The following is a 47,971-nucleotide window of genomic DNA, read 5'->3' as shown; positions in this document are numbered from 1 at the left end:
AAAACCCTAAACTTGGCTCAGCAATCGTTGGTTACATCTTTGATTTCTCGCGGAGTAACTTGTGATGCTGATAATCTGTTGACTAGCAGTCTGACTCCACAAGCACCCACACGAATTGCTTGATTCAGTTGTTAAAGAGCGGTTGGTTAAGATCTTTCGTCTCAACCGAGGCGCGCATTCTACAGCAGCCTCATTTGCTGTCAAGTGATTTTTTTCAGAAGTTTTCAAGGAATCCTTAACAACTTCAACCACTTGCGCTTTCGATCTCTCGTCAGCGGGAGGCGAATTCTACAGCGTTACTCGCTGCTGTCAACACCTCTTTTTCAACTTCCTTTGCGCTTCGATGAACTGAAGCAACCCGCTGCCGAAAACTGCGTAACTCTTTGTTTATCAAGGAGTTTTCCGTTTCGACTGCGCCGGAAGTGGGGCGAATTATAGACATCTGAAATCTGCCGTCAAGCACTGATTCAGGTTTTCTATCGATATGTGCAAAAACACTGCTTATAGATAGACGCGCCTGCGGAGAATGCGCAGTATATTGCACAACACAAATAGAAACGCCCTTGATCCCCATATTTCGGACGATGCCACCTAATGAATGATCAGCCTCGCAGCCTGGCCTCTACCCTGCTCTCGGTTGGGCTGCTGCTCATCGCCATGGCGTCGATCCAGTCCGGAGCCTCCCTGGCCAAAAGCATGTTCTCGGTTGTCGGCCCTCAAGGGACGACAACATTACGGCTGATTTTTGCCAGTGTGATCATGATGCTGATACTGCGCCCATGGCGGGCAAAACTCACCGCAAGGTCCCTGCGCACCGTCATCGTCTACGGGATGGCACTGGGCGGCATGAACTTCCTCTTCTACATGTCATTGCAAACCGTACCGCTGGGCATCGCGGTGGCGCTTGAGTTCACCGGCCCATTGGCCGTGGCGATCTACGCCTCGCGTCGCGCGATCGACTTTTTGTGGATCGCCCTGGCCGCCGTCGGCTTGCTGCTACTGATACCGACTGGAGAAGCGAGCGCAGGAATCGATCTGGTAGGCGCCGGTTATGCTTTGGGGGCAGGGGTCTGCTGGGCACTGTACATTCTGTTCGGGCAAAAAGCGGGGGCCGATAATGGCGTGCAAACCGCCGCGTTGGGGGTAATGATCGCTGCGCTCTTCGTAGCCCCTATCGGTATTGTCCATGCTGGCTCCGCTTTGCTGACCCCTTCATTGATCCCCATAGCCCTCGGCGTCGCCGTCTTGTCCACAGCCCTCCCCTACACCCTGGAGATGGTGGCCCTGACCCGCATGCCTGCCAGGACCTTCGGTACGCTGATGAGCATCGAGCCGGCCTTCGGCGCGTTGTCAGGCTTGCTGTTCCTTCATGAATACCTCTCACTGTCGCAGTGGATGGCAATCATGTGCATCATTCTGGCCTCCGTCGGTGCAACCATGACCATGGGCAATGCCACCAGGCCGGCAGTCGCGGCAGATTGATAGCAGATATGACACAGGTCTGGTATTTACCGCTCAATTAGGCCATGTTTAGCCCCGCCCCCAGAGTCATGCCATGGACAATTTCTGATAAGGATATCGGTACGCTTCAAGCGAAAGCGAACGCCGCCAGACCCGGGCACAAGATCCGGGGACGCTTTAAGGACAGTAATGAAACGATTTTTGATACTGATCGCCGTACTTGCAATTGCGGGCTGCGCAGCGACCTCCGAAACACAGATCAAGCACGGCAAGAAAGGGCTACACATCAACTGTTCCGGACTGTCTTCGTCCTGGGACAAGTGCTACGCCAGCGCTGCCAACTCCTGTGCACCCAAGGGATACAAGGTCATCGCCAAGTCGGGAGACTCCGTGGAGGAGCCCGGTGATTATCCGTTTGGCCTCAATCCCGCGGGTTATACCAGCCGCAGCATGATTGTCATCTGCAAATAGGCAGGGCCGTCGCGTCAGGCTCCCGAACTTGCGATCTGACGGCCGATTTCCTCGTAGCTGGACTTCAGCACCGTGCGCTGGACATCCGGGCTAGCCAGCATGCGCGCCACGACCAACGCGCCAATGCATTGCGACAGAATTGCCCACGCCAGGCTGTCGCTTTGCAGGACACCTGCCCAACTTTCCTGAAGGCGGCAAATCCAGTGCTCTGCCTGTTGGCGAATACTCACATCGGAACGGGCAATTTCCGCCCCCAATGCCGGTAACGCGCAACCGGTTTCCGGATTCTCGACGTGAGACATGCTCAGGTACATTTTCAGGCAGCGCTCAAGCTTGTCACGGTCCTGCCCTTCCCCCAGCCGCGCCAGACTTTGACCCAACTCACGCTCGACAATGGTTGCGAACAACTCGTCTTTCGACGAAAAGTGACTGTAGAAGGCCCCACCACTCAAGCCAATGGCTTTCATCAGGCCGTCCACGCCCACCGTGGAAAAACCGGATTTCTTGGCCGACAACGCACTGCTTTCCAGCAACCTTTGCCTGGTTTCCAGCTTGTGACTGGCCGAATAACGCATTGCCCTTCCCCCTGAGTTGCTCACCTTGACGTCTGTCGAATCATAGCATAACGTTCGTTTAGTTAACGATCGTTTACTAAAGGGATCAACCCATGAATAACAAGAAGGTCGTATTGGTCGTCGGTGCAGGTGATGCCACGGGCGGCGCCATTGCCAAGCGGTTTGCCCAGGAGGGGTTTGTCGCCTGCGTCACCCGCCGCAGCGCGGACAAGCTCCAGCCACTGGTCGAGGCCATCAAGGCTGATGGCGGCGAGGCCCACGGGTTTGCCTGTGATGCACGTAATGAAGAAGACGTGATCGCGCTGGTCGAGCAAATCGAAAGCCAGATCGGCCCCATCGAAGCCTTTGTCTTCAACATCGGCGCCAACGTGCCGTGCAGCATTCTCGAAGAAACCGCACGCAAGTATTTCAAGATCTGGGAAATGGCCTGTTTTTCCGGTTTTCTCAATGCCCGTGAAGTGGCCAAGCGCATGGCCAGGCGCCAGCGCGGCACCATCCTGTTCACCGGCGCCACCGCAGGCATGCGTGGTGCTGCCGGGTTCGCCGCATTTGCGGGTGCCAAGCATGGCATTCGAGCATTGGCGCAAAGCATGGCCCGGGAACTTGGGCCGATGAACATTCACGTTGCCCATGTCATCGTCGATGGCGCCATCGATACCGATTTCATCCGTGACAGCTTCCCCGAGAAATACGCTACCAAGGATCAGGACGGCATCCTCAATCCTGAGCACATTGCCGAGAACTACTGGTACCTGCACAGCCAGCCCCGCGATGCCTGGACCTTCGAGCTGGACCTTCGCCCCTGGAGCGAACGCTGGTAATCGCCCACACACAACAATAAGACGAGCGCCCTGAACATGAGCAAAACCGTGGAGTTCTACTTCGACCTCGGCAGCCCCGCCACCTATCTGGCCTATACCCAGCTACCGAAGATTTGCGCACAGACCGATACCCGGCTGGTCTACATTCCGCTCTTGCTGGGCGGCGTATTCAAAGCCACCGGCAATGCCTCTCCGGCGACTATCCCGGCCAAGGGCCGCTACATGTTTCAGGACCTGGACCGCTACGCCAAACGCTACGGAGTGCCCCTGAAGTTCAATCCGCACTTCCCGATCAACACCTTGATGCTCATGCGCGCCGTAACAGGCATGCAGTTACGCCATCCGGAACGCTTTGCCGCCCTCCTCGACTGCCTGTTCAAGGCCATCTGGGTAGAGGGTCGCAGCCTGGACGAACCGGCAACCGTCGCGGCAGTGCTCAGCGAAAACGGCTTTAACCCACAGGAAGTACTAACCCTGACCGCCGATGAAGAAATCAAGACGGCGCTCAAGGACAATACCGAAAAAGCCGTACAGCGAGGCGTATTCGGAGCTCCGAGCATGTTTGTCGACAACCAGCTGTACTTCGGCCAGGATCGGCTGGACTTCGTGCTCGAAGCCCTGAGTTAGACCTCGATGACCAACCGCCCCTTTGCCGCTCCCGACAAGAGCAGTGCATGGGCGGCTTCTGCCGATTCCAGCGTCACCCAGTGCGGATCAAAGGCAATGCGCAGAGCAACAATTCCGAGGCGATCCGCGAACTGGTGCTGGGGGGATTGGGGATTGCGCTGTCGCCGGTGTGGTTGTTCAGCGAGGATCTGAAAGCCGGAAGAGTGACGGCGATTCTTCAGGACTACACTGCAGAGTCGCTACCGATTCATGCCGTGTCCCCGGCGAATCGTCGCCAATCCGCCAGGGTCAAAGCCTTTGTTGACTACATGAACCGGGCGCTGGAGACAGCGCCCGAATTGAAAGCAATCAAATAGCCGCGGTACGAGTGTTCAGCCACTCAAGGGCCGCACCCTCGACCAATGGGCTCAGGCGTTCGCGCACTTCGGCGTGGTAGGCGTTGAACCACTGCTTTTCGTCTTCAGTCAGCAGCGAGGTTTCCAGGCAACGGGTATCGATCGGGCACAGGGTCAGCGTTTCGAACTTCAGGAATTCACCGAATTCGCTTTTGCCTGCCTCACGGTTCATCGCCAGGTTTTCGATCCGCACGCCCCAACGGCCCGGACGATAGGTGCCCGGCTCAATGGACGTGATCATGCCCGGTTGCATCGCCGTTTGCGGGGCAGGCGCAGCCTGATAGGCGATGACTTGCGGACCTTCGTGGACGTTGAGGAAGTAACCGACGCCATGACCGGTGCCGTGACCATAGTCGACACTTTCCGCCCAGATGGGGGCACGAGCGATGGCATCGAGCAGCGGCGACAGAATGCCTTTCGGGAACTGCGCGCGGGACAAGGCAATCACGCCCTTGAGCACGCGGGTGCAATCGCGTTTTTGCTCATCGGTCGGGGTGCCCACTGCAACCATCCGCGTGATGTCGGTGGTGCCGCCCAGGTATTGGCCGCCGGAGTCGATCAACAGCAGGCCATCCCCTTCGATGACCGCGTGTTCCTCTTCGGTGGCGTGGTAGTGCGGCATCGCGCCATTGGCGTTGTAGGCGGCAATGGTATTGAAGCTCAGCGACACATAATCCGGACGGCGCTCACGAGCAGCGGTGAGTTTTTCGTCGATGGTCAGTTCGGTGATGCGCTCACGGCCCAGCGCCGAGTCCAGCCAGGCGAAGAATTCGCACAGTGCTGCGCCGTCCTGCTCCATGGCCTGACGGATGTGTTCGGCATCGGCCAGGCTTTTTTGCGATTTGGCCAGGGTGGTCGGGTTCAGGCCCTCAATCAGTTTCACCCCGCTGTCGAGGTTGTCCAGCAACCCCGCCGTGACCCGCGCCGGGTCGACTTGCAGGCTCGCGCCGCTCGGTACGGCGCGCAGTGCGGCAGCGACTTCGCTGTAGTCGCGCAAGGTCACGCCGTCCTGCTCAAGGATGGCGCGCAGTTCGGCACTGACCTTGCTCAGGGCGACAAACAGCGTGGCCTGTTGCTGGTTGATCAAGGCGAAGGAAACGAATACCGGGTTGAACGACACATCGCCGCCACGCAGGTTGAACAGCCAGGCGATGTCATCGAGGGTGGCGATGAAATGCCAGTCGGCGCCACGGGCCTGAAGGGTTTCACGCAGTTTGGCGAGTTTTTCGCCACGGCTGACGGTCGCCTGGGGAGGCAAGTGCTGATAGATCGGTTCGTTCGGCAGGCTTGGGCGGTCGCTCCAGACGCCGTCAAGCAGGTCGATGTCGGTGCGCAGACGGGCGCCACGCTCTTCAAGTTTAGCGCCCAGGGTCCGTGCCGACGCCACGGCCATGACCGCGCCATCGACCGCGACAACGCCACCTTCGGGGGTTTGCTCGGCCAGCCATTCCAGTGGCCCGGGTTGACCCGGTTGCAGCTTGACCAGGTCAATGCCGCTGCCCTTGAGTTCCTTGGTCGCCTGCTCCCAGTAACGGCTGTCAGCCCAGACGCCGGCAAAATCCGGGGTCACGATCAGGGTGCCGACCGAACCATGGAAACCCGACAACCACTGGCGCCCCTGCCAGTAACCCGGCAGGTACTCGGACAAGTGCGGGTCGGCCGACGGCACCAGCAAGGCGTGAATGCCCTCCCGGCTCATCAGTTCGCGAGTTTGCGCCAGGCGCTGGGGCACCGATCCATTGATCGAAAGCTGCGTATTCATCGTGTCTCCTGCTAACCACTTCATCATTATTGTTGAGTGCCGATCAGCGTCGGCGCTTCGTCGCCCTATTGCCAGAATGCCGGAGCACTGGCGCAGGCTGTCTTGATCAGTTGTACCGCCTGGTCGATGTCCTGCTCGGTGGTAAAACGCCCGAGGCTCAAGCGGATGGTGCGGCTGGCCGAGCGGGCATCATGCCCCAGAGCCAGCAGCACATGGGATGGGGTATTACTCGCGGAATTGCACGCCGAGGTCGCGGAAAACGCGATTGAGGACAGCAATGCCGCCGGGTTGAACTCGCCTTGCGCGAAGGTCAGGCTCAGGGTATGGGGAATGCGCCGGGTCGGGCTGCCGTTGAGACGCACACCGGGAATTCCCTGCAACTGCTCGAGCAAACGTTCACGCAAACGCACGATGGTGGCTTTCTCTTCATCGAACGCAGCTGCCGCCAGCGCAAAGGCCGAGCCCATGGCCACGATCTGATGGGTCGCCAGGGTGCCCGAACGCAATCCGCCCTCATGCCCGCCACCATGGATCTGCGCCTGCAATCGTTGTTGGGCACGCGGACCGACGTACAACGCACCGATGCCTTTGGGGCCGTACAGTTTATGCGCGGAAAACGACATCAGGTCCACCGGCCACTGCGCGAGATCGATCGCCACTTTGCCCGCGCCCTGTGCGGCGTCGACATGGAACAAAGCCCCGCGTTCACGCACGACCTGACCGATGGCGGGAACATCGTTGAGCGTCCCCAGTTCGTTGTTGACCAGCATCAGCGACACCAGGAAAGTGTCCTCGCGCATGGCTTCGCTGACCGCTTGCGCGGTGATCAGCCCATCGGCATCCGGCACCAGGTACGTCACGGCGACACCGGCATCCTGCAGTTGCCTGGCGGTATCGAGAATGGCCTTGTGTTCGATCTGGCTGGTGAGGATATGGCCACCGCCAGTGCCGCGCCCCTGGGCTACGCCTTTGAGGGCAAGGTTGTTGGATTCGGTGGCGCCTGAGGTCCAGACGATCTGTTCAGGTGTCGCGCCGACCAGTTCGGCGACCTGGCGTCGCGCCTGCTCCACCGATTGTCGGGCCTGTTGGCCAAAGACATGAGAGCTTGAGGCCGGGTTGCCGAAATTGCCGGTAAAGCCCAGACACTCGACCATCACCTTGATGACCCGCTCATCCACCGGCGTGGTGGCGGCGTAATCGAAATACAACGGACGTTTATTCATAAAAGACTCGCAGAGCGTGTTCCGGGATCAGGAAGCTCGTGACTGCAAACGGCAAAGCGCAGCCTTGTGAGCTGCGCGCTGTTTTCAGAACGCTACCAATACCTGATCGGATGCCGTTAAAGAAGGACTACTTCATTTAATAGTGCGTAGGAACGCTCCTGAAAAGTCAGCTTAACAGGCATCGGGCAACCGGTTGAAGCAATGCGTCAGCCAAAGCTTTCGAGCAGCAGCGGATACAGCGAACCCACGAGCAGCGCAGCCATGCCCCAATTGAACAGGCGCAGCCAGCGGCGATCCTTCAGAACATTGCGCAACAGCGTGCCGCAAGCGGCCCAGACACCGACACTCGGCAGGTTGATGATGGCAAAAACCGCCGCAATCACGATCACATTGGTGAAGTAACCCTGCATCGGCGTGTAGGTGCTGATGGCGCCAATAGCCATGATCCAGGCCTTGGGGTTGACCCACTGGAACGCGGCGGCGCCCAGATAGCTGATCGGTTTCGCCTCGCTCTGCTGACCCTCCGACACCGGTCCGGAATGAGCGATTTTCCACGCCAGATACAGCAGATACGCCGCCCCCACGTAACGCAGCACGGTGTAGAGCAAAGGGTAAGCCTGGAACACCGCGCCAAGGCCGAAACCGACCGCCACCACCAGCACAAAGAAGCCACAAGTGATGCCGAGCATGTGCGGAATCGTGCGGTTGAAGCCGAAGTTCACCCCGGAAGCCAGCAACATGGTGTTGTTCGGACCGGGTGTGATCGAGGTGACGAGGGCGAACAGGGCAAAGCCCAGCAGCAGGTCGAGTGAGAGCGTCATGGGTGGGAGTCCGTCAGGGTCGGTCAGGTGTTGACCCTATCGCACACCTTGGGCGAAACCCATGGACAGTTACACGAAACTTGGAGCAGTACAGTTTTGCCTCAGCTTGGACGACCGTGAAGCTGTACAGATCGCCCGGCGTTCATTTCCCCCTGGTTGTCGTAGCTGAACGACTTTTGCGGCTGGCCGAGCAGTTCGGCTTTTTTCGCGTGGTATTCATCGAAGGACAATCCGCGGCGGTTCAGCGCCTCCAGCGCCAGTTCCTTGCTTTCTTCAGCCGTGTAAGGGCGAAGCTCCGGGGAAACATGGCTGGCACATCCGGCGAGTACGGAGACAGTGAGCATCAGCACAGTGGCGATCATCGGTTTCATTTCTGGCGTCCTGGCGACTGGTTCGAGGCAATGAACACAGGCTACCCGCGCCTCCCGGGTAGCAGAAATCAACGCTTTCAATAGTGGCTATCAGGAAATGGCGATCATTGTCCTTATCAGCGCTTGCCCAGAGCGCAGGCCGGGAGCGCACTGGCTGGAGCCTACCTGATGGCACTTGTGTGGCATTGCTGCTCGTCGGGCGCTCGGTGAGGCGAAAGCGGCTGGCCTATATTTATCCGGCTGTACAACGAAGCAGGTTCTTTCCATCCACATAACAAGAACAGGGAGATCCATCATGAGTGTCAAACCCATTCCGGAGGGGTATCACAGCATCACCCCCTATCTGGGCATCCACAAAGCTGCCGAAGCCATCGATTTCTACAAGAAAGCTTTCGGCGCCATTGAGGTCATGCGCCTGGCCATGCCCGATGGTGGCATCGGTCACGCCGAACTGCGCATCGGCGATTGCCCGATCATGCTGGGCACACCGTGCGATCAAGGACCGCTGAGCAACCCGGACAATTCGCCGTCCGTGGGTCTGCATTTGTACGTGAAGGATGTCGACAAGTCCTACAAACAGGCCATCGATGCCGGCGCCACCGTTGTGTCCGAGGTCAAGGATCAGTTTTACGGCGATCGCTCGGGGACCTTGAAGGATCCCTACGGGCATCTGTGGTTCCTGGCGACGCGCAAGGAAGACCTGACTCAGGAACAGATTGAACAACGGGCGAAGGAGATGTTTCAGCAGGGTTGAAATCTTCGCGAGCAGGCTCGCTCGGACTCTGTGGGAGCGGGCTTGTTCGCGAAGGCGGTGTGTCAGGCAACATTGACTCTGAATGTGCCGTCCCCTTCGCGAGCAAGCCCGCTCCCACCGTTTGATCTTCAGTGAAGGTAAATCCTGCGGCCGGCCGTGCGCGGATTGCTGCCTTTCTGCCTATCGAGAAACATTTTCTTTCACTTCCCCTTTCGGGATTTCCTTTGCTCATCCGTCTTACCTAGATGCAGTCCTGTCGCGTAGGCAAAAGCCACGACTGGACCTTCAGGGCGCTCATCCCTGCGAAGCCCGCAGCCGAGCGGCCTCTCATCCAGGCAAGACCTTCAATATGTCAAAGAAATCCCGCTCAAAAATCTGGTTTCTGGTCCATAGCTGGCTGGCGCTGCCGATCTGGTTTTTCGTGCTGATCGTCTGCGTGACCGGCACCCTGGCGGTGATCAGCCAGGAAATCGTCTGGCTGGCCAACCCGCCCATGCGCGCCAGCCAGCCCTCGGACGATGCACCACTGCTCAGCTATCAACAGGTCATCGAGGCCATCAACAAGGCCGAACCGCAGACCGTGGTGCAGAGCATCAGTCGGCCCGACGAGTCGCACTTCGCGCTGGATGTCGAAGTCAGCTATCCCGACGGACGCTCGGTGGTGATTTATGTCAATCCATACAGCGGCGTGATCCAGGGCGTCGCGCCGGAGTTCAACTTCCGCGCCTTCACCCGGGCGCTGCACGGCTGGTGGCTGGTGCCATTCACCAATGGCTACAGCTGGGGCTGGTACCTGGTGTCGTTTCTCGGCTTGCCGCTGCTGGCTTCGCTGGTCACCGGGCTGGTGGTCTACAAACGCTTCTGGAAAGGCTTTTTCCGCCCGACCCTGCGGATTCGCCACGGCGCGCGGATTTTCTGGGGCGACTTCCATCGCCTGAGCGGCATCTGGTCGATCTGGTTCATCGCGGTGATTTCCATCACCGGCACCTGGTTCCTGATCCAGGCATTCCTGTTCGATAACCAGATTTCCATCTCCACAGAAAAGATCATTCCGGCGATGTCCCGCGAAGCGGTACCGCTGTCGCCCGATGGATCGCCCCCGCCGCGCATCGACCTTGATCGAGCGATTGAAATCGCCACACAGAAAATCTCCGGACTGGAAGCCAGCTTCGTCAGCCTGCCGGGCAATGCCTACAGCCATCTGGATGTCGGGGGACGCGGCTGGTATCCACTGATGTTCCAGACCGCGACCCTCAACCCCTACACTGGCGAAATCGCCGCCTCGCGCCTGATTTCCGACCGCTCGCCTCTGGAGTTCGTCACCGAGTCCATGCGCCCGCTGCACACCGGCGACTTCGGTGGCCTGTGGATCAAGCTGATCTGGGCGTTCTTCGGCCTGTTGCTGAGCATGATGGTGCTCAGCGGCTTGCTGATCTGGACCAAGCGCACGGCACTGGCCACGGCCAATGCCTTCAAGCGCAGCAACAGGACACCGCGCAGCGCCGCGGCGCAACCGGCCACCCGCAAGGAAACATCGGAGGCCAACCTGTGAGCAAAGACATTGCGGTCTCACAACCCTCGCGCCTGAGCATGTTCTGGCACAAATGGCGCTTTCACCTGAACGTCCTGTTGCTGCTGATTCCACTCGGTTTCATGCCCAAGTACTTCGCGGATGAAGCATTGATGCGCGGCGACAGTGGCCTGGGTGAACGCGAAGTCGGCGAAGTCCAGGTCGGCCCCTGGAGCCTGCGCCTGGCGGAATTGCGCAACGCCGCACCCACGCTCGACGGCCCCGCCGGCTACATGAAAGGTTTCAACGCGGCACTGTGCGAGGCCTGTATCGGACAGGTCAAGGCCACTTACCTGCGCATCGGCAAACCCCGCAGCCTGCGCGCCGCCGGCGTGATTTTCTTCGGCGCGCCGTACCGCATGGGCGCTTCACTGCCCGTCCCGGAAAAGACCACGGCCGACGCCGAGCTGTGGATCACCATGGAAGGCTGGGACGGCGCCATGCATCAGGCATCCATTCCTTTGAGCCAGGCCTCCCCCGCCACCATCGCCTGGTTGAACAAACAAGGAGGCAAACCATGATCAACCCGCTTCGTCCACTCAACACCCTGTTGCTGCTGCTCTGCGCCGGCTTCAGCGCCAGCGCCCTGGCCCATAACCCGATGTGCGAATGCAAGGCCATCGACGCCGAGCAGATCAAATGCACCGGTGGCTTTTCCGACGGCAGTGGCGCACCGGGCGTGACTCTCGATGTGATCGGCTACGACGAAACCATCCTGGTGCCTGGCAAACTCGGAGCCGATTCGACCCTGACGTTCAAGAAACCCGGCGCCGAGTTCTACGTGCTGTTCGACGCAGGCCCCGGTCACGTGGTGGAAATCGACCAGGCGGACATCCAGGCGCCATGAATACTTCAACGACCCAGGTCGTGCGCCCGGCGGGTGCCGGCCACGAAACCCTCTACGTCCTGCTGCTGTGCCTGATGATCCTTGCGGTCGCAGGTTCGGTGGTGCTCTGGCGCGGGGAATCCCATGAGGTGAGCAGCGTCAACAGCCACCAACTGGATGCCCGCCGCGACCTCAGCGCTGCCGAGCAAGGCATCTACGCCGATTTGCGGGTGACGCTGGAGGAGATTCATTTGCTGCGCCAGGAACAGCAAACCCTGCCGACTCCCGAGGCCCTCGCCGACGAGGGTTTTGCCCCGTTTGCCCGGGATGCCAGCTCCGTCAGCCGTGGCAGCCATGCCTGGCAATTGCTCAACGCCAAGGCCTACTTCGGCCAGAGCCAGACGCCAACGGTCGCCGGTTCATTCCTGATGCGCCTGACCGCCACCGATGATGCTCCGGACATCTGGCTCAACCGCGCCGGCACGCTCACCGCTCCGGCCGACCTCAGCGACAGCGCGCTCGAAAGCGCCGGCTGGCAACAGATCGTCGCGCAATTCGATGCCGGCGTGACCCGCCAGCACCGGCATTGAACCCTCGCCCTCACCCGAGAGAAGACCGCTTTCCCATGCCCATTTCATCTCAACGTTCTATCTTGCCCATGCTGCTGGTCGGCCTGCTGGCCTGCCTGCTGCCATCCCTCGCCAGTGCCGAGGCAGCCAAGCGCCTGCGCATCGGCATCACCCTGCACCCTTATTACAGCTACGTGGCGAACATCGTCGGCGACAAGGCCGAAGTGGTGCCGCTGATTCCGGCCGGTTTCAACCCGCATGCCTACGAACCCCGCGCCGAAGACATCAAGCGCATCAGCGGGCTGGACGTGATCGTGCTCAACGGCGTAGGCCATGATGATTTCGCCGACCGCATGATCGCCGCCAGCGAAACCCCCAACGTGCCGGTGATCGAAGCCAATGAAAACGTGCCGCTGCTCGCCGCCACCGGCGTTGCCGCCCGCGGTGCCGGCAAGGTGGTGAACCCGCACACCTTCCTGTCCATCAGCGCTTCGATCGCCCAGGTCAACAACATCGCCCGGGAGCTGGGCAAGCTCGACCCGGCCAATGCCAAGACCTACACTGAGAACGCCCGCGCCTACGGCAAGCGCCTGCGCAAGATGCGCGCCGATGCCCTGGCCAAACTGACCCAGGCGCCGAACGCCGAGTTGCGCGTGGCCACGGTGCACGCTGCCTACGATTACCTGCTGCGCGAGTTCGGCCTGGAAGTGACCGCCGTGGTCGAGCCGGCCCACGGCATCGAGCCGAGCCCGAGCCAGTTGAAAAAGACCATCGACCAACTGCGTGAGCTGGACGTGAAGGTGATCTTCTCGGAGATGGACTTTCCCTCCACTTACGTCGACACCATCCAGCGCGAATCCGGCGTGAAGCTGTGTCCGTTGTCGCATATTTCCTACGGCGACTACACCGCCGACAAGTACGAAAAGGAAATGACCGGCAACCTCAACACCGTGGTGCGGGCGATTCAGGAGTCGGGGGCATGACATCGAAAGAAACGCTCACCACCCCAAGCGCCGAATACCCTGTGCGAGCGGGCTTGCTCGCGAAGGCGTCCAGTCAGACAACATCACCGGTGAATGACCCACCGCATTCGCGAGCAAGCCCGCTCCCACAGGTTTCGGGCCCGACCCTGGATTTTACCGACATCAGCCTGACCCTCGGCCGCACGACGATCCTCGACAAGGTGACCTTCCAGGTCCGTCCCGGCAGCGTGCATGCGCTGGTCGGCCCAAACGGCGGTGGCAAGAGTTCGCTGATCAAGACCCTGCTCGGGCAAATGCCGCATCAGGGCCGCTTGAGCCTGCAGTGGTCGGCCGAGCCGGGGACCATTGGCTACGTGCCACAGGCGCTGGAGTTCGACCGGGGTTTGCCGATGACCGTCGACGATTTCATGGCTGCCATGTGCCAGCGTCGCCCGGCCTTTCTCGGTTTGAGCAAACATTACACGGCGGCGATTGGTGAGGCCCTTGAACGGGTCGGCATGCAGGACAAGCGCAAGCGCCGCATGGGTGCGTTGTCCGGCGGTGAACGCCAGCGGGTATTGCTGGCCCAGGGGCTGATTCCGCCTCCGCAATTGCTGGTACTCGACGAGCCGATGTCGGCCCTCGATGAGGCAGGGATCCAGGTGTTCGAGCGCTTGCTCGGCGACTGGCGAGCGGCGGGCATCACCGTGCTGTGGATCGAGCACGACCTGGAAGCGGTCGGGCGCCTGGCCGATCACGTCACCGGCCTCAATCGCCGCGTGCTGTTCGACGCCACGCCGCAACAGGCACTGACGCCGGAGCGCCTGCTGACGCTGTTCTCGACTCACCCACGGAGCCTTGCCTGATGAGTTACGAAGCTTTTCGCCTGATGGTCCAGGGTTGGGCATCGTCGGGTTATCTGCCCGAAGCGCTGGCCTATGGATTCGTGGTCAATGCGTTGCTCGCCGGCCTGCTGATCGGCCCGGTGCTGGGCGGCCTGGGTACGCTGGTGGTGGTCAAGCGCTTCGCGTTTTTCTCCGAAGCCGTCGGCCATGCCGCGTTGACCGGCGTGGCCATCGGCATTTTGCTCGGTGAACCCTACACTGGTCCCTACGGCAGCCTGTTCGGCTACTGCCTGCTGTTCGGTATTTTGCTCAACTACCTGCGCAACCGTACCGGCCTGGCGCCAGATACCTTGATCGGCGTGTTCCTCTCGGTGTCGCTCGCCCTGGGCGCCAGCCTGTTGTTGATTCTGGCGGGCAAGATCAACGTGCACATCCTGGAAAACGTGCTGTTCGGTTCGGTGCTGACGGTCAACGGCAATGACCTGCTGGTGCTGGCCATCGTCGGTTCGCTGGTGATGGCCCTGGCTTTGCCTTTGTACAACCGCATCATGCTCGCCAGCTTCAATCCGCAACTGGCGGCGGTGCGCGGGGTGGCGGTGAAGGCCCTGGATTATCTGTTCGTGATTCTGGTGACGCTGATCACCGTCGCCGCGGTAAAGGTCATCGGGGCAATTCTGGTCGGCGCGCTGCTGGTGATTCCGGCAGCGGCGGCGCGTTTGCTCAGCCAATCGCTGAAGGGCTTTTTCTGGTGTTCGGTGCTGATCGCCACCGTCAGCACACTGTGCGGGATTCTCGCGCCGATCGTCTTCGACCTGCCGATTCCGTCCGGTGCCGCGATCATCCTCGTGGCCGGAATCGCCTTCGCCCTGGCCGCCATTGCGCGCGGCATCGTCCCCAGCCTGAAAGGGAACCTTGGATAAATGATTTTTACTCTGCGCCAACTGACCCTCGCGGTGGCCCTGTGCGGGCTGACCGCTACGACCTTCGCCGCAGACAACGGCAAACCGCTGCGCGTGCTGGCCTCTTTGCCGATTACCTATGGTCTCGGTGAAGTGTTGCTCAAAGGCACCGATGTCAGCCTCGAACGCGCCGCGCCGGCCAATCTGCCCGGCAGCCGCCAGACCGCCTACTTCACCGGCCGAGGTGCCCCGGCGCTGGCCCAGCTGGCGAAGGATGCCGATGCGGTGATCGGCCTGCGTTCACTCTGGCCGGATGACCCGCTGTACCCGATCTCCCGACGCAGCAATATCCGTATCGTCGAAGTCGATGCCGCCCGCCCTGTAGACGGCGCCCTGCCCGGCATCGCCGTGCAGCCGGGCAACAAGGTCGATGGCCTCAACAGCCAGCCGTGGTTTTCCAGCAACAACATGGGCCGCATGGCCGACGTGATGGCGGCGGACCTGGTACGCCTGGCCCCCGAGGCCAAGTCGAAGATCGACGCCAACCTGGCAGCCCTCAAGCAACGCTTGCTCAAGCTCAGTGCTGACAGCGAAGCGCGGCTGGCGACGGCCGATAACCTCAGTGTGATGAGCCTCAGCGATCATTTCGGCTACCTGATCGGAGGGCTCAATCTGGAGCTGGTGGGGCTGGATGCGCGACCGGATGCGCAATGGACACAGGAAGCGCTCAAGGCGTTGAGCGCGATGCTCAAGGACAATGATGTGGCGGTGGTGTTGCATCACCGGCAGCCTTCGGATGCTGTAAAAGCGGTGATTACCGAATCGGGTAGCCGGTTGCTGGTGTTGAGCACCGATGCGGGGGATCCGGTGGCGGAGCTGGAGGGGAATGTGGATCTGGTCATCAAGGGGCTTAGTGGCGTGTAACCTCAGTTGGAGCGCGTTATCGTTCTTCGCGAGCAAGCCCGCTCCCACATTGGAAATGCGGTCCCCTGTGGGAGCGGGCTTGCTCGCGAAGGCGGCCTGACAGACAACACAAAATCCCGATATGAAAAAGCCCGCTGACCTTACCGGCTCAGCGGGCTCTTTTATGGACGACGGATCAGTTCGCCACAGCCGCCTGCTCATCCATCTTCTGGCGCAGGCTCAACGGACGCATGTCAGTCCAGGTCTCTTCGATATAGGCCAGGCATTCCTTTTTCAGCCCGCTTTTACCCACGGTGCGCCAGCCCTGTGGTACGGCTTTGTAATCGGGCCAGATCGAGTATTGCTCTTCATGGTTGACCACGACCTGAAAGAGGATGTCCTCGCGGTCGAATACTGAAGTCATGCTGTCTCTCCATCGATGTTGGGCGGGCTGCGCCGTGTGCGCAGCCGTTATGTAGAAGGAACGTTGCGCGGCGCGAAAAATTTACTGATCGCGGCTGGCAGCCGCCAGGGCCCGGCCGAAAATCCCGGCCACCTGATCGATTTCCGCAGCGCTGATCACCAGTGGCGGCAGGAAGCGCACCACCGCGCCATGGCGGCCACCGAGTTCCAGGATCAAGCCACGCTTGAGGCATTCGCGCTGTACCAGGGGGGCCACGCGGGCGAACGCCGGCGGGTGACCTTGGGCATCCGGTGCGCCCGTCGGATCGACCAGTTCGACACCGAGCATCAAGCCACGCCCACGAATATCACCCAGTTGCGGGAAGTCCCGTTGCAGGATGCGCAGGTGCTCGGCCAGGCGCTCGCCCATGGCGGCGGCATGCTCGCAAACCTTGTGTTCGACCAGATAACGCATCACTGCGCAACCGGCGGCCATGGCCATCTGGTTGCCACGGAAGGTCCCGGCATGGGCGCCCGGCAGCCAGGTGTCGAGCCACTCGCGGTAGACCACCACCGCCAGCGGCAGGCTGCCGCCGATGGCCTTGGACATCACCACGACATCGGGAATGATCGCGGCGTGCTCGAAAGCAAACATCTTGCCGGTACGGGCAAAACCGCTCTGGATTTCATCGACGATCAGTGCGACACCCGCCTTTTCGGTGATCCGCCGCACACCGCGCAACCAGTCCAGGTCGGCCGGGATCACCCCACCCTCGCCCTGCACCACTTCCACGATCACCGCCGCCGGCAATTGCACACCGGCCTCGGGGTCGTTGAGCAGGTTTTCCAGATAGCTCAGGTTGGCTTTCACCCCTTGCGCACCGCCCAGCCCGAACGGGCAACGATAATCGTAAGGGTACGGCATGAACTGCACGCCGCTGCCGAGCAAGGCGCCCAGCGGGTTTTTCGGCCCGAGGCTGCCCATCAGGCTCAGCGCGCCCTGGCTCATGCCGTGATACCCGCCCTGGAACGAGATCACGGTGCTGCGGCCAGTGGCGGTACGCACCAGCTTCAGGGCGGCTTCCACGGCATCGGTGCCCGTGGGACCGCAGAACTGGATCTTCGCTTCAGCGGCCAGGGCAGGCGGCAGCAGGCCGAACAGGTCCTGGACGAACTGATCCTTGACCGGGGTGGTCAGGTCCAGGGTGTGCAGCGGCAGTTCATCGGTCAGCACTTGCTGGATGGCCTGGATCACCACCGGGTGGTTGTGCCCCAGGGCCAGGGTCCCGGCACCGGCCAGGCAGTCGATGAACGTGCGGCCTTCGACGTCTTCGACGTAAATACCCTTGGCGCGCTTGAGCGCCAGGGGAATGCGTCGCGGATAACTGCGGGCGTTTGATTCCTGCTGGCTCTGGCGGGCCAGCAGCGGTGATTCGTTGAATTGATAAAGCGTCTCGGCGGACGTCGCCGGCAGATCTTCGATAAGGCTGGTAGCGACTGACATCTCTCGACCCCTCAATACGGTTTTCCTGTTCTGGAAACGCATCAGCGCTTGAGGGATTTAGGCGGTAACACGGAAACCTTTGTAGGAGCGAGCTCTGCTCGCGATGAACTCAAGAACACCGCGTGCATTCAGAAAGCACGCGTTATCGTTATCGACCATCGCGAGCAAGCTCGCTCCTACAGGGGTTTTGTGGTGTTTTTCAGACCGGTTGCAGCGGCATCGTCAGTTCGACCCGCAAACCGTCCGGTCGGCTATCGAAATGCAGCGTACAACCGCAACGCTGAACGATCGCCTGGACGATCGCCAGCCCCAGGCCGCAACCCGTACTATGGCCGTTGCGCCAGAAGCGTTGGGTCAAGTGTTGCAAATCCTCTTCGGCAATCCCCGGCCCATGGTCGCGCACCACGAACTGCACACGATTGCCGGTGGTTTCCAGGCTCAACTCCACCGCTTTGTCGGCGGGAGTGTGGCGCAGTGCGTTGTCGAGCAAGTTGCGCAGCGCGGCGATCGACAGCACGGCAGGCATTTGTACTGGCGCAGCGGAGACCTTGCCCGGCGCCTGAAACCTGATGCGCTGGCGATCACCGCTCGCCGCATCCTGGATCGCCAGTTTTGCCACTTGCTCGGCATTGCACTGCACACCGTCGTCAAACGACAGGCTGCCCTCGACCCGTGCCAGCAACAGCAATTGCTCGAGGGTGCGGTGCATGCGATCCGCCCCCTCTTCGGCGCGCGCCAGGGCTTGGTCCCGGGCGCTACCGTCGGTCATGCGCGCCACTTGCAGGTGGGTCTTGATGGCGGTCAGCGGGCTGCGCAACTCGTGGGCCGCGTCACCGGTCAGACGACGTTCGCGCTCGATGGCCTTGCCGATACGCTGGAGCAACTGGTTCTGGGTTTCCAGCAAGGGTTGCAGCTCGCTGGGCAATGGCTGGATCTGCAAGGGTTCCAGGGAGTCGGCGCTGCGGCGCATCAAGGCGTCGCGCATGCGGTTGAGCGGTGCCAGCCCCTGGCCGATGCCCAGCCAGAGCAGACACAGGCAACCGAGCAGCGCCACGCCCACCGGTACGGAAGCGGCCAGCAGGATCGACATGTTCAACGCCTCACGCTCAATCTGCCGGTCGGCGGTGGTGATGCGCAGATCGCCCCGGGCCAGTGTGAAACTGCGCCACGGCGCGCCGTCGATCATCTGATCGTGAAAACCCAGCTTCTCGGCCTCCAGAGTCTGCTGCGGATCGGTGTGGCTGCGGGCAAGGATTTCACCGCGCAGCGAGCTGACCTGGCACGCCATGCCACCCGGTATGTTCAGTTGTTCGGCGCTGAAGTGGGTGCCCTCGCCCTTGCTCGGCAGGGGTGGCAGTTGCTCCATCAGGCCGGCGACCATGCGTGCCGACGCCACCAGGCGCTGGTCGAGGGAAAACATCATTTGATTGCGCAAATCGCTGAGCATCCAGGCCGCAGCCAGGGCCCAGATCAGCGCAAACGCGGCGCCGAGCGTCAGGCTCAGGCGCAAACGCAGACTCATCACTTCGATTCTTCTCCGCCATCAGCCGGCCCCAGGCGATAGCCCAGGCCGCGCACGGTCTCGACAATGCCATTGCCGAGCTTGCGCCGCAGGTGATGGATATGAACGTTGAGGGCGTTGCTTTCCAGCTCGTCGTTGAAACCGTAGACGCTGTCCTTCAGTTGCTCGGTGGACAGCACCCGGCCACGGTTATGCAACAAGGCTTGCAGCAGCGACTGCTCGCGACGCGAGAGGTCCACCGGCTGGCCGGCGAGCGTGGTTTCGCGGCTGCTTGGGTCGTAGGTCAGGGCGCCGTGTTCGATCAGGTTGACGCTGCGCCCCGCCACCCGGCGCAACAGCGTATGCAGGCGCGCAGCGAGTTCGCGCAGGTCGAAGGGTTTGAGCAGGTAATCATCGGCACCGGCTTGCAGGCCATCGACGCGGTCGGTGACCGAATCACGCGCGGTGAGGATCAACACCGGCAACTCCAGGCCCTGATGACGCAACTGTTGCAGCAGCTTGAGGCCATCTTCGTCCGGCAGCCCAAGGTCGAGCACCATGACATCGAATTCCGCGACCCTGAGCATGGCCCGGGCAGCGGACGCCGTGGCCACGTGCTCCACGGTCAGGCCCTGGGCGGTCAGGCCGGCAACGATGCCGCTGGCGATCAGCTCATCGTCTTCGCATACCAATACGTGCATGGGGAGCCTCGTAGAAATAAAGCTGATTAAGCCTTTGACCGATTAAGTCGACATTATGCCGCAGACGCCATCGCCACAAGGCCGGGACGGTTAATCATCGGTTAATCGCCACCCGCCACTGTGCACCTCACTAGTACCGGGAAAAGGCTTATCCATGCGTCGTCTGTTTTTACTGTTTACCCTTTTGATCGCGGGCCTGGCCCAGGCGGCAACCAATCCGTTCGACACCAAACCTGAATTTCTCCCGGTTGATAAAGCCTTCACCTTTACCTCTGAACGCCTGGAATCCGGTGAAACACAGCTCTATTGGCAGATCACCGACGGCTACTACCTGTACCAGAAACGCTTGAAGTTCGATGGATTGCCTGTCGGGCAGCACCCTGCGTTGCCGGAAGGTGAAGCCCACAGCGACGAGTTTTTCGGTGAACAGCAAGTCTACCGCCAGGGTCTGGAACTGAAGATACCAGCGGGTGCCAGCGGCCAGGTCAAGGTCAGTTACCAGGGTTGTGCCGATGCCGGTTTGTGTTATCCGCCGCAGACCAGGGTCGTGGACCTGGGCAATACCCATGCGCAGAGCGCAGCCAACGAAGCGCCGGACCAGGCCTTGGCCAGCGACCTGCAACAACGGGCGCTGGGCTGGAGCCTGCTGGTGTTCTTCGGTCTGGGCCTGCTGCTGGCCTTCACCCCTTGCTCACTGCCGATGCTGCCGATTCTGGCCGGGCTGATCGTCGGCAGCGGCGCCTCGCCCAAGCGTGGTTTCGCCCTGGCCGGCAGTTACGTGGTCAGCATGGCGCTGGTGTATGCGGCGATGGGTGTCCTGGCCGCCTCCCTGGGGGCGAACCTGCAAGCCTGGTTGCAGAACCCCTGGCTGCTGGGCAGTTTCGCGGTGATTTTCGTGTTGCTGGCGCTGCCGATGTTCGGCTACTTCGAGCTGCAACTGCCGGTGGCCGTGCGGGATCGGCTGGAAAACGTTTCGCGTAATCAGCGCGGCGGCAGCCTGATCGGCGCCGGGGTGCTGGGTGCCCTGTCCGGTCTGTTGGTCGGGCCCTGCATGACCGCACCACTGGCCGGCGCGCTGCTGTACATCGCGCAAAGCGGTAACGCGTTGCATGGCGGATTGATTCTGTTCGCCCTGGGCATCGGTATCGGTGTGCCGCTGCTGTTGCTGGTGACCGTTGGCAATCGCTTCATGCCCAAGCCGGGCGCGTGGATGAACCTGGTCAAAGGCATTTTCGGCTTCCTGTTCCTCGCCACGGCGTTGCTGATGTTGCGCCCGGTGCTGGATGAGTCGTTATGGGTCGGCCTGTGCGGGGCGTTGTTGTTGATTGCGGCCTACAGCGCCTGGAAACAGTCGGGTGGCTTCGGTCGCATTGCTCAACTGTTCGGTGCCAGCTCGTTGCTGCTCGGCTTGTGGGGCAGTCTGTTGATGATCGGTGCGGCCGGCGGCAGTGATGATCTGCTCAAGCCGTTACAGGTCTTCCGCGCCTCCAATTCCGCCGTCGCTGCCATGCCCACTGGCCACGACGCCTTCACTACGATCAAGGACCCGGTTGCGCTGCAAAGGGAGCTCGATGTGGCGCAGGCTCAGGGCCAGTGGGTGCTGCTGGATTACTACGCCGACTGGTGCGTGTCGTGCAAGGTCATGGAGAAGCAGGTGTTTGGCAAACCCAAAGTGCTTGAAGCCTTGAGCGATGTGCGCTTGCTCCGCCTGGACGTCACCGCCGACAATGCCGCCAGCCGCGAGTTGCTCGGCCGTTACAAAGTGCCTGGGCCTCCGAGCCTGCTGTGGATTGGCGCTGACGGTGAAGAACGGCGCAGCCAGCGCATCACCGGCGAGGTCGATGCCGACACTTTCCTGCAACGCTGGATTACCACCCGAGACGCCCGTTGATGCTGACCTTCACCCTCGGCACCTTTGCCATCGCGCTCAATCACCTGCTGCTGATCAGTGCGCTGGCGCTGGCCACTTTTGTCGGCTGGCGGGTGGCCAAGCGCGGCGGAGAAAACCCCGAGTCCGCGCTGTTCAGCCTGTTTCTGCTGGGCATGCTGGCGGCCCGGATCAGTTTCGTGGCGGTCTATTGGGCGCACTACCGCAATGATCCGTGGCAGATCATCGACCTGCGCGATGGCGGTTTTCTCGCCTGGCCGGGGGTGATTGTCGTGCTGCTCGCCACGCTGTATCGCGGCTGGCGTCGCCCGGGGTTGCGCCGCCCACTGGGCTTTGGCGCGGCCAGCGGCCTGGCGTTCTGGTTGTTGGCAACGTTCTCCCTGTCGATTTATGAACAAGGCACACGCCTGCCGGAAATCGCCCTGCGCAACGCCGCCGGCGAAACCGTGCAACTGGCCGACTACAAGGGCGGCCCGTTGGTGATCAATCTCTGGGCCACCTGGTGCCCGCCGTGCCGCCGGGAAATGCCGGTGCTGGAAAGCGCCCAGCAACAACGTCCGGACCTGACGTTCCTGTTCGTCAATCAGGCGGAAAGCATGCAAAGCGTCGCGACCTTTCTGGAAACCCAGGGCTTGAGCCTGTCCAACGTGCTGTTCGACGGCGGCGGGCGACTGAGCCAGGCCGTCGGTTCCATGGCATTACCGACTACGCTGTTCTACAGCCCCGAAGGTCGCCTGCTGGGCAGCCATCTGGGTGAGCTGTCAAACGCCAGCCTGGCTCGCGCACTGGAAAACTTCGACACCGTACCCGCCACCTCTTCAAGGAAACTGCCATGCCCCGCCTCCGCCACCTGCTGACCCTGAGCCTCGGTGCCGCCCTATTGCACCTGCCGTCGGTACAGGCCGAAGAGTTGCCCGATGCGATCAGGAAAATCGAGGCCAAGGGCGCGAAAATCGTCGGCCAGTTCGACGCCCCTGACGGTTTGCGCGGGTATGCCGCGCAATACCAGGGCCGCGGCATGGCGCTGTACCTGACACCGGACGGTAAACACGTGCTACTGGGCAATCTGTACGACGCCGAGGGTAATGACCTGAGCAGCGCGCCATTGCAGAAACTGGTGTACGCGCCGATGGCCAAGGAAGTCTGGGCCAAGTTCGAAACCAGCAACTGGATCGGTGACGGCAAGAAGGATGCGCCGCGCGTGGTGTACCTGTTCAGTGACCCGAACTGCCCGTACTGCAACATGTTCTGGGAACAGGCGCGGCCGTGGGTCAAGGCCGGCAAGGTGCAGTTGCGCCACATCATGGTGGGCATCATCCGCGAAGACAGCCCGGGAAAATCCGCCGCACTGCTTGCCGCCAAAGACCCGGAAAAAGCCCTGCAGGACCACGAAGCCGCCGGCAAGGGCAGCTCGCTCAAGCCCTTGAAGGAAGTGCCGTCAGCGATTCAGGCAAAGTTCGCGGCCAACATGCAATTGATGGAAGAGCTGGAGCTGCAGGCGACACCGGCGATTTTCTACATGGACGACAAGGGTAATCTGCAACAACAGCAGGGCGCGCCGTCACCGGACAAGCTGGTGAAGATTCTCGGGCCGAAGTAAGCAGGATCAAAAGATCGCAGCCTTCGGCAGCTCCTACAGAGCTGCCAAAGGCTGCGATCTTTTTCGCAAACCCTACTCCGGATTACGCTCCGCCAAAAATGCCAGCAACGCCTGGCTGACAAACTCCGGATTTTCCAGACTGGAAATATGCCCAGCCTCTGGCACCAGCACCCACGGGCAGCCAATCAACTCGGCCATTTCACGGGCTTCCTCCGGTGGACGCGGAATGTCCTGATCACCGCACATCACCAGTGTGCTGGCACCGTCGAGTTCACCCAGTCGGGCCATGAAATCCTCACGGCCAAAGGTAATGCGCCCCATCGGCACGATGCTTTCACGCAGGCGATCAGTGGGCAAAGCCGCCAGCGCCGCACGGAAGTTCTGGTACAGAGGCGACTGCGGGTCGATGCCGGGGCGAAAGAAGATCGGCACTATGATATCCAGCAGCGCTGGAGTGATGACACCCGCCTCTTCGATCTGCTTCAACAGTGAAAAGTAATACTGGCGAGTCGGTTCCGGTTCGACGCCAAGGTAGGTGTCCATCAACACCAGGCCATTGAGCCGGTGCGCTGCCGACAGCGCCAGGCGCACGCCCCACATGCCGCCGACTGACAGGCCGACCAGGGTGACCCGCTCGATGTCCAGATGATCGAGCAAGACCAGAGCCTGACGCGCAATGTCATCCAGTGACGTCGTACCGACCGGCAATGGCCCGGATTGGCCGTGTCCCCACAGGTCCAGGGCTATCACACGATACTGTTGCGACAGCGCGGCGATCTGCGGTGCCCACATGGCCTGGTCCCACAGGTAACTACCGGCCAGCAGAACCGTCGGGCCGCTGCCTTGATCGATGTAGTGAAGGGGTTGTCCATCTATCGTTACGTAGGGCATCGACTGTCTCCGCGAATAAAAATGGAGCCGGAAGACTGAGTGGCTGACAGTCCCTCGTCAATCGCTGGAGTGTGTGCGTTTGTGCCCCCGCCTTCGCGAGCGAGCTTGCGAGCCAGAATCACCAAGCCGCCGGCAAGGGCGAGTTGCAGTGTCACCGGACAAGTTGTCGAATATTTTCGGGTCAACATGACTAATGCCACATGAATGGGTAATCAGCCCCCGAAAGCAAGCGTGGCCATAGTCAAAATGACAGTGGCCACGCAAACCGAACTATCCCTTCACTTGCACAGGTGTCTTCTTTTCGTCCTCGATCAGGTTATAGCGATAGACTCGACCCGCTTGTTTGTCGAACGCGAAATCATGACCTGGAATCAAGTGAACTTTTCTGGTCGGTTTGCAATCATCTTCGTTCTTCGCCGAACAATCCTTGAAGGAATCGATGACAACTACACTATTGCCATTGTTTTTCACTTGATAACCATTGGCAGTGTTATCGATTTTGGTATCAAAACGGGTATTGCCCGGTCGAACAAAGAACACCATGCCATAACCGGCCATTACGTTAAAACCGGCTGACATTTCCTTTTCATACGTTTCACGCTCAGTGTCCGAGACGGCGAACTTGTCTTCTTTTTCGGGAACAACGGGTAGAAAACGAACGCGAAAATAGCGCTCTTTACTCCGATCGCCGGTATACAGCAGGCGGGTACCCTGAGTTCCTTTGGCCGGTACGATTAGCCTGGCCGGGCTGGCGACCAGGCCGTCACGGGTACTGCCATCAACACTCTTCAAGGGCTCTTCGCGGGAGTTTCCATTCTGCTGATAAAAAATCTCCTTGATCTCGATCTTGACGAACGCCGTTGAAGTACCACCGTTATGAATACGTTTCAGATAGGTACTTTGATCGCCCTTCATAAAGTCATAGAAGCTACCAATTTGCAGGCTGGGGCCGGCGTGCGCGCACAGACTGAAGAAAAATGTGCACAACAACATATAAATGGATTTCATGAGATAAGCCTCGTACTGGGACAACAGCCTGAGTAAGCCTCAGGCTTTGCTACTGCGATTAGATATCGGAATCAAAAGTTATATTAACGATTCCTCGATAACTGCTAGCGTCGTGCATTGTTGCAACTGAATCTTGCTGCACTTCAAAATGCAGCAGACTGGGTTGTCGAGTGGGCAAACCTGCAGGCTTCAGATGCTCCAGGCCGGCACCACCTATCTTCAGTGGACGCCGTGCAACCGGCTGGTCTGCATTGTCCACCCAAGGACTTGGCAGGCTGACACTGATATCGACAGGTACTTCATGGGTACCGTTGTTTATCAGACAGGTTCCAGCTCCCGGTTGACTGCAGCTGAGATCCATTTTAAACGGCGTAGACGTCAAGATGAAAAACCGCAAGTCACCCAGTATTTTCTCCGGTCGTCTTCCATGGGTGATCCACTCCATCCAGCCGCCCTTGGGTGCCAGGGCAATACTGTCGGCGGACATTTTGACGTTGACGTCCTGCTTTACCGCCAGGTTCAAATTGAATGTCATTGCACCGTCATTGGGGGTCAAGACACCCATATCGAAATCGCCGCTGGTGGAGTAAGTATACGACCCTTCATAGTCGCCACTTATCAACTGCTCCGGTCGAACAGCTCGCAACTCATAATGTACATCGAGCCGTTGCAAAGTCATGCCGGGAATGTTGTATTTCGGACTCCTTGGGCAAGTGGTGACGTTCTGGGGGGTCAACCAAAATGCCGTAAAGTCTGTTCCATTGGGATCAGCCCCCTGGGAAGTATCATTGACTTGTTGGCAGGGAGGAGTTGCCTCAGCCCACGAGGGTTGCCAGAGAAAGGCGTGATAATCAAACACAGGCAATCCCCCCGGATGTCCGATTATTGCTTGCGCTGTTCTACTCAAGCGATAACGGGTCCCCACTCCGGCAATGCGAATTTCGATCTCCGCCGTTTCGCCAGGAATCACCGCATGCTGGACAGTAAATCTGCGCCATGTCGCCGGAAAACCAAAAGGGATCACTTGATCTTTGGCAATGCCCCCTGACGACGTAAAAGCAATAGAGAAGCTGTTACTTCGAATCCCCTTATTACTGCAATTATCCGGATATTCCGCACAGTACCCGCTTTCAAGTGTGTTATTTTTAATCTCCGCGCTTCCCGGATTAAGCGGATCCGGCCTGATCTCGGCTTGCACCTCCAATACAGCGGCATTGGCTAAACTTGCAAACCCGCAAAGTGCCGATCCCAGCACCAGACGGTTGAGTAACTTGTTCATTTGACTGTCCTGTGTACGCCATGTTCTGACTGCTTTTGTATAAGTGCCCATCAACTGGCCTTCTCAGACTTATAAGCAGCTTCGGCCAAGGTGTCCGGATGACACCGTAGATCCCCTACCATCAGCACATCATTCTCTCGGCGCTGGGAGGCTGGATCGAGCCTGAACTGGCATAACAACTGACTGTCGTGCCGCACTTCGAGTGTAGGAGAATTCTCGCTAAGTTCCATGGAAAAGAACCCATCGACTTCGCTGACACCACGACTGGCATGGTTGATGACGTGATGGCCTTTCAACGGTTTTCCACCGGCATCCAACAGGCGCCCCATCACGGTCACGGTCTTCAGAATGCGCACCTGACGATAATCCACCCCTCCCTTGTTCAAGTGATAGGTAGTGCGCGCAGGCTGGATTGCCGCCGCAGGAACATCGGTGCCCTTGAAATCGAAATTCACCGTGCCGTTCTTGTACGCCGAAACGGGAATGAAATTGCGCCCCGGCCGCAACGTGGCGTGGGTACCGGCGAAGTCGTCGGCCCGCAGCTCGATATCATCGAGATCGCTCTCGACATCGACGATCATTCCCGCCTCTCCGGTCGAGGCCTGGCTACTCATTACGAGTTTTTTGCCACTGACTGCCAAAGTACTGTCCAGATTCAAACCGCCGCTGATCTGACCGTTGTAGGAGGAACGTTGCGCATGCATCGAACCGCTGACCTGGTCAGTCTTGAAATCAGCCGTGCCCGCCTGGCCTGTCCCGTACACATCCTTGCTGACAGTTGCAGAAACACTTTGCAGGACGTGATCCTCGAGGTCGCGACGATAGGTGACGGACGCGTTCGGATCGCGTCCACCGTCACGCGATGTACGTTGACCGACGCTACCGCTCACCTGGTGACCGTCGGAACCCAGTGCCATGCGCAGGCTGATATCGATCCCGCGGTTTCGCTGGTCGGCAGTGCCAACCGTGCCTGGTCGATCGAACACCGCCACGCGCCAGTCGGCGCGGTTGCCGAACAGCTGTGCGTTGCGGGTCCAGCTCAGGTCGATGCCCACGCCTTCGGAATAACCCTGGCTTTGGGAGACTTGCGCGCTGACCGAGCTCTTGCTGTTCAAGCGCTGACTCACCGACAGCGATGTATTGCTGGTTTGTCCGTTGTAGGTGTTGCGTTGACGGATGTGTGTCCCGTCCGGCAGCACTTCGTAAGTATTACGGGTGTCCAGCCAGCTGCGCTGATGGCGCAACACCAGACTGCCGCCGTTGTAGCGATGCACACCTTGCACCTCCATCCCCGTGCCTTCGCCCTTGGTCTGGGAAAGGCTGGTGTAAAGGGACGTTTTCTCGCCCACCGTCCAGTCGGCAGAGGTGCCCAACTGCATCTGCTCCTTGACCTGACGGGCTGAAAGCCCCAGGACAACTCGCGGATGCAGCAAGAAGTTAAAGGCAGCGCCTGCCGTCAGTTCGCCGTCATCGCGCTCCTGCCAATTGCTGAGCAGTTTGCTCTCGCGACCGGCGAACAGGTTGTAGCGCCAGCGATTTTCCGGGTTGCGCCAGTTAGTGGGCTTGTAAATAAGCTCTGAAGTGGTGGTAATCACTTGACCGTCTTCGACCACCCGTACTTCCACTTCGTAGATTCCGCCGGGCAGCGGACGTGTATCGAGCGCCTGCAGACCGCTCGCCACCTGCTGACTGTTGATCAGCACACCGTTGCGATAGATTTCCACCATCGCCTGGCGGTTGGCGGTCACCGTAATGGGATAGATACTGGGGTTGGCGTTGTCGATCGCCAAGCTGTCGGAACTGCCGTACATCAGACCCATTACCGTGTCGGGACCTCGCCCGATGGTGCGCACAGACCGAGTCAGACCTTGGGCACTGGGCGTGAAATACCCGGCACGGATGAAGTTGCCCTCCAGTTCCCGTTGGGCATGCAACTCATGGACAGCATGCTTGATGCCCGTATCGGTTCCTGACCTGCGCGACAGTTGAGCATTGAACGTGTTCGTCCAGTTGCCCAGGCTCGCGGTTGCCTCCAGGCCATAACGGCCGGCGATATTCTGCTGCTGACCGCCGCTGATGTTCAGTTGATTGCGCACAATCATACCGTGGCTGCCGCCTTCAGGCTGATCATGAAACTGTCGGATTTGCGGATCGCGCTCGGCGTTCTCCGTCACCAACGACACCATCGAGTCTTCCAGACTGTAGTAAACCGACTGCAATTGCCGAGGGCAGCCACTTTTACAGGCGCCCAACGTCGCGCCCTGCGTCAAGAAAGCGGCCCACTCATCACGCTCACTCGAAGCAAGGTCACTGTTGCGTGTATCCGTAAAGTTGATCAGCGTCACTCGCTCATCGCGGGTCAACAGGATCATGGCTTCACCCAGGAACTGTCGATCGACTTCGACTCGAACAGCCAATGGAACATCAAAAAAGAATTCATGAAACTCTGCAGGCAAACCTTCAGCCTGCTGCAGCAAACTTACGGACTTGTTCGCAGGCTGGCTTTCACTGGCAAGCGCGCCTGCGCAAATAATTAGCGCAAGCGCTCCTGCGATAGGAGTCATCGGAAACATTGATCAATATCTCAAGTTAGCGCTTGCACGTGCAAGAAAGAATGCGGCCGGCTGCGCCGGCCACATAAAGGACACACTGTTAGCTGGAACTTATCCAACAATTATCAAGGCGCGTCGAATTGCATACGAACGAATCCGGTGTAGTTACCTGTCTGGTAACCGCCGGCAGGTGCGATTGGCTCAATGCTCAGGGGAACGATGATTTCAGAGGTCGCAGCATCAGCAGCGATAACTTCTACATCGCCGCCAACACTCAAAGCAACATCATTGAACTTGACGGTCAACTCAATATCGTCTTCGCCAGAGGTGATGAACGCCGGGGCCGTCAGAGATGCCTTGATGGCAGGGGCTGTGCCAGTGGCAACGCTGCTTTTCGCCCTGAAGTTGCGGCTGATGCCTTTCAGCTCCTCATTGTCCATATCCCAGGCCAATTGCTGAGGTTGTTGTACAGTATCGAGCTTGGATGGCTGCACATAGAAATCGCTGCTCGGAATATCAGCGCGGACTTCAACGGGGACATTAATTGGAACAGCCATGGCAGCCGAAGAAACAAAAGCCAAAGCAAGCACCGGGGCAGAAATTGCAATTTTCTTGAACATTGGAATTACCTTTAAACATCTGATTAATAGTGCGCGCTTCGGCCAAGCGACAAAAGTCAGGCACCGGGTTATTGATCAACACCAATAAATATGATGTTGCGTTTCAACGGCGCGCATCTTCTCGTTTTCCGTAGGATCGGTATGCAAGATCTATCCGAACATCCTGTAGGACAAATCCCTGCACTTGAAAAACCTTCGCGCGCGAATAATGAAAGAGGCCCGAGTGCCGCTGGCCCGTTGCGCAAGTGTTGTCGGAGAGTGTATTGAAGCTCTTCAGGGATGTCGGGAAGTGTTCATCAAGGAGGCAGGGCAGTAGATCCCGAGGGCGTACCTGGCTGAAAGAGGTCTTTTATGTGAAAGTCCAACGGACGTGCTTACCTGCAATCAAGTATGAGATAGATTCACATCCGCCGTCCTCTCACACCACCGGGGGGTGTCAGAAATTTTGTGTTCGGGCATAACGTACGAAACGGTGGCTCCGCCGTTCCCACTCGCGGTCGAGTTCGTTGAGCTGGATGTTCGACAGCAGCGGCGAGAGCGGGCCGCCTTGCGGGTGGTACTCGCCGGGCCGGCCAGCAACCGAGTCTTGAGGATCGGCCAATACTGTTTCAAGTAGTCCGCCAACTGGTCGACCGTCATGCCATCGGTACCCGGTGTGCCCTCATCGCTGACCACGCGTTTATACGCACGCTGGTTGCGCTTGCGCGAAACGCGCCATGCCTGGCGCACCCACAAAAAAATCCCGATGCACAGGCATCGGGATTTTTTATACATGCATAGTCAGCGACACAGGGAAACGACTATTTCCTCTGAAGAGAAATACCCTGTGCCGGATACTGAATGGTCGCCCTCTCCGACTCATTACCGGAGTCATCGAAGGCCGTCACTCCAAATACATATCGACGCCCCGGTTGCAATTTGGTAACAGCAAACTCCGTTTCCACTGTCGTCCCCAATACAATTTCTTCTCCACCCTGCTCAATTTGATAAATTCTATAATTAACCACTGGAGAACTGTCCTGCGACGGCTCCCAACTCAATATCAGACCAAGATTACTGGTGCGCAAGTGCGAAGGGACTGTGGGTGCTGTGACGTCTTTAAATTTTACGGTAACACAAAGAGGGTCAGAATAAAGAAATTCCTCATCAACAGTTCGAATGCAATACTGGTGATCACGCCCTTGCATTGGAGTGTTATCCCTATAGGGAGGTTTATCTGCTATCTCGAGTAGCACTCCGTCTCGCCGTATTTCAAAACGCGGCTCGCCAGTGTCGACCTTGCCTCCATCCCAAAAGAAGTAAACTTCATTCTCCGTGTGAAAGAAAGGAGTGAAATGATTCGGAGGAGTAGGATTAGCTCCTAATGTGGTGACATTAATTTCTATAGGTGGAACGATCCCCGGACCAAGGGAAATTTTGTACGTTTGGAGAGGAAGTAAATCAGTAACCGTCCAACTTGAACTACCGTACCAAGCAACCCCCAACTGACGAGTTCCACCTGAAGGCTGATGCAAAAACACAGCAGTACCATTCCCCGGGATAAAAAAATTCACAGTAAACGTGAACTCTCTCCTACCTACACTATCAAGCCTAATTTCACCATTAGGAGTCTCATTAGCACTCGCATCCCGACCAGGCGACACTAAACCAGAAACAGAAACAGAAGTATTCATGACAACCACCTTATAGATTACCGAATCCGCATTTAATTTTTAACCGCAGCACCATTCAAGCATCAAATCCAGGTAACCAAAACTGGCAAATCTACTAGTTGAAAACACTTAAACCATGCACTACAGATTCGTTCCAGCCACCAAAAAATCCGCGCCACCTGTTATTTCTAACAGGTTCCAACCGCCCAGAATCGCGCAATAAAACACCCACGACCTTTTCAGCACCGCCGAAAGCTCGGGAGAACAGCCATGCACATTGCGAGTTCGACGCAGTTCCAATCCACAACGCCGCGCGGCGCTCCCCACAACTGTGCGGACACATCACCTATCTCGCCGCAACTGTCCACCAAAGAACTCGAAATTCTGAAGTGGTGCGCCATGGGCAAGTCATCTTGGGAGATCGCGCAGACTCTTGCGCGGTCTGAGGCGGGGGTGAACTATCACATCGACAATATCCTGCGAAAATTCGGCGTCAGTTCACGCACAAAAAAATCCCGATGCACTGGCATCGGGACTTTTTATACAGACATAGTCAGCAACACAGGGAAACGACTATTTCCTCTGAGGAGGAATACCCTGTGCCGGATAGTGAATGACCACCCTCTCCGACTGATTACCGCTTTCATCGAAGGCCGTCACTCCCATTTCATATGGTCTCCCCGGTTGCAACCCGGTAAACAGATACCACGGTTCCGTTGTCGTCCCCACTGGGTTACCGAGGCCCAGATCAAGGTGATAAGTAACCCTACCGGAACTGTCGTACACTGGGGTCCATCTCACTCTCACCTGAATCTCTTCGACATGCATATTCGTAGGATTTGTAGGTGCGGTAATGTCGTCGAAGGAGACCTCTATACAGATAGGTTCAGATTCATAAAACTCATCATCAACGGTAGTTACGCAGTAAACATGGTCCCTTCCCTCTTGAGGAGTTGTATCCCAAATGGCAGTATCCTCAACTACTTCGAGCGTAGCCCCGTCTCGTTTTACAAGATAACGAGGCACACCACCATCTACTTCCCCATCATCCCACACCAATATTACTGAATCGGTCGTTTTAAAATGTTCCCGCAAATGTGTTGGCTTTTCCGGAACACCTCTAACTTCCGTCTTTCCGACAACTAAGGTCGGCGTGAGCCTCTTCCCATCAGCAGTGCGCCCACCAAGAAAATAAGTATATCGGGTATTTGACTTAAGCGAATCGATAGTAAATGTTGTACCGGGTCCTTGATAAATCACCTCACCTGAGTTATCACCTGTAGAAGTAAGAAGATACTCCACTATACCTGCGCGCTTCTCCCACGACAGTTCTATAGTATTTCTTGTCACACCTACAATTTTCCAGGAAAGAGCTGACTGGTCGAATTTTAGCTTATTGAAAACTGGCTGATTCATTTACCATCTCCACAAGAAAAATTTTACAACCACAGTGCTTTCTTCATAAAAAACACTCCGCACCTGCATTAACCCATAAAAAAAGCCACCCACACACTAGCAGAACTGCTAGTACTCGATAAAAAAACACCTCCAACCCGCGAAAAACTTTAACTTTTCAAAAACTTAACACTTACCGTCCCATTCGCTTTAACAAACCCGATCGCTGCAACACGCATACACTCCCGAAAAAAACGCTATCAGCTCAGTCCCCCCCTGAACTTGCACTCGCAACCAGCCTGCGAATACAGCCCACCGACCTGTTATTTCTTACAGGTTCCAACGACGCTGAATCGCGCTATAACAGAGTCCTGGAGTTACTCACCGCCCTCCGAGGCGCCCCTACCCCGGGAGACCAGCCATGCACACTGCGAGCCCAATCCAGTTCCAACCCAACACGCTACCCGCCAGGCCCCACAGCTATGTGGATACACCTCATATCCCCCCGAATCTCTCTGCCAAAGAGCAGGAAATCCTGAAGTGGTGTGCCATTGGCAAATCGTCCTGGGAGATCGGTCGGATCCTCAATTGCACTGAGGCGGGAGTGAATTATCACTTCTGCAATATTCGTCGAAAATTCCGCGTCAGCTCGCGCTGGCTGGCGCTGATCAAAGCACTGGAAATGGGATTGATCCATTTGGAGGGAGAGACAGAACTTCATCCTGCGGTTGCGCAGATAACCCGATTAGCGTCGAAACGTTTGTAGTGCGCCAACGTGCACAGGATTGACTCGGCAGAGTCCGGTTCGCCACGAGCCCGTGGTTGACCCCGCGGTGACGAACCCTGAATTTTCCAGATTGAAAATATGCCTTGCCTCTGGCACCAGCCCACACTGGCCGCCAGCGCGGCGATCCGCGGTGCCCACTTGCCCTGGTCCCACGGGTAACTACCGGCGACCGGTGCCTTGATCGATGCAGTGAAGGGCTTGTCCGTCAATCGTTACGAAGGGCTTCGACTGTCTCTAGGAATAAAATGGAGCCGGGAGACAGAGTGGCTCACGGATCACAGTCAATCGCGAGAATGTATGCGTTTGTGCCACCGCCTTCGCGGGCAAGCCCGCTCCCACAGGGGTTCAGGTGGTCATACATGATGAGTACACCACGGAACCTGTGGGAGCGGGCTCGCCCGCGAAGAGGCCGGTACAGCCGCTGGAGATTTACAGCCCCTCCAGCTCCGCCATCAGGTCATTCAAGCGATCCACCTTCTCATTGGTGATCTCGCTGGCCGCCAATCCGTCGATGTACCCGGCCAACTCCTCCACCGTGCTGCACTCGAACATCGCCCGCAACGGCACGTCCCGTTGCAGGGTTTTCTGCACTCGTGAGGCGATCTGTGTGGCCAGCAGCGAATGCCCGCCCAGTTCGAAGAAGTTGTCGCGAACGCCCACCTGATCGACCTTCAACACTTCGGCCCAAATGTCCACCAGGGTCTGCTCCAGGTCATTGCGCGGCGCCTGGTAATCCTGGTTCTGCATCTGGCCGATCTCCAGCGCCGGCAGGGCCTTGCGGTCCAGTTTGCCGTTGGCGTTGAGCGGCAGCTTGTCCAGCCACAGCCAGTGCAGCGGCACCATGTATTCCGGCAGTTCGGCGCGCAGGCGTTGCTTGATCCGCTCCAATCCCTCGACCGGACTCAACGCCACCTGCGCCGCGACCAGATAGCCCACCAGATGCTTGCCGTTCGCCCCTTCCTGCACACCCACCGCCGCATCGCGGATTTCCGGTTGTTCATGCAGGCGAGCCTCGATTTCACCCAGCTCGATGCGGTAACCGCGAATCTTCACCTGATGGTCGATGCGCCCCACGTACTCCAACACGCCATCGCTGCGACGGCGCGCCAGGTCGCCGGTGCGATACAGACGTTCACCCGGTGCGCCGAACGGGTTCGGCACAAACACCGGAGCCGTGCGCAGCGGGTCGCTGACATAACCGCGCCCGACCCCGGTGCCGGCGACGCACAGTTCACCCACGGCACCCAGCGGTACCAGTTCCAGTGCGCCATCGAGCACATACAACAGGTTATTGTCGGTCGGCGTACCGATCGGCAAATAGCTGCCGCGGGTCGAGGCCAGGTCGACATGGAAGAACGCCACGTCGTCCGAGCACTCCGCCGGACCGTAGGCATTCACCAGGCCGATCTGCGGATAGCGCAGCAACCATTGATGCGCCAGCTCCGGCGGCATTGCTTCACCGGTCGGCAGCATCCAGCGCAGGCCGTCGAGGCTCATGCGCTCCTGGGCGAGCATGCCCTGGATCAGCGATGGCACGCTTTCCAGCACGGTGATGCCCTGGGCCGCAACATGCGCCAGCAAACCCTGCGGATCGTGGGCGATGGTGTTCGGCACGATGTCCACCCGTGCACCGAACAGCGGTGCGGCGAGGAACTGCCACACGGAAATGTCGAAGCTTTGCGAGGCGGTCTGGGCGATCACGTCGGCGTCGCTCAGGTTCAGGTACGGCACTTTGCTCAATTGGTTGTTGAGCATGCCGCGCTGCTCGACCATCACGCCTTTGGGCAAACCGGTGGAACCGGAGGTGTAGATCACATAAGCCAGGTTGTCCGCACTGCTGTAGATGCCGGGATTGTCCGCCGACAGCGCATGGGCCTGGACCTCCTCCCAGACCAGCAGCCGTGGCCGGCTGGCGCAGCCGAACTCGTCAAGCAAGGCCTGCGCCTGTTCACGGCACGCTTGCGTACACACCAGCAGTGGCGTTCGGCTCAGTTCGATGATCCGGCTCAGACGCTGGCTCGGCAGGCCCGGGTCCAGCGGCAGGTAACCCGCGCCGGCCTTGAAGCTGCCGATGATCATGCCCAGCAGATCGAGACTGCGTTCGGCCAGCAATGCCACCGGTTGATCGCGCCCGACACCGGCGGCGATCAATGCATGACCGAGACGGTTACTGCGCTGGTTCAGCTCCAGATAACTGTACTGCCGGTCAAGACAGCTGGCGGCAATCCGCTGCGGGTGTCGGGCGACCTGCGTTTCAAACAATGAAACGTAGCTCTGCTGCACTGGATATTCGTGTTCGCTCTGGTTGCAGCCATGGAGGAGGAAGTCCTGCTCCTCGGCCCCCAGCAACGGCAGGTCGGCCATGTCGCCATGGAAACCTTCCACCAGCGCCAGCAGCAAACGCTTGAACTCGCCAAGCATGCGCTCGACCGTGGCTTCATCGAAGTAGCGCTGGTCGTAGGACAGGTGCAAGCCCAGGTCATCCCCCGGATAGCACACGGCCGTCAGCGGGAAGTTGGTGTGGGTCCGGCCCGAATCCGAGGTCGCGTTGAGGCTCTGCGCACGGTCCAGCACCGAGACTTCCACCGGGGCGTTTTCGAACACGAACAGGCTGTCGAACAGCGGCTGGCCTTTGGGCAGCTCGCTTTGCTCCTGGATGTTCACCAGCGGCAGGTATTCGTATTCACGCAGTTGCATGTTGCTGTCGAGCAGACCGGTGAGCCACTGGCGCACGCTGCATCGCTGGCCGTCCTCGGGCATCTTCACCCGCAGCGCGATGCTGTTGATGAACAGGCCGACGGTGCGCTGCATCTGCGGCATCTCCACCGGACGCCCGGCCACGGTGACGCCGAACAGCACGTCGCGATCACCGCTCAAGCGCCGCAGCACCAGCGCCCACGCCGCCTGGGCGAAGGTGTTGATGGTCAACTGATGGGCCTGGGCCAGTTCGCGCAATTGCGCGCCGTCACGGGCATCGAGCCGGGTGTAGCGGTCGCCGACGATCATGCCGCCGCTGTCGCCGGCATGTTCACGCAGGAACGGCCGGTCGCTCGGGATTGGCGTGGTCCGCTCAAACCCTCGCAGGTTGGTTTTCCACCATTGCCGCGCTTCGTCCAGGCTCTGGCGTTGCAGCCAGCCAATGTAGTCGCGATAACGCGACACAGGCCCAAGCTGTGCTTCCCGGCCTTCGCCGAGGGCGCTGTAGATCTCGAAGAAATCGTTCATCAGCAGCGAACGGCACCAGGCATCGATGAGGATGTGGTGGTTGCTCATCATGAACCAGTAGCGCGCCGCGTCCACACAGATCAGGCGCAAGTGGAACGGCGCCTGGTTGAGCAGATCGAACCCGGCTTCGCGTTCGGTCTTGAGCAAGGTTTGCAGCTTCGGCTCTTGCTCGGCTTGGGCGATATCACGCCAGTCGAGGTACTCGATCGGTGTGCTGCCCGGTTTGTGGATCACCTGCAGCATGTCCTCGCCGACGTTCCAGCAGAACGACGCGCGCAACGCTTCGTGGCGGGCGACGACGGCTTGCCAGGCCTGGGCGAAACGCTGCGGATCCAGCTCGCTGCTGATGCGGTAGCGGTCCTGCATGTAGTACAGGCCGGTGCCCGGCTCCAGCAGGGTGTGCAACAGCATGCCTTCCTGCATCGGGGTCAGCGGGTAGACGTCTTCGATAGCGACGGCCGGCACCGGCAGCGCATCCAGTTGCGTCTGATTGAGCTGCGCCAGCGGGAAGTCCGACGGCGTCAGGCCACCGGCGTCGTCGCGCAGGCAATGCTCGATCAGACTGCTCAGCTCACCGAGGTAGGCATCGGCCAACTCGCCGATGGTGGACGGATCGAAGCGTTCGGCGCTGAACGTCCAGCGCAATACCAGTTCACCGCCATACACCTGGCTGTCGACGCTCAGCTCGTTGGGCAACGGTGCATGGGCATCGTGGGCCGCGCCGACGGCTTCATCCAGTGGATGGAACAGCGCGTCCGCACCGAAGCTCTGGTCGAACTGGCCGAGGTAGTTGAAGGTAATCGGTGCCTGCGGCAACGCCGCCATGCTGCGGCGAATCGGCTCATCGGCGAGGTAACGCAGCACGCCATGACCCAGGCCTTTGTGCGGCACGGCACGCAGCTGTTCCTTGATCGCCTTGATCGAGACCCCCTGCCCGGCGGCTTCTTCGATGTTCGACGGCGTCAGGCGCAACGGATAGGCACTGGTGAACCAGCCCACCGTGCGGGTCAGGTCGATGTCGTCGAACAGCGCTTCGCGGCCGTGGCCTTCCAGCTGGATCAGCGCCGATGGCTGACCGCTCCAGCGGCACAGCACACGGGCCAAAGCGGTCAACAGCAAGTCGTTGACCTGGGTGCGATAGGCACTTGGCGCCTGTTGCAGCAACTGCCGCGTACGCTCGCTGTCGAGACGCACGCTGACGGTTTGCGCATGACGGTTTTGCCGCCCGCCTTCAGGGTGATCGCAGGGCAAATCGGCACTTGGCCCGGCCAGTTGCGCCTGCCACCAGCCCAGCTCTTCGCGCAGGGACTCGCTGCCGGCGTAGGCTTGCAAGCGTGCGGCCCAGTCCTTGAAGGCGCTGGTTTTCGCCGGCAGTTTCACCGACTGCCGCGCCTCCAGTTGGCGATATACGGTTTGCAGGTCATCGAGCAGCACCCGCCACGACACACCGTCCACCACCAGGTGGTGAATGGCGATAAACAAGCGTTGCTGGCCTTCAGGGCCATCGACCAGCAACACGCGCAGCAAGGGTCCCTGTTCAAGGTCGAGACTGCGCTGGGCATCGGCGAACAAGGCCGCGCATTTATCCATCGACGAAACACGCACTTGCCACAAAACCGGCGCATCGGAAACCGGCTGGTGCAAGGCCTGCCACTGGCCGGCAACCTTGCCAAAGCGCAGGCGCAAGGCGTCGTGCTGTTCGATCACCGCCAGCAACGCTTGCTCCAGGCGATGAGATTCCAGCACCACCGTCGGTTGCAACAACAATGCCTGGTTCCAGTGTTGGCGTTGCGCGATATCGGTGTCGAAGAACCAGTGCTGGATGGGTGTCAGGCGCGACTCGCCCATGATCAAGCCCTGCTCGGCGCTGATCTGCTCGCTGCGGGTGGCCACGGCGGCGAGGGTCTGCACGGTCTGGTGCTGGAACAGGTCGCGAGGGCTGAAGTGAATGCCCTGCTGCCGCGCCCGGCTGACCACCTGGATCGACAGGATCGAGTCACCGCCCAGTTCGAAGAAATTGTCGTTGAGACCGACCTGCTCGACGTTCAGCACGTCGCACCAGATCTGCGCCAGCGTGACTTCGAGCTCGTTGGTCGGCGCCACGTAGTCTTGGCGATTCAGCTCCGCGTCCGGTGCCGGGAGCGCGCGGCGGTCGAGTTTACCGTTGCCGGTCAACGGCATGCTCGCCAGCAGGATCAGGTGCGTGGGCACCATGTAATCCGGCAGTTGCGATTTCAGATGCGCCTTGAGGGCCTCGCGCAACATCGATTGCTGCGCTTCGTCCTGTTCGGCGACATCCGTCACCAGATAGCCGACCAGTTGTTTGCCGCTCGGTGCGTCAAGCGCCAGCACGACTGCCTCGCGGACTGAATCATGGTCCAGCAGGCGGGTTTCGATTTCACCGAGCTCGATGCGGAATCCGCGAATCTTCACTTGATGGTCGATGCGCCCAAGGTACTCCACCAGGCCATCGGCACCCTGGCGCACCAGGTCACCGGTGCGGTAGATGCGCCCGCCATCGGCGGCAAACGGATCGGCCACAAAGCGCTCCGCCGTCATGCCAGGACGTTGGTGATACCCCTGGGCCAGACCCGCGCCACCGACATACAACTCGCCCGTCGCGCCTTGTGGCACCAACGCCAGGTCGGCGTCGAGAATGTAGGCCACGCGGTCGCCGATCACACTGCCGATCGGCACGCTGCCGGCGCCCTCTTCCAGCACTTCAGGCGCAAGGCTGGCCAGCGGCATGACCACGGTCTCGGTCGGGCCGTAGGCGTTGAAGAACCGGCTCGGCTTGAACGCTGCACGAATACGCGCCAGGTGCTCACCGGTCAGCGCCTCGCCGCCGGTGATGATCATGCGCACCGGCAGGGTCTGGCCCTGGGTCGCCAGCCATTGCGCCAACTGGCTGCCGTAGCTCGGCGTGAAACCGAGTACGTTGATGTGATGACGACGGATCAGGCCGCAGATTTCTTCCGCGTCCCACTGCCCTTGCGCTCGCAACACCACGTGCGCGCCGCTGAGCAGCGGCACCAGCAACCGCTCGGTGGCGGCGTCGAAGTTGATCGAATAGAAGTGCAGCTCACAGTCGTCGGGGCGCATGCCGAAACGCTCGATCACCGCGCGGCAATGCATGGCGATTTCACCGTGGGACACCACCACGCCTTTCGGTTTCCCGGTCGAGCCCGAGGTGTAGATCAGGTAGGCCTGATGCTGCGCCAGACTGATCGCCGGCAGCTCGCTGGCCGGGAAATGGGCCAGCGCAGCCGCGTCTTCTTCAAGACACCAGCGGCCGACGGTCGCCGGCAACTCGCCCAGGGCCTTGAACATCGCCGCATCACTGAGCAGCAAACCGATACCGCTGTCTTCGATCATGTAGTGCAAGCGGTCCAGCGGGTATTCCGGATCCAGCGGCACATAGGCACCGCCTGCCTTGAGGATCGCCAACAGGCCGACCACCATTTCCAGCGAGCGCTCAAGTGCCAGGCCCACACGAACCTGGGGGCCGACACCACGCTCGCGCAGCATCCAGGCCAGGCGGTTGGCGCGGCTATCGAGTTCGACGTAGCTCAGGGTCTGCCCGGCGAAGGTCAGGGCCGGTGCGTCCTGGCGCACCAGGGCTTGCTCGGCGAACAGGTGATGGATGCACTGATCCAGCCGATGTTCGCCCGGCTCGACGCCGAGGCTGTCGAGCAGAAGCTGTTGCTCGCCGGATGCCAGCAGCGGCAGTTCGCTCAAGCGTTGTTGCGGATCGGCAATCAGCGCCTCCAGCAGGTTGCGCCAATGTCCGGCCATGCGGGCGATGCGCGGTTCGTCGAACAGATCGGTGCTGTAGGTCAGGCAGCAGCCCAGTCGATGATCGAGGTCGGTGACTTCCAGGTTGAGGTCGAACTTGGTCGCACGGGCATCGTTGGCCAGGTACTCGACCGACATGCCGGCCAAAGTGCGACTTTGCTGGAACTCCCAGCGCTGTACGTTGCACATCACCTGGAACAACGGGTTGTAGGCCGCACTGCGTGGCGGTTGCAAGGCTTCCACCAGATGATCGAACGGCAGGTCCTGATGGGACTGGCCTTCGATCACCGTGTGGCGCACCTGCTCGAACAGCTCGCCGACAGACATCTGCCCGTCGAGCTGGCAGCGCAGCACCTGGGTGTTGAGGAATGCGCCGATCAGCCCCTCGCTTTCCGGACGAATGCGGTTGGCCACAGGCGCGCCGATGCGCAAATCAGTCTGGCCGCTATAGCGGTACAACAGGGTCGCCAGTGTAGCGGTCATGGTCATGAACAGGGTCAGGCCGTGCTGTGCATTGAAGGCCCGCACCCGTGCCGCGAGCTCGTCGCTCAGGTCAAAGCGATACAGCTCACCCTGATGGCTTTGTACCGGCGGACGCGGACGGTCAGCCGGCAACTCCAGCAGCGGATGCTCATGGCCCAGTTGCGTGGTCCAGTAATCGAGCTGACGCTGACGCTCGCCCGACTCCAGCCACTGACGCTGCCACACGCTGTAATCCAGGTACTGCACCGGCAACGGCGCGAGCGGCGACTCACGGTCGTCAACAAAGGCTTCGTACAGCGCACTGAGTTCCCGGGCAAAGATGTCCATCGCCCAGCCTTCGGTGACGATGTGGTGCAAGGTCAGAACGAAGTAGTGTTCCTGCTCGGCAGTCTTGACCAGGCACGCACGCAGCAGCGGTCCGGTTTCCAGATCAAACGGCTGGTGCGCTTCGTCGTCGGCCAGTTGCTGGACCTGCCACTCGCGGCCTTCGGCATCCAGCGCGGAGAAATCCTTCCACGCCATGCGCACGCCGGTCTCCATGTGCACCTGTTGGCGAGCGACGCCGTCAACGCTCGGGAACGTCGTGCGCAGGGTTTCATGGCGCATGATCAAGGCTTGCAGCGCTGCTTCGAAACGCGCGACATCCAGCACACCGCGCAGCCGCGCCATGCCGCCGACGTTGTAGGCCGGACTGTCCGGCTCCATCTGCCAGAGGAACCACATGCGCTGCTGAGAATAGGACAGCGGCACCGCCTGGCGACGGTCGACTGTTTCAATCGGCGGCTGTTTGTTGGTGCTGCCGCTGGCCTGGATCAAGCGGACCTGTTCGGCAAATGCACCCAGTTCGCTGTGTTCGAACAGCGCCCGCAGCGGCAACTCGACGTCACAGGCCTGGCGGGTGCGGGAGATGATTTGCGTGGCCAGCAGCGAGTGGCCGCCGAGGGCGAAGAAATCATCGCGCAGGCCGACGGGCGTCAGGCCCAGCACTTCGCGCCAGATGCCGGCGATCTGTTGCTCCAGATCGGTGACTGGCTCAACGTGTTCACGAACCTGCCACTGCGGTTCCGGCAAGGCACGACGGTCGAGTTTGCCGCTCGGGCCGAGGGGCATTTGGTCCAGCCGCATCAGTTGGGCCGGGACCATGTATTCCGGCAGCTGCGCCGTCAGCGCCGCTTTCAGGCGAGTCGTTTGCGCATCGACGGACTCAGCAGTGTCGGTGGTGGTGAAGTAACCGACCAGTTGTCCACCCGCCGCCGTTTCGCGCACCAGCACCACCGCTTGGGCAACACCCTCCTGCGCCAGCAGACGGGCTTCGATTTCCTGTGGCTCGACGCGAAAACCGCGCAGCTTGACCTGCTGATCGAGGCGACCGAGATACTCGATCACGCCATCGCCAATCCAGCGTGCACGATCACCGGTGCGGTACAGACGCGCGCCGTGCTCGTCCAATGGGTCGACGACAAAACGTTCGGCCGTCAGGCCCGGACGGCCCAGATAGCCACGCGCCAGGCCGCTGCCACTGATGCACAACTCACCCGGCACACCGGCCGGCACCGGATTGAGCTCGCTGTCGAGCACGCGGCAGATCACATTGCCCAGTGGCCGGCCAATCGGCGAGCGTTCGCCATCGGCGCTGGAGCACTGCCAATGGGTGACGTTGATCGCGGTTTCGGTCGGGCCGTAACGGTTGTGCAACTGTACGGCCGGCAGTTGCGCCAGCACGCGGTTGCGCAGCTCCGCAGGCAAGGCTTCGCCGCCGGAGAATATGCGGCGCAGGCTGGTGCATTGCGCGCTGAGCGGTTCGTCGATGAACAACGAAAGCAGCGGCGGTACGAAGTGCAGCGTGGTCACGCCGTACGCTTGCACAAGCTGCGCGATGCGATGGGGATCACGGTGTTCGCCGGGGCCGGCAAGCAACAGGCGACTGCCGGTGATCAGCGGCCAGAAGCACTCCCACACCGACACGTCAAAACTGATCGGCGCCTTTTGCATCAGCACATCGGTTTCGTTCAACTGATAGGTTTGCTGCATCCATTGCAGACGCTCGGCCAACGCCGCGTGGGTGTTGCCGACGCCTTTGGGTTGACCGGTCGATCCCGAGGTGTAGATCACATAGGCGAGGTTGTCGCCCTGCAAATGCAGACCCGGCGCCTGGCTTGGCCAGTTGTCCAGGTGCAAGGTGTCCATGGCGATCACGCTGACGCCCTGGCTGGCCGGCAAGCGATCGAGCAAGCAGGTTTGCGTCAGCAGCAATTGGACATCGCTGTCGCTGAGCATGTAGGACAGGCGCTCGGCCGGGTAGTCCGGATCCAGCGGTACATAGGCACCACCGGCCTTGATGATCGCCAGCAGGCCAATCAGCAGCTGCGGCGAACGCTCGCAGGCAATGGCCACGCAGACGTCCGGGCCGACGCCCTTGTCGCGCAGGTAGTGGGCCAGACGGTTGGCCTGGGTGTGCAGTCCGGCGAAGTCCAACTGACCGCCGTCCCATAGCAACGCCGTGCGCTGCGGGGTCCGCCGGGCTTGTTCGTCAAGCAGTTCCGGCAGCCATTGACTGGCCGGTGTGCAGGGTGCAACGGACCAGTTCGCTTGTTGATGGTGCTCAGGCTCTGTGAGCAGTTGCAGATCGCCGAGGGCCGTTTGCGGACGCTCGCAGACTTCACGCAACAGGTTGGCGTAATGCCCGGACAGACGCTCGATGGTCGCCGCATCGAACAACTCGCTGGCATAGTCGAAGGACAGGCTCAGGCGACCGTTGCGATCTTCCTCACTGTGCAATTGCAGGTCGAACTTGGCTTGCCGGCTGTGCCACGGCAGCTCTTCGGCCAGCAACCCCGGCAAGCGTTTCAAGGCACTGAGGTCGCGCTGCTGGTGGTTGAACATGACCTGGAACAAACCCTGTTCACGGGCCTGCGGAAAAGCTTCAAGCAACTGCTCGAACGGCAAGTCCTGATGCGCTTGCGCACCCAGCGCTGCCTGACGGGTTTGCCCAAGCAGCTCAGTGAACGGCAGCCGTGAATCCACCTCGGCGCGCAGCACCTGGGTGTTGATGAAAAAGCCGATCAGGCCCTGGGTTTCCAGGCGCGGACGGTTGGCGTTCGGTACGCCGATGCGGATGTCACGCTGACCGCTGTAGCGATGCAACAAGGCCTGGAACGCGGCGAGCAGCAGCATGAAGGAGGTCGATTCGTGGGCCTGGGCGGTCTGGCGAATCCCATCGCTGAGGGCCGCATCCAGACGCAGGGTATGGCGGGCGGCGCTGTGCAGTTGTTGTGCGCAGCGTGGATGATCGGTGGCCAGGCTCAGGGTCGGATGCTCATCGCCCAGACGGGCTTTCCAGTAGGCCAGTTGCCGCTCGCCCTCCCCTTGCGCCAGCCATTGGCGCTGCCAGCTGGCGTAATCGGCGTACTGCGCCGGCAATGGCGCCAGCAGCGCTTGCTGGCCTTGGGAGGCCGCCGCATACAGGCGCGAGAACTCGTCGATCAGCACATTCAGCGACCAGCCGTCCGCAATGATGTGATGCATCGTCACCAACAACTGATGGTCTTCGTCGTCGAGGCGCACCAGCGTCACCCACAGCAGCGGGCCTTTCTCCAGATCGAACCGGGTCCGCGCTTCATCCTCGCGGATTTGCTGCGCGCGGGCTTCACGCTCGGCAGCCGGCAGATCGCTGATGTCGATCACTTGCAGGTTGAACTCAGCACCCGCAGTGACCTGCTGCAGAGCCACGCCATCACGCTCGAAGAAGCGCGTGCGCAGGGATTCATGGCGCTCGATCAACTGCTGGAAACTGGCACGCAATGCGTCCTCGTCCAGCTCGCCACGCAAGCGCAAGGCACCCGGAATGTTGTAGGCGCTGCTGTGGGGGTCGAGTTGCCAGGTGATCCACAAACGGTTTTGTGCCAGCGATTGCGGCATCAGTTGCTGGCGCGACAGCGCCGTGATCGCGCCCTGGGCCAGGCCACCGTCCTGTTGCTGACGGGCCACGGCATCGGCGAAGGCGCCGAGGGTCGGGGCTTCGAACAGCAGGCGCAGGTTCAACTCCAGCCCCAGCGCTTCACGCAGACGCGCCACCACTTGCGTCGCTGCAATGGAGTTGCCGCCGAGCAGGAAGAAATGATCGTCGGCGCCCACCTGCCCGACCTGCAATTGCTCGCACCAGATCCGACCGATCAGGTTTTGCAGCTCAGAGCCCGACTCGACCTGGCTTGCACTTGCGGTGCTGGCCGACGGAAACACCGCGTAGCTGTCGAGGCTGCCGTGCGCCAGTCGACTGCGGCACGCCGAGCGTTGCAATTTACCGCTGGACGTTTTGGGCAGCGCACCCGGATTGAGCAACACCACCACGCTCGGTGCTTCCTGATATGCCTCGGCGACGGCCTGGCGAATGGCTTTGATCAGCGCCTCGGGCGGCAGGATTTTCTGCACGCTGCGGCTGATTTCGGCGGCGATGCCGATGCCCTCCTGACCATCGACCGTGACGGCAAAGGCGGCAACGCGGCCCTTGCGTACCACTTCCACTTCGCGCTCGACGGTCTGTTCGATGTCCTGCGGGTACAGGTTGTGCCCGCGCACGATCAGCATGTCCTTCAGACGGCCGGTGATGAACAGCTCGCCGTTGCGCATGAAACCCAGGTCACCGGTTCGCAGCCAGGTCTGGCCGGCGTGCCGGACGAACGTTTTGGCTGACGCCTCGGGGTTGCGCCAATAACCAAGGGCGATGCTCGGCCCGCTGGCCCAGACTTCACCGACGACGTTGTCGGCCTGTTCGCTGAGCGAGACCGGGTCGACGATCAGCACGGCGTGAGCCGGCTGGCTGATGCCACAACTCATGATCGGGCTGCCCTCGCCCGCTTCCACCCGGTTCTGCGCCAGGGCCTGATCGTCCACCCGCAGGTTGCCGATGCCTTCGCCGCGTGCTGTGCCGGCCACAAACAAGGTGGCTTCGGCCAGACCGTAGGAGGCCATGAAGCTGTCCGCAGTGAAACCGCAGGTCGCGAACTTCTCGGCGAAGCGTTCCAGGGTGTCGAGGCGAATCGGTTCGGAACCGGAATACGCCACGCGCCAGCCACTCAGGTCCAGCCGTTCCAGGGCCGATTCGCTGACCCGCTCGCTGCACAGGCGATAAGCAAAATCCGGCCCGCCGCTGATGGTGCCGCCGTATTCGCTGATCGCTTCCAGCCAGCGCAACGGCCGGCCGAGGAAGTACGCCGGCGACATCAACACGCAAGGCACGCCGCTGAAAATCGGCTGCAGCAAGCCGCCGATCAGGCCCATATCGTGGTACAGCGGCAGCCAGCTGACGATCACGTCGTCGGGGTTGAGGTCGATGCCGAAGCCGTGACGAATCAGCAATTCGTTGGCCACCAGATTGCCGTGGCTGACCTGCACGCCCTTGGGCAGTGCGGTGGAGCCGGAAGTGTATTGCAGGAAGGCGATGTGATCGTCCTGCAAATCCGCCGCGACCCAGCGTTCGGCCAGTGCACCGTCGAGGGTGTCGACACACAGCAACGGCGGCGCCCCTTCGATTTGCTGCAATGCATCGCGCAGCCCGGCGCTGGTCAGCAGCAGGCGCGGTTGGGCATCACTGATGATCGACAGCAGGCGTTCCTGGTGATGACGGCGCGTCGACTCCGGCGGGTAGGCCGGGACCGCGATCACCCCGGCGTACAGGCAACCGAAGAACGCCGCGACGTAATCCGGGCCGCTGGGGAACAACAACACGGCGCGGTCGCCAACATCCGCTTGAGTCTGCAAGGCTCCGGCAATCGTCCGCGCCCGCTGATCCAGCTCGCGATAACTGAGCACCACAGCCTGTTCCGGGGTCTCGGCAAGAAAACGCAGGGCCACCCGATCCGGCGTCTGGGCCGCGCGGCGCTGAAGGGCTTGGACCATTGTGCTGGGGAGTTCGAACGCGTCGGTCATGAGGTTTCCTGCCTGATTTCGGCTGTAGGAGCGAGCTTGCTCGCGAAAAAAAGGAGAACGCCGCGGAGTGTCAGGCGGCCATCGTCATCGTTGACGACCATCGCGAGCGAGCTCGCTCCTACAGGGTTATGAGAATTGCGCTGTTCCATTCACCAATGAGAACGGATGACGTCTTGAAATAATTAGGTGTCGACTGGAACGCCAGGCGGGCTGAAAGGAGCGTCAACGTGTCGCAGTTCGCACTCTGCACTTTTGTCGCGCAGTAATTCTTTTTCTCATTTGACAATCATTATCATTAAGCCTAATTTGTCGCTCGATTGTGCAGGACGGCCCCCCGGTTTATCCCCGTCCCACTAACCTTTTGGCAGCAAGGTGATTTCCATGATGGAACCAGTATCCACAAGCAGGTGCGATACACCGCTACTTCAGGCATTCGTCGATAATCGACTGATTCTGGTGAAGATCGCAGCCCGTATTACCGGTTGCCGCTCACGTGCCGAAGATGTTGTGCAGGACGCGTTCTTCCGGTTGCAATCGGCCCCGCCCATCACCAGTTCGATCAAGGCCCAGCTCAGCTACCTGTTCCAGATCGTGCGCAACCTGGCAATCGACCACTACCGCAAGCAGGCGCTGGAGCAGAAGTACTCCGGCCCTGAAGAGGAAGGGCTGAATGTGGTGATCCAGGGTGCGTCACCGGAAACTTCGCACATCAATTTCTCGACGCTGGAGCACATTGCCGATGCGTTGACCGAGTTGCCGAGCCGCACCCGCTACGCCTTCGAGATGTATCGCCTGCACGGCGTACCGCAAAAAGACATCGCCAAGGAACTCGGCGTCTCGCCGACCCTGGTGAACTTCATGATTCGCGATGCGCTGGTGCACTGCCGCAAGGTGTCGGGGAATCGTGG

Annotated in this window: 36 protein-coding genes and 3 pseudogenes (1 of these 39 running past the window's edge); 20 read left to right on the top strand and 19 right to left on the bottom strand. The window is 60.1% G+C overall.

All coding sequences use genetic code 11. From position 1 onward, the window contains the following. The first annotated feature begins 594 nt into the window (after window positions 1-594). Together rhtA and AC3WN7_RS08360 are read left to right on the top strand one after the other, a co-directional pair. Window positions 595-1,482, top strand: a complete 888-nt coding sequence (gene rhtA / locus AC3WN7_RS08365; protein WP_095968123.1) for a threonine/homoserine exporter RhtA — start codon at window positions 595-597, stop codon at window positions 1,480-1,482. A 168-nt stretch (window positions 1,483-1,650) separates the two neighbouring features. Beyond that, on the top strand, window positions 1,651-1,932 hold the full coding sequence (locus AC3WN7_RS08360) for a hypothetical protein (protein WP_015094117.1): 282 nt from the start codon (window positions 1,651-1,653) through the stop codon (window positions 1,930-1,932). A gap of 14 nt (window positions 1,933-1,946) precedes the next feature. On the opposite strand, the gene AC3WN7_RS08355 is transcribed toward AC3WN7_RS08360, so the two are convergent. Continuing rightward, entirely contained in the window at window positions 1,947-2,507 is a 561-nt protein-coding gene (locus AC3WN7_RS08355) for a TetR/AcrR family transcriptional regulator (RefSeq protein WP_102675055.1), read from the bottom strand. Between the two features lie 92 nt (window positions 2,508-2,599). Between AC3WN7_RS08355 and AC3WN7_RS08350 the strand changes: the two genes are divergently transcribed. The 3 genes from AC3WN7_RS08350 to AC3WN7_RS08340 are packed head-to-tail and all read left to right on the top strand — an operon-like array spanning window position 2,600 to window position 4,311. Continuing rightward, complete coding sequence (locus AC3WN7_RS08350) at window positions 2,600-3,328, top strand: SDR family oxidoreductase (RefSeq protein WP_095968121.1); 729 nt, start codon at window positions 2,600-2,602, stop codon at window positions 3,326-3,328. A 36-nt stretch (window positions 3,329-3,364) separates the two neighbouring features. Continuing rightward, entirely contained in the window at window positions 3,365-3,955 is a 591-nt protein-coding gene (locus AC3WN7_RS08345; protein WP_102675056.1) for a 2-hydroxychromene-2-carboxylate isomerase, read from the top strand. Then, a complete protein-coding gene (locus tag AC3WN7_RS08340; protein ID WP_256585727.1) occupies window positions 3,871-4,311 on the top strand; it encodes a LysR substrate-binding domain-containing protein in 441 nt (146 codons plus the stop codon). Before AC3WN7_RS08345 ends, AC3WN7_RS08340 begins: the two co-directional genes overlap by 85 nt. Here AC3WN7_RS08340 and AC3WN7_RS08335 read toward each other — a convergent pair. The 4 genes from AC3WN7_RS08335 to AC3WN7_RS08320 form a co-directional block, all read right to left on the bottom strand. Then, on the bottom strand, window positions 4,304-6,112 hold the full coding sequence (locus AC3WN7_RS08335) for an aminopeptidase P family protein (protein WP_102675057.1): 1,809 nt from the start codon (window positions 6,110-6,112) through the stop codon (window positions 4,304-4,306). The two genes, AC3WN7_RS08340 and AC3WN7_RS08335, sit on opposite strands and share 8 nt — an antisense overlap. Window positions 6,113-6,177: 65 nt before the next feature. Further along, on the bottom strand, window positions 6,178-7,335 hold the full coding sequence (locus AC3WN7_RS08330; protein ID WP_095968116.1) for a cysteine desulfurase family protein: 1,158 nt from the start codon (window positions 7,333-7,335) through the stop codon (window positions 6,178-6,180). Between the two features lie 206 nt (window positions 7,336-7,541). Then, window positions 7,542-8,156, bottom strand: coding sequence for a LysE family translocator (locus AC3WN7_RS08325; RefSeq protein ID WP_102675058.1), 615 nt, complete (start codon window positions 8,154-8,156; stop codon window positions 7,542-7,544). Window positions 8,157-8,257: 101 nt separating this feature from the next. Beyond that, window positions 8,258-8,527 carry a hypothetical protein gene (locus AC3WN7_RS08320; protein WP_095968114.1) on the bottom strand — a complete coding sequence of 90 codons (270 nt, stop codon included), beginning with the start codon at window positions 8,525-8,527 and terminating at the stop codon, window positions 8,258-8,260. Between the two features lie 295 nt (window positions 8,528-8,822). Here AC3WN7_RS08320 and AC3WN7_RS08315 point away from each other — a divergent pair, with 295 nt between their 5' ends. The 9 genes from AC3WN7_RS08315 to AC3WN7_RS08275 all read left to right on the top strand — a co-directional run bounded on the left by AC3WN7_RS08315 (window position 8,823) and on the right by AC3WN7_RS08275 (window position 15,876). Beyond that, a complete protein-coding gene (locus AC3WN7_RS08315) occupies window positions 8,823-9,281 on the top strand; it encodes a VOC family protein (protein ID WP_095968113.1) in 459 nt (152 codons plus the stop codon). 349 nt (window positions 9,282-9,630) lie between these two features. Continuing rightward, entirely contained in the window at window positions 9,631-10,833 is a 1,203-nt protein-coding gene (locus AC3WN7_RS08310) for a PepSY-associated TM helix domain-containing protein (RefSeq protein ID WP_102675059.1), read from the top strand. A gap of 38 nt (window positions 10,834-10,871) precedes the next feature. After that, window positions 10,872-11,372, top strand: a complete 501-nt coding sequence (locus AC3WN7_RS08305) for a PA2404 family protein (protein ID WP_102675080.1) — start codon at window positions 10,872-10,874, stop codon at window positions 11,370-11,372. Beyond that, entirely contained in the window at window positions 11,369-11,698 is a 330-nt protein-coding gene (locus tag AC3WN7_RS08300) for a hypothetical protein (protein ID WP_095968110.1), read from the top strand. The genes AC3WN7_RS08305 and AC3WN7_RS08300 overlap by 4 nt, the downstream gene beginning before the upstream one ends. After that, the gene (locus AC3WN7_RS08295) at window positions 11,695-12,267 is read left to right on the top strand and encodes a DUF6162 family protein (RefSeq protein ID WP_102675060.1); all 573 of its coding nucleotides are present in this window, start codon (window positions 11,695-11,697) and stop codon (window positions 12,265-12,267) included. Before AC3WN7_RS08300 ends, AC3WN7_RS08295 begins: the two co-directional genes overlap by 4 nt. Window positions 12,268-12,302: 35 nt before the next feature. Further along, entirely contained in the window at window positions 12,303-13,229 is a 927-nt protein-coding gene (locus tag AC3WN7_RS08290; protein ID WP_102675061.1) for a metal ABC transporter substrate-binding protein, read from the top strand. Then, window positions 13,226-14,074 (top strand): metal ABC transporter ATP-binding protein, encoded by an 849-nt coding sequence (locus tag AC3WN7_RS08285; RefSeq protein ID WP_102675062.1) that lies wholly within the window; start codon window positions 13,226-13,228, stop codon window positions 14,072-14,074. Before AC3WN7_RS08290 ends, AC3WN7_RS08285 begins: the two co-directional genes overlap by 4 nt. Further along, window positions 14,074-14,973, top strand: coding sequence for a metal ABC transporter permease (locus AC3WN7_RS08280; protein ID WP_095968106.1), 900 nt, complete (start codon window positions 14,074-14,076; stop codon window positions 14,971-14,973). Before AC3WN7_RS08285 ends, AC3WN7_RS08280 begins: the two co-directional genes overlap by 1 nt. Continuing rightward, a complete protein-coding gene (locus tag AC3WN7_RS08275; RefSeq protein ID WP_095968105.1) occupies window positions 14,974-15,876 on the top strand; it encodes a metal ABC transporter substrate-binding protein in 903 nt (300 codons plus the stop codon). A 175-nt stretch (window positions 15,877-16,051) separates the two neighbouring features. On the opposite strand, the gene AC3WN7_RS08270 is transcribed toward AC3WN7_RS08275, so the two are convergent. From AC3WN7_RS08270 to AC3WN7_RS08255, 4 genes are all read right to left on the bottom strand, one after another. Next, complete coding sequence (locus AC3WN7_RS08270; RefSeq protein ID WP_015094098.1) at window positions 16,052-16,279, bottom strand: MbtH family protein; 228 nt, start codon at window positions 16,277-16,279, stop codon at window positions 16,052-16,054. Between the two features lie 81 nt (window positions 16,280-16,360). Further along, window positions 16,361-17,761: an aspartate aminotransferase family protein gene (locus AC3WN7_RS08265; RefSeq protein WP_102675063.1), complete on the bottom strand. Its 1,401-nt coding sequence runs from the start codon at window positions 17,759-17,761 to the stop codon at window positions 16,361-16,363. Between the two features lie 199 nt (window positions 17,762-17,960). Beyond that, window positions 17,961-19,286 carry an ATP-binding protein gene (locus tag AC3WN7_RS08260; RefSeq protein ID WP_095968103.1) on the bottom strand — a complete coding sequence of 442 codons (1,326 nt, stop codon included), beginning with the start codon at window positions 19,284-19,286 and terminating at the stop codon, window positions 17,961-17,963. Then, window positions 19,283-19,963, bottom strand: coding sequence for a response regulator (locus AC3WN7_RS08255; RefSeq protein ID WP_095968102.1), 681 nt, complete (start codon window positions 19,961-19,963; stop codon window positions 19,283-19,285). Before AC3WN7_RS08255 ends, AC3WN7_RS08260 begins: the two co-directional genes overlap by 4 nt. Window positions 19,964-20,117: 154 nt before the next feature. Here AC3WN7_RS08255 and dsbD point away from each other — a divergent pair, with 154 nt between their 5' ends. The 3 genes from dsbD to dsbG are packed head-to-tail and all read left to right on the top strand — an operon-like array spanning window position 20,118 to window position 23,451. Beyond that, complete coding sequence (dsbD, locus tag AC3WN7_RS08250; RefSeq protein WP_102675064.1) at window positions 20,118-21,854, top strand: protein-disulfide reductase DsbD; 1,737 nt, start codon at window positions 20,118-20,120, stop codon at window positions 21,852-21,854. Then, a complete protein-coding gene (locus AC3WN7_RS08245; protein ID WP_095968100.1) occupies window positions 21,854-22,708 on the top strand; it encodes a TlpA disulfide reductase family protein in 855 nt (284 codons plus the stop codon). The genes dsbD and AC3WN7_RS08245 overlap by 1 nt, the downstream gene beginning before the upstream one ends. Continuing rightward, complete coding sequence (dsbG, locus tag AC3WN7_RS08240; protein ID WP_102675065.1) at window positions 22,684-23,451, top strand: thiol:disulfide interchange protein DsbG; 768 nt, start codon at window positions 22,684-22,686, stop codon at window positions 23,449-23,451. The genes AC3WN7_RS08245 and dsbG overlap by 25 nt, the downstream gene beginning before the upstream one ends. 72 nt (window positions 23,452-23,523) lie before the next feature. Here dsbG and AC3WN7_RS08235 read toward each other — a convergent pair whose 3' ends face one another. From AC3WN7_RS08235 to AC3WN7_RS08205, 7 genes and pseudogenes are all read right to left on the bottom strand, one after another. Continuing rightward, window positions 23,524-24,342: an alpha/beta fold hydrolase gene (locus tag AC3WN7_RS08235; protein WP_102675066.1), complete on the bottom strand. Its 819-nt coding sequence runs from the start codon at window positions 24,340-24,342 to the stop codon at window positions 23,524-23,526. Window positions 24,343-24,612: 270 nt separating this feature from the next. Then, window positions 24,613-25,350 (bottom strand): hypothetical protein, encoded by a 738-nt coding sequence (locus AC3WN7_RS08230; RefSeq protein ID WP_015094088.1) that lies wholly within the window; start codon window positions 25,348-25,350, stop codon window positions 24,613-24,615. Between the two features lie 58 nt (window positions 25,351-25,408). Beyond that, window positions 25,409-26,629 carry a hypothetical protein gene (locus tag AC3WN7_RS08225; RefSeq protein ID WP_256585724.1) on the bottom strand — a complete coding sequence of 407 codons (1,221 nt, stop codon included), beginning with the start codon at window positions 26,627-26,629 and terminating at the stop codon, window positions 25,409-25,411. Between the two features lie 50 nt (window positions 26,630-26,679). Further along, a complete protein-coding gene (locus AC3WN7_RS08220) occupies window positions 26,680-29,202 on the bottom strand; it encodes a TcfC E-set like domain-containing protein (RefSeq protein ID WP_102675068.1) in 2,523 nt (840 codons plus the stop codon). A gap of 104 nt (window positions 29,203-29,306) precedes the next feature. Then, entirely contained in the window at window positions 29,307-29,801 is a 495-nt protein-coding gene (locus tag AC3WN7_RS08215; protein WP_102675069.1) for a CS1 type fimbrial major subunit, read from the bottom strand. Between the two features lie 442 nt (window positions 29,802-30,243). After that, window positions 30,244-30,494: pseudogene (locus AC3WN7_RS08210) on the bottom strand (hypothetical protein); the annotation flags it as partial. 107 nt (window positions 30,495-30,601) lie between these two features. Further along, window positions 30,602-31,474, bottom strand: a complete 873-nt coding sequence (locus AC3WN7_RS08205; protein ID WP_102675070.1) for a fibronectin type III domain-containing protein — start codon at window positions 31,472-31,474, stop codon at window positions 30,602-30,604. A 249-nt stretch (window positions 31,475-31,723) separates the two neighbouring features. Between AC3WN7_RS08205 and AC3WN7_RS08200 the strand changes: the two are divergent. Beyond that, window positions 31,724-31,951: pseudogene (locus AC3WN7_RS08200) on the top strand (helix-turn-helix domain-containing protein); the annotation flags it as partial. Window positions 31,952-32,026: 75 nt separating this feature from the next. Here AC3WN7_RS08200 and AC3WN7_RS08195 read toward each other — a convergent pair. Further along, on the bottom strand, window positions 32,027-32,869 hold the full coding sequence (locus AC3WN7_RS08195; RefSeq protein WP_102675081.1) for a fibronectin type III domain-containing protein: 843 nt from the start codon (window positions 32,867-32,869) through the stop codon (window positions 32,027-32,029). Window positions 32,870-33,269: 400 nt separating this feature from the next. On the opposite strand from AC3WN7_RS08195, the gene AC3WN7_RS08190 reads away from it, so the two are divergent. Next, the gene (locus AC3WN7_RS08190) at window positions 33,270-33,614 is read left to right on the top strand and encodes a LuxR family transcriptional regulator (protein WP_102675071.1); all 345 of its coding nucleotides are present in this window, start codon (window positions 33,270-33,272) and stop codon (window positions 33,612-33,614) included. Window positions 33,615-33,745: 131 nt separating this feature from the next. On the opposite strand, the pseudogene AC3WN7_RS08185 reads toward AC3WN7_RS08190, so the two are convergent. Then, window positions 33,746-33,845, bottom strand: a pseudogene (locus AC3WN7_RS08185) (alpha/beta fold hydrolase); the annotation flags it as partial. 219 nt (window positions 33,846-34,064) lie between these two features. Beyond that, window positions 34,065-47,063 carry a non-ribosomal peptide synthetase gene (locus tag AC3WN7_RS08180; protein ID WP_102675072.1) on the bottom strand — a complete coding sequence of 4,333 codons (12,999 nt, stop codon included), beginning with the start codon at window positions 47,061-47,063 and terminating at the stop codon, window positions 34,065-34,067. 381 nt (window positions 47,064-47,444) lie between these two features. Between AC3WN7_RS08180 and AC3WN7_RS08175 the strand changes: the two genes are divergently transcribed. Continuing rightward, on the top strand, window positions 47,445-47,971 hold the 5' portion of the coding sequence (locus tag AC3WN7_RS08175) for an RNA polymerase factor sigma-70 (RefSeq protein WP_095968090.1). 22 nt of this gene lie beyond the right edge of the window; 527 of the gene's 549 nt are visible here — the first part of the coding sequence; the start codon lies at window positions 47,445-47,447; its stop codon lies off the right edge, out of view.

Source organism: Pseudomonas sp. FW305-70 (assembly GCF_058783925.1).
Note: the sequence above shows the minus strand (reverse complement) of the source record. Positions and strands in the feature narration are given on the sequence as shown.

Bases quoted from the DNA above. Each gene is read 5' to 3' on its own strand.
- rhtA (WP_095968123.1), top strand. From the start codon at position 595: ATGAATGATCAGCCTCGCAGCCTGGCCTCTACCCTGCTCTCGGTTGGG.
- AC3WN7_RS08360 (WP_015094117.1), top strand. From the start codon at position 1,651: ATGAAACGATTTTTGATACTGATCGCCGTACTTGCAATTGCGGGCTGC.
- AC3WN7_RS08355 (WP_102675055.1), bottom strand. From the start codon at position 2,507: ATGCGTTATTCGGCCAGTCACAAGCTGGAAACCAGGCAAAGGTTGCTG.
- AC3WN7_RS08350 (WP_095968121.1), top strand. From the start codon at position 2,600: ATGAATAACAAGAAGGTCGTATTGGTCGTCGGTGCAGGTGATGCCACG.
- AC3WN7_RS08345 (WP_102675056.1), top strand. From the start codon at position 3,365: ATGAGCAAAACCGTGGAGTTCTACTTCGACCTCGGCAGCCCCGCCACC.
- AC3WN7_RS08335 (WP_102675057.1), bottom strand. From the start codon at position 6,112: ATGAATACGCAGCTTTCGATCAATGGATCGGTGCCCCAGCGCCTGGCG.
- AC3WN7_RS08330 (WP_095968116.1), bottom strand. From the start codon at position 7,335: ATGAATAAACGTCCGTTGTATTTCGATTACGCCGCCACCACGCCGGTG.
- AC3WN7_RS08325 (WP_102675058.1), bottom strand. From the start codon at position 8,156: ATGACGCTCTCACTCGACCTGCTGCTGGGCTTTGCCCTGTTCGCCCTC.
- AC3WN7_RS08320 (WP_095968114.1), bottom strand. From the start codon at position 8,527: ATGAAACCGATGATCGCCACTGTGCTGATGCTCACTGTCTCCGTACTC.
- AC3WN7_RS08315 (WP_095968113.1), top strand. From the start codon at position 8,823: ATGAGTGTCAAACCCATTCCGGAGGGGTATCACAGCATCACCCCCTAT.
- AC3WN7_RS08310 (WP_102675059.1), top strand. From the start codon at position 9,631: ATGTCAAAGAAATCCCGCTCAAAAATCTGGTTTCTGGTCCATAGCTGG.
- AC3WN7_RS08305 (WP_102675080.1), top strand. From the start codon at position 10,872: ATGTTCTGGCACAAATGGCGCTTTCACCTGAACGTCCTGTTGCTGCTG.
- AC3WN7_RS08300 (WP_095968110.1), top strand. From the start codon at position 11,369: ATGATCAACCCGCTTCGTCCACTCAACACCCTGTTGCTGCTGCTCTGC.
- AC3WN7_RS08295 (WP_102675060.1), top strand. From the start codon at position 11,695: ATGAATACTTCAACGACCCAGGTCGTGCGCCCGGCGGGTGCCGGCCAC.
- AC3WN7_RS08290 (WP_102675061.1), top strand. From the start codon at position 12,303: ATGCCCATTTCATCTCAACGTTCTATCTTGCCCATGCTGCTGGTCGGC.
- AC3WN7_RS08285 (WP_102675062.1), top strand. From the start codon at position 13,226: ATGACATCGAAAGAAACGCTCACCACCCCAAGCGCCGAATACCCTGTG.
- AC3WN7_RS08280 (WP_095968106.1), top strand. From the start codon at position 14,074: ATGAGTTACGAAGCTTTTCGCCTGATGGTCCAGGGTTGGGCATCGTCG.
- AC3WN7_RS08275 (WP_095968105.1), top strand. From the start codon at position 14,974: ATGATTTTTACTCTGCGCCAACTGACCCTCGCGGTGGCCCTGTGCGGG.
- AC3WN7_RS08270 (WP_015094098.1), bottom strand. From the start codon at position 16,279: ATGACTTCAGTATTCGACCGCGAGGACATCCTCTTTCAGGTCGTGGTC.
- AC3WN7_RS08265 (WP_102675063.1), bottom strand. From the start codon at position 17,761: ATGTCAGTCGCTACCAGCCTTATCGAAGATCTGCCGGCGACGTCCGCC.
- AC3WN7_RS08255 (WP_095968102.1), bottom strand. From the start codon at position 19,963: ATGCACGTATTGGTATGCGAAGACGATGAGCTGATCGCCAGCGGCATC.
- dsbD (WP_102675064.1), top strand. From the start codon at position 20,118: ATGCGTCGTCTGTTTTTACTGTTTACCCTTTTGATCGCGGGCCTGGCC.
- AC3WN7_RS08245 (WP_095968100.1), top strand. From the start codon at position 21,854: ATGCTGACCTTCACCCTCGGCACCTTTGCCATCGCGCTCAATCACCTG.
- dsbG (WP_102675065.1), top strand. From the start codon at position 22,684: ATGCCCCGCCTCCGCCACCTGCTGACCCTGAGCCTCGGTGCCGCCCTA.
- AC3WN7_RS08235 (WP_102675066.1), bottom strand. From the start codon at position 24,342: ATGCCCTACGTAACGATAGATGGACAACCCCTTCACTACATCGATCAA.
- AC3WN7_RS08230 (WP_015094088.1), bottom strand. From the start codon at position 25,350: ATGAAATCCATTTATATGTTGTTGTGCACATTTTTCTTCAGTCTGTGC.
- AC3WN7_RS08225 (WP_256585724.1), bottom strand. From the start codon at position 26,629: ATGAACAAGTTACTCAACCGTCTGGTGCTGGGATCGGCACTTTGCGGG.
- AC3WN7_RS08220 (WP_102675068.1), bottom strand. From the start codon at position 29,202: ATGTTTCCGATGACTCCTATCGCAGGAGCGCTTGCGCTAATTATTTGC.
- AC3WN7_RS08215 (WP_102675069.1), bottom strand. From the start codon at position 29,801: ATGTTCAAGAAAATTGCAATTTCTGCCCCGGTGCTTGCTTTGGCTTTT.
- AC3WN7_RS08205 (WP_102675070.1), bottom strand. From the start codon at position 31,474: ATGAATACTTCTGTTTCTGTTTCTGGTTTAGTGTCGCCTGGTCGGGAT.
- AC3WN7_RS08195 (WP_102675081.1), bottom strand. From the start codon at position 32,869: ATGAATCAGCCAGTTTTCAATAAGCTAAAATTCGACCAGTCAGCTCTT.
- AC3WN7_RS08190 (WP_102675071.1), top strand. From the start codon at position 33,270: ATGCACACTGCGAGCCCAATCCAGTTCCAACCCAACACGCTACCCGCC.
- AC3WN7_RS08180 (WP_102675072.1), bottom strand. From the start codon at position 47,063: ATGACCGACGCGTTCGAACTCCCCAGCACAATGGTCCAAGCCCTTCAG.